General features: G+C 43.3%; 46 protein-coding genes and 1 tRNA gene (2 of these 47 running past the window's edge). 15 read left to right on the forward strand and 32 right to left on the reverse strand.

All coding sequences use genetic code 11. The annotated features are described in order from the left end of the window. Nucleotides 1-409 carry the 3' portion of a sulfite exporter TauE/SafE family protein gene (locus QGN29_RS04150; protein WP_310799417.1) on the forward strand. The gene continues 350 nt to the left of window position 1, outside the view, so the window shows 409 of its 759 coding nt (coding positions 351-759); its start codon lies beyond the left edge, outside the window; it ends in the stop codon at nucleotides 407-409. 1 nt (nucleotide 410) lies between these two features. On the opposite strand, the gene QGN29_RS04155 is transcribed toward QGN29_RS04150, so the two are convergent. The 4 genes from QGN29_RS04155 to QGN29_RS04170 form a co-directional block, all read right to left on the reverse strand. Beyond that, nucleotides 411-1,514 (reverse strand): THUMP domain-containing class I SAM-dependent RNA methyltransferase, encoded by a 1,104-nt coding sequence (locus QGN29_RS04155; RefSeq protein WP_310799418.1) that lies wholly within the window; start codon nucleotides 1,512-1,514, stop codon nucleotides 411-413. A gap of 184 nt (nucleotides 1,515-1,698) precedes the next feature. After that, nucleotides 1,699-2,703: a DUF1838 family protein gene (locus QGN29_RS04160; protein WP_310799419.1), complete on the reverse strand. Its 1,005-nt coding sequence runs from the start codon at nucleotides 2,701-2,703 to the stop codon at nucleotides 1,699-1,701. Nucleotides 2,704-2,709: 6 nt separating this feature from the next. Next, nucleotides 2,710-3,060 (reverse strand): YigZ family protein, encoded by a 351-nt coding sequence (locus QGN29_RS04165; RefSeq protein WP_310799420.1) that lies wholly within the window; start codon nucleotides 3,058-3,060, stop codon nucleotides 2,710-2,712. Nucleotides 3,061-3,063: 3 nt separating this feature from the next. Then, complete coding sequence (locus QGN29_RS04170) at nucleotides 3,064-4,257, reverse strand: M48 family metallopeptidase (RefSeq protein ID WP_310799421.1); 1,194 nt, start codon at nucleotides 4,255-4,257, stop codon at nucleotides 3,064-3,066. Nucleotides 4,258-4,420: 163 nt separating this feature from the next. Here QGN29_RS04170 and QGN29_RS04175 point away from each other — a divergent pair, with 163 nt between their 5' ends. Beyond that, the gene (locus QGN29_RS04175; protein ID WP_310799422.1) at nucleotides 4,421-5,677 is read left to right on the forward strand and encodes an amidohydrolase family protein; all 1,257 of its coding nucleotides are present in this window, start codon (nucleotides 4,421-4,423) and stop codon (nucleotides 5,675-5,677) included. A gap of 5 nt (nucleotides 5,678-5,682) precedes the next feature. On the opposite strand, the gene QGN29_RS04180 is transcribed toward QGN29_RS04175, so the two are convergent. The 7 genes from QGN29_RS04180 to xylB form a co-directional block, all read right to left on the reverse strand. Then, on the reverse strand, nucleotides 5,683-6,651 hold the full coding sequence (locus QGN29_RS04180; protein ID WP_310799423.1) for a Gfo/Idh/MocA family protein: 969 nt from the start codon (nucleotides 6,649-6,651) through the stop codon (nucleotides 5,683-5,685). Nucleotide 6,652: 1 nt separating this feature from the next. Continuing rightward, entirely contained in the window at nucleotides 6,653-8,218 is a 1,566-nt protein-coding gene (locus tag QGN29_RS04185; RefSeq protein ID WP_310799424.1) for a sugar porter family MFS transporter, read from the reverse strand. Nucleotides 8,219-8,367: 149 nt separating this feature from the next. Further along, nucleotides 8,368-9,375, reverse strand: coding sequence for a LacI family DNA-binding transcriptional regulator (locus QGN29_RS04190; RefSeq protein ID WP_310799425.1), 1,008 nt, complete (start codon nucleotides 9,373-9,375; stop codon nucleotides 8,368-8,370). Nucleotides 9,376-9,401: 26 nt separating this feature from the next. Next, nucleotides 9,402-10,349, reverse strand: a complete 948-nt coding sequence (locus QGN29_RS04195; RefSeq protein WP_310799426.1) for an aldose epimerase family protein — start codon at nucleotides 10,347-10,349, stop codon at nucleotides 9,402-9,404. Further along, the gene (locus QGN29_RS04200) at nucleotides 10,346-11,545 is read right to left on the reverse strand and encodes a glycoside hydrolase family 26 protein (RefSeq protein WP_310799427.1); all 1,200 of its coding nucleotides are present in this window, start codon (nucleotides 11,543-11,545) and stop codon (nucleotides 10,346-10,348) included. Before QGN29_RS04200 ends, QGN29_RS04195 begins: the two co-directional genes overlap by 4 nt. 25 nt (nucleotides 11,546-11,570) lie before the next feature. Then, on the reverse strand, nucleotides 11,571-12,914 hold the full coding sequence (gene xylA, locus QGN29_RS04205) for a xylose isomerase (RefSeq protein WP_310799428.1): 1,344 nt from the start codon (nucleotides 12,912-12,914) through the stop codon (nucleotides 11,571-11,573). A gap of 9 nt (nucleotides 12,915-12,923) precedes the next feature. Further along, nucleotides 12,924-14,426: a xylulokinase gene (xylB, locus tag QGN29_RS04210; RefSeq protein ID WP_310799429.1), complete on the reverse strand. Its 1,503-nt coding sequence runs from the start codon at nucleotides 14,424-14,426 to the stop codon at nucleotides 12,924-12,926. A gap of 224 nt (nucleotides 14,427-14,650) precedes the next feature. Between xylB and QGN29_RS04215 the strand changes: the two genes are divergently transcribed. From QGN29_RS04215 to QGN29_RS04230, 4 genes are read left to right on the forward strand one after another with little or no spacing between them, the layout of a single operon-like run. After that, nucleotides 14,651-16,180, forward strand: coding sequence for a tryptophan halogenase family protein (locus QGN29_RS04215; protein WP_310799430.1), 1,530 nt, complete (start codon nucleotides 14,651-14,653; stop codon nucleotides 16,178-16,180). Continuing rightward, nucleotides 16,177-17,634, forward strand: coding sequence for a tryptophan 7-halogenase (locus tag QGN29_RS04220; protein WP_310799431.1), 1,458 nt, complete (start codon nucleotides 16,177-16,179; stop codon nucleotides 17,632-17,634). Before QGN29_RS04215 ends, QGN29_RS04220 begins: the two co-directional genes overlap by 4 nt. Nucleotide 17,635: 1 nt before the next feature. Continuing rightward, nucleotides 17,636-19,147: a tryptophan halogenase family protein gene (locus QGN29_RS04225; protein ID WP_310799432.1), complete on the forward strand. Its 1,512-nt coding sequence runs from the start codon at nucleotides 17,636-17,638 to the stop codon at nucleotides 19,145-19,147. Between the two features lie 25 nt (nucleotides 19,148-19,172). Beyond that, nucleotides 19,173-20,684: a tryptophan halogenase family protein gene (locus tag QGN29_RS04230; RefSeq protein WP_310799433.1), complete on the forward strand. Its 1,512-nt coding sequence runs from the start codon at nucleotides 19,173-19,175 to the stop codon at nucleotides 20,682-20,684. 95 nt (nucleotides 20,685-20,779) lie between these two features. On the opposite strand, the gene QGN29_RS04235 is transcribed toward QGN29_RS04230, so the two are convergent. Then, nucleotides 20,780-23,833, reverse strand: coding sequence for a TonB-dependent receptor (locus tag QGN29_RS04235; RefSeq protein ID WP_310799434.1), 3,054 nt, complete (start codon nucleotides 23,831-23,833; stop codon nucleotides 20,780-20,782). Nucleotides 23,834-24,409: 576 nt separating this feature from the next. Here QGN29_RS04235 and QGN29_RS04240 point away from each other — a divergent pair. Next, on the forward strand, nucleotides 24,410-25,414 hold the full coding sequence (locus QGN29_RS04240; protein ID WP_310799435.1) for a LacI family DNA-binding transcriptional regulator: 1,005 nt from the start codon (nucleotides 24,410-24,412) through the stop codon (nucleotides 25,412-25,414). A gap of 40 nt (nucleotides 25,415-25,454) precedes the next feature. Here QGN29_RS04240 and QGN29_RS04245 read toward each other — a convergent pair whose 3' ends face one another. Beyond that, nucleotides 25,455-28,076 carry a glycoside hydrolase family 3 protein gene (locus QGN29_RS04245; protein WP_310799436.1) on the reverse strand — a complete coding sequence of 874 codons (2,622 nt, stop codon included), beginning with the start codon at nucleotides 28,074-28,076 and terminating at the stop codon, nucleotides 25,455-25,457. Nucleotides 28,077-28,230: 154 nt separating this feature from the next. Here QGN29_RS04245 and QGN29_RS04250 point away from each other — a divergent pair, with 154 nt between their 5' ends. The 3 genes from QGN29_RS04250 (at nucleotide 28,231) to QGN29_RS04260 (ending at nucleotide 32,787) form a co-directional block, all read left to right on the forward strand. Continuing rightward, complete coding sequence (locus tag QGN29_RS04250) at nucleotides 28,231-29,031, forward strand: glycoside hydrolase family 16 protein (RefSeq protein ID WP_310799437.1); 801 nt, start codon at nucleotides 28,231-28,233, stop codon at nucleotides 29,029-29,031. A 44-nt stretch (nucleotides 29,032-29,075) separates the two neighbouring features. Continuing rightward, complete coding sequence (locus QGN29_RS04255; RefSeq protein WP_310799438.1) at nucleotides 29,076-30,485, forward strand: sugar porter family MFS transporter; 1,410 nt, start codon at nucleotides 29,076-29,078, stop codon at nucleotides 30,483-30,485. A 190-nt stretch (nucleotides 30,486-30,675) separates the two neighbouring features. After that, nucleotides 30,676-32,787, forward strand: coding sequence for a TonB-dependent receptor (locus tag QGN29_RS04260; RefSeq protein ID WP_310799439.1), 2,112 nt, complete (start codon nucleotides 30,676-30,678; stop codon nucleotides 32,785-32,787). 82 nt (nucleotides 32,788-32,869) lie between these two features. On the opposite strand, the gene QGN29_RS04265 is transcribed toward QGN29_RS04260, so the two are convergent. Beyond that, nucleotides 32,870-33,067 carry a hypothetical protein gene (locus tag QGN29_RS04265; RefSeq protein ID WP_310799440.1) on the reverse strand — a complete coding sequence of 66 codons (198 nt, stop codon included), beginning with the start codon at nucleotides 33,065-33,067 and terminating at the stop codon, nucleotides 32,870-32,872. A 53-nt stretch (nucleotides 33,068-33,120) separates the two neighbouring features. Next, the gene (locus QGN29_RS04270) at nucleotides 33,121-33,333 is read right to left on the reverse strand and encodes a helix-turn-helix domain-containing protein (protein ID WP_310799441.1); all 213 of its coding nucleotides are present in this window, start codon (nucleotides 33,331-33,333) and stop codon (nucleotides 33,121-33,123) included. 301 nt (nucleotides 33,334-33,634) lie between these two features. On the opposite strand from QGN29_RS04270, the gene QGN29_RS04275 reads away from it, so the two are divergent. Further along, nucleotides 33,635-34,303 carry a hypothetical protein gene (locus tag QGN29_RS04275; protein ID WP_310799442.1) on the forward strand — a complete coding sequence of 223 codons (669 nt, stop codon included), beginning with the start codon at nucleotides 33,635-33,637 and terminating at the stop codon, nucleotides 34,301-34,303. 139 nt (nucleotides 34,304-34,442) lie between these two features. Here the strand turns inward: QGN29_RS04275 and QGN29_RS04280 are convergent, their stop codons facing one another. From QGN29_RS04280 to QGN29_RS04330, 11 genes are all read right to left on the reverse strand, one after another. Beyond that, nucleotides 34,443-35,438 carry a fumarylacetoacetate hydrolase family protein gene (locus QGN29_RS04280; RefSeq protein WP_310799443.1) on the reverse strand — a complete coding sequence of 332 codons (996 nt, stop codon included), beginning with the start codon at nucleotides 35,436-35,438 and terminating at the stop codon, nucleotides 34,443-34,445. Next, nucleotides 35,435-35,977 (reverse strand): VOC family protein, encoded by a 543-nt coding sequence (locus QGN29_RS04285; protein WP_310799444.1) that lies wholly within the window; start codon nucleotides 35,975-35,977, stop codon nucleotides 35,435-35,437. Before QGN29_RS04285 ends, QGN29_RS04280 begins: the two co-directional genes overlap by 4 nt. A 1-nt stretch (nucleotide 35,978) precedes the next feature. Next, on the reverse strand, nucleotides 35,979-36,197 hold the full coding sequence (locus QGN29_RS04290) for a DUF2783 domain-containing protein (protein ID WP_310799445.1): 219 nt from the start codon (nucleotides 36,195-36,197) through the stop codon (nucleotides 35,979-35,981). Next, a complete protein-coding gene (locus tag QGN29_RS04295) occupies nucleotides 36,187-37,866 on the reverse strand; it encodes an FAD-dependent oxidoreductase (RefSeq protein ID WP_310799446.1) in 1,680 nt (559 codons plus the stop codon). Before QGN29_RS04295 ends, QGN29_RS04290 begins: the two co-directional genes overlap by 11 nt. A gap of 31 nt (nucleotides 37,867-37,897) precedes the next feature. Beyond that, the gene (locus QGN29_RS04300) at nucleotides 37,898-38,857 is read right to left on the reverse strand and encodes an MBL fold metallo-hydrolase (RefSeq protein WP_310799447.1); all 960 of its coding nucleotides are present in this window, start codon (nucleotides 38,855-38,857) and stop codon (nucleotides 37,898-37,900) included. A 95-nt stretch (nucleotides 38,858-38,952) separates the two neighbouring features. Beyond that, entirely contained in the window at nucleotides 38,953-39,795 is an 843-nt protein-coding gene (locus QGN29_RS04305; protein WP_310799448.1) for a helix-turn-helix transcriptional regulator, read from the reverse strand. A gap of 10 nt (nucleotides 39,796-39,805) precedes the next feature. Beyond that, the gene (locus QGN29_RS04310) at nucleotides 39,806-41,476 is read right to left on the reverse strand and encodes a sodium:solute symporter family transporter (RefSeq protein ID WP_310799449.1); all 1,671 of its coding nucleotides are present in this window, start codon (nucleotides 41,474-41,476) and stop codon (nucleotides 39,806-39,808) included. Beyond that, nucleotides 41,469-41,705: a DUF485 domain-containing protein gene (locus tag QGN29_RS04315; protein ID WP_375164630.1), complete on the reverse strand. Its 237-nt coding sequence runs from the start codon at nucleotides 41,703-41,705 to the stop codon at nucleotides 41,469-41,471. Before QGN29_RS04315 ends, QGN29_RS04310 begins: the two co-directional genes overlap by 8 nt. Nucleotides 41,706-41,900: 195 nt before the next feature. Then, a complete protein-coding gene (locus tag QGN29_RS04320; protein ID WP_310799451.1) occupies nucleotides 41,901-44,162 on the reverse strand; it encodes a TonB-dependent receptor in 2,262 nt (753 codons plus the stop codon). Between the two features lie 148 nt (nucleotides 44,163-44,310). Further along, nucleotides 44,311-46,809 carry a penicillin acylase family protein gene (locus QGN29_RS04325; RefSeq protein ID WP_310799452.1) on the reverse strand — a complete coding sequence of 833 codons (2,499 nt, stop codon included), beginning with the start codon at nucleotides 46,807-46,809 and terminating at the stop codon, nucleotides 44,311-44,313. Nucleotides 46,810-47,354: 545 nt separating this feature from the next. Further along, nucleotides 47,355-47,429: transfer RNA gene (locus tag QGN29_RS04330), tRNA-Gly, on the reverse strand. Nucleotides 47,430-47,731: 302 nt separating this feature from the next. Here QGN29_RS04330 and QGN29_RS04335 point away from each other — a divergent pair. Both QGN29_RS04335 and QGN29_RS04340 read left to right on the forward strand, forming a co-directional pair. After that, nucleotides 47,732-48,724, forward strand: a complete 993-nt coding sequence (locus tag QGN29_RS04335; protein WP_310799453.1) for a tetratricopeptide repeat protein — start codon at nucleotides 47,732-47,734, stop codon at nucleotides 48,722-48,724. Between the two features lie 8 nt (nucleotides 48,725-48,732). Next, the gene (locus tag QGN29_RS04340; RefSeq protein WP_310799454.1) at nucleotides 48,733-48,948 is read left to right on the forward strand and encodes a Trm112 family protein; all 216 of its coding nucleotides are present in this window, start codon (nucleotides 48,733-48,735) and stop codon (nucleotides 48,946-48,948) included. On the opposite strand, the gene QGN29_RS04345 is transcribed toward QGN29_RS04340, so the two are convergent. Then, nucleotides 48,940-49,824 carry an SDR family oxidoreductase gene (locus QGN29_RS04345; protein ID WP_310799455.1) on the reverse strand — a complete coding sequence of 295 codons (885 nt, stop codon included), beginning with the start codon at nucleotides 49,822-49,824 and terminating at the stop codon, nucleotides 48,940-48,942. The genes QGN29_RS04340 and QGN29_RS04345 overlap by 9 nt on opposite strands. A 241-nt stretch (nucleotides 49,825-50,065) precedes the next feature. Here QGN29_RS04345 and QGN29_RS04350 point away from each other — a divergent pair, with 241 nt between their 5' ends. Beyond that, nucleotides 50,066-50,728 carry a tetratricopeptide repeat protein gene (locus QGN29_RS04350; RefSeq protein ID WP_310799456.1) on the forward strand — a complete coding sequence of 221 codons (663 nt, stop codon included), beginning with the start codon at nucleotides 50,066-50,068 and terminating at the stop codon, nucleotides 50,726-50,728. On the opposite strand, the gene QGN29_RS04355 is transcribed toward QGN29_RS04350, so the two are convergent. From QGN29_RS04355 to QGN29_RS04365, 3 genes are read right to left on the reverse strand one after another with little or no spacing between them, the layout of a single operon-like run. Beyond that, on the reverse strand, nucleotides 50,725-52,473 hold the full coding sequence (locus QGN29_RS04355; protein WP_310799457.1) for a Mur ligase family protein: 1,749 nt from the start codon (nucleotides 52,471-52,473) through the stop codon (nucleotides 50,725-50,727). The genes QGN29_RS04350 and QGN29_RS04355 overlap by 4 nt on opposite strands. Beyond that, nucleotides 52,470-53,234 carry an alpha/beta fold hydrolase gene (locus QGN29_RS04360; RefSeq protein ID WP_310799458.1) on the reverse strand — a complete coding sequence of 255 codons (765 nt, stop codon included), beginning with the start codon at nucleotides 53,232-53,234 and terminating at the stop codon, nucleotides 52,470-52,472. Before QGN29_RS04360 ends, QGN29_RS04355 begins: the two co-directional genes overlap by 4 nt. 1 nt (nucleotide 53,235) lies before the next feature. Beyond that, nucleotides 53,236-54,471, reverse strand: a complete 1,236-nt coding sequence (locus QGN29_RS04365) for a D-alanine--D-alanine ligase (protein ID WP_310799459.1) — start codon at nucleotides 54,469-54,471, stop codon at nucleotides 53,236-53,238. Nucleotides 54,472-54,676: 205 nt separating this feature from the next. Here QGN29_RS04365 and QGN29_RS04370 point away from each other — a divergent pair, with 205 nt between their 5' ends. Next, nucleotides 54,677-55,567: an MBL fold metallo-hydrolase gene (locus QGN29_RS04370; RefSeq protein ID WP_310799460.1), complete on the forward strand. Its 891-nt coding sequence runs from the start codon at nucleotides 54,677-54,679 to the stop codon at nucleotides 55,565-55,567. A 69-nt stretch (nucleotides 55,568-55,636) separates the two neighbouring features. Here the strand turns inward: QGN29_RS04370 and QGN29_RS04375 are convergent, their stop codons facing one another. Then, complete coding sequence (locus tag QGN29_RS04375) at nucleotides 55,637-57,265, reverse strand: amidohydrolase family protein (RefSeq protein WP_310799461.1); 1,629 nt, start codon at nucleotides 57,263-57,265, stop codon at nucleotides 55,637-55,639. Between the two features lie 130 nt (nucleotides 57,266-57,395). Beyond that, on the reverse strand, nucleotides 57,396-57,671 hold the final stretch of the coding sequence (locus tag QGN29_RS04380) for a carbohydrate porin (RefSeq protein WP_310799462.1). 849 nt of this gene lie beyond the right edge of the window; 276 of the gene's 1,125 nt are visible here — the last part of the coding sequence; its start codon lies beyond the right edge, outside the window; its stop codon occupies nucleotides 57,396-57,398.

Raw genomic sequence — 57,671 nt, forward strand, 5'->3', positions numbered from 1 at the left:
AGCATCACATCAATCTGAAAGGCCTTATCGTCTCTATATTCCTCTCTTCACTGGATCTGGTCTAGGATTAGTGGCTGGGATTACGGGCATTGGCGGCGGTATATTCCTCGCCCCTATTCTTTACTTTCTTCGCTGGGGATCGCCAAAGCAAATTGCGGGGCTCTGCAGTCTATTTATCCTCGTAAATTCTCTGTCCGGTCTTGTTGGACAAGGTTTAAAATTACAAGCATACGAAAATTTACTGCCCCTCATAGAAACCTATTGGCTCTTATTTCCCACTGTTGTGATTGGAGGGCAAATTGGGTCCCGTCTAACCCTCTATAAAATCAAAGCTTCTTTTTTGCAAAAAATGACCGCTTTGCTGATCTTATATGTTGCGCTACGGCTTTTATGGCGTTTCACACACTAAGCTATACAAGCACTTCCGTCTGATACAGTTTTACAGACAACCCTCCGTGGGAAAAGGGTAAGGTTTTTGAAAAGGGCAATCCTGTTGCTTGAGCGAGTGAATCACTGCTCGTAATGAGCCCTATTCGCCATCCGACAAACTCTCTCGCTAAAGTACTCCCCATAGCCTTATAGAGTGCTCCTAAGCGCTTTATCTCACCCAAACGAACACCGTACGGTGGATTGATAATCACAAGCCCCTTTGCACCGCCTGGTGCTTTCAAGGCATTGATAGTTCCTTTTTCAAAAACTGTGCACTGTGCAACGCCCGCTCTTTCTGCATTCGCTCTCGACAATTCGATAGCGCCATCGTTGCGATCAAATCCGTAAAAGTGCGGCGTGTCATCATGAGGCTGTGACTGAGAGCGCAGAGAGTCCCAGGCGACAGGGTCAAAACTTAACAACTTTTCGAAAGCAAAAGTCCGCGAGCGGCCCGGCAGTAATCCTTGTGCAATTTCAGCAGCCTCAATGACAAATGTCCCTGACCCGCACATGGGATCTAAGACAGGTTCATCGCCTGTAAAACCACATTCCTTAATCAGAAGCGCCGCAATATTCTCGCGCATAGGCGCTTTATTGACCCCTTGCTTATGACCTCTCTTATGAAGGGAGTCGCCGCTTGTATCGATACTGATTGTGCATAAATCATCAAGTATTCGAGCTTTAATACAAATGTCTGCTTGAGGGTCTATCTCAATACCGACCCCTTTGATTGCATCTTCAATCCGCTGGGACGCTGCTTTGTGATGATATATACGAGACTTCTTACATGTGGCTTCAACACGGACGGGATGGCTTAAAGACAACAAAGCCCGCCAGTCTATTCGATTAGCTTGTTTGTCTAATTTTGCTAAATGGACCACTCGGAAACTGGCAATTCTCACCAGCACATGACTTGCGCCGCGTAACATCAAGTTAAAGCGCCATACATCTATCCACGTTCCAGTGACCGTCACACCCCCTGTAGAAGCGGCAGCATCAGAATAACCTAGTTCAATAGCTTCCTTCTCAAGAGATGCCTCGAGACCAGGAACGGTAACTAAAAATATTTCAAGAGTTTCTGTCATGCCTCATCCCTACAGAATTCGCTGAGAAAGGTCGAGAGAAATAGAGAGACCTATCTAAAAATCTATTCATAAGCGCATGCTGATCCCTTGGTTCATTCCCTTACCAGCGAGACCAAGATATTGAGGAGCGACCTGTGTCACGCTGCTCTACCTTTTTTGCGTTTAAACCTACTCAGGGCGAGATTTAAGAGCGACCACATCCCGTCGGCACAATAAATGAGGGTTGACGGCGTTTCTGATTAGGGGCAGTTTCATAATCCATATCCTGCGCATAGGCCTTCCATGTGTCTATCCGCTCCATACGGGGCTCCCAACTATCATCTGGAAAAGTCAGCTGTTCCGGGGCATGTTTTTCAAGATATGCAAATAATTTTTGTGGAATGTCACCATAATCCGTCAGTCCTTTATGGGAAAAACAACGGCCAAAAAGAACCCCGTCAGCAAAAGGGGTGCCGCCCATTCTCATAAAAGGCCACCACTGAGACACTCGAGTAAATCCCCCCGTCATACGGACAGTCGGAAGATCTCTATCTTCAAGTTCAGTTCGATTTACTTGCAAGGTAAAATGCTCTGAAGGGCTAATGATTTTCCCTGTAGATGCACGGGGCCAATATTCTGGATTAACAGGATTTTCATAACTATGGGTATAATCCCAGCTCACCATTAAATCATCGCCGTACTGCTGGAACGGCAGCGTAAAAGGTGTGGTATCGCTGGCATTAGGAAAGACTGTACCCTCATTGATTAATGTTGGTGATCCGCCCTTAGAATCCATCAAAAGCGTGGGCATGGAAGGTCCTATGCGGCCAATGAGACAATCGTTATAAAAGTGATAAACCTCGACCGTTTCTTCCGTATAGGGATTATACCAGTGTTCCAAAATATCACCGGTTTCAAGGTCTGTAAAATAGCCGGTTTCACGCGACTTTAACAGCAAATCGCCATTTTCGGCAACCTTTGCCTGCACCAAACCGGTCCCAGTGTACCCAAACAAAGGTTGCATCCTGGCAGTGCCAACGCGTCCATACATCAATCCGTGAAAGGCACCAATAACTGGCTGCTCATAGCCTGCCCATATTTTTCCAAATGCATAGAGATTGTCATAGGGATCACCGTAGTTAAAGCCCGTTTCAGATGGCTGCATCGCCCCACCGCCAAGAAGAGTATTCACATAAAGCGACTGAGTCATTTTTTCCTATATCCCATGGTCCATGTAATAATTGACGGCTGTTTGAATATGCCTGAAGCGATCCCCTCCTAGATGTTTACCGCCGTACCACCGCGTGACAATAATTAAATGATCTTTCAACTTTTCTCGTTCAAGCATCCGTACAATCACCATACCTGCTCCTGTTTCACCGTCATCATTTTTTACAGGACCTTCTTGACCAACAAAAGCCCAACTGTGATGAGTGGCTTTGGCAAATTTCTTTTTTCTGCACAATTGTTTAATCAGCTTTTTTGCTTCCTCTACAGATGTACAGGGATTGCCAGAAACTGCGTATTTCGACCCCCGATCTGAGACAACCCCCTCAAAAATCTGCATTATTCACTCTTTATTCTTTCTCAAAGCGCTTTCTTTCTTTGCCTTCCAGCGCATTGCATTCAAGATACGTTTCTCAACGGTTGGATGACTGAAGAATAGAAATTCTTGTAAGTCCCCTGCCTTAGGATCTCTGTATTCAGCAGTTTTCAAAAGTGCACTGGCTAGACCGTCTGGCAGCCCAACTGTTTCAAGAGAATAGACATCAGCATCCAGTTCACCTATGCGGGTGACCCCATTCATGACAGGTTGGCCAATAACGCTGAAGAGAGAGACAATGAAAATGAGAACCGGCAAACCTGACGGCGATGACAACTGGGCAGTGGACCCAAATTGACGAGCAAAAAATGAAAAACTCCTGTCTGCAAGAAAAAATCCTGCCATCATTAAACCCGCTATAACGGCAATAATTCGCCATATATGGCCACTAACAAAATGACCTGCCTCATGTCCTGTCACGGCGAGAACTTCATCTAATGAAGCTTTATCAAGAGCGACATCAGAAATTGCGATACGGGCTGATCCACCAATTCCTGCCACATTCGCGGTAAAGTTTTCTGATTGCCGAGAACCATCATAGACAAAGATTTTATCTTTTGGAATGCCTGCTTTATCAGCAATTTTTTCAATCTCAGTACGCACCTCGCCTTCTGGTAAAGGTTTATATTCGTTAAATAGAGGACTGATATAAACAGGGCCGACCACCATCATGATCGCGATAAAAGCCGCAGCCAACCCACCACTCCAAAGCCACCAAGCGCGACCGGTTTTTCTAATCAGGCCGTATAGAAAAACAAAAAATAAAGAAGTTATCAGCGCTGTCAGAATCGTCGATGTAAAATTTTGAATCAAAAAATCACTGAGCGGCTGACTGGTCCGACCATAGCTGCTCTCGCGAAACCAACTTTCATAAATTGTGAAAGGAAGACTGAGGAGGGCTGATACGCCTGTATAGACAACCCCTATGCAATAAATACCTAAGGCAGAGGAGGCGCCAAACTTCTTTTCGAGTTGATCAAGCCACCCAAGACGCACGATCCCCCAAGTTACAAAGGCAGAAACCACCAGCCCTGCAAACAAAAGCCAGTGGCTCCCACTGGAATAGGCAGCCGCTTTTTCCAAAGCCTCAATACCCAAGCTGTCTATATAAGCTTGCGTTGTTTTCTCGGGATCCAGTCCTGATCCTATTTTTGTAATCATATCTAAGTCCTCTAATGGAATGCACTCTTTACACCACTGACCTTCAAAGAGTTAATCACACTAAAAACAATCTGTTAAGTATGAATATCGTGAATCCTTATTATAACTGTTGATTTAAAGCCATTCCCAACACATAGTATCCTAAGGAAAAGGGAGATAATTCATGCACAAAATGATCACTAGTTTCTTGATGATCCTCACATTGAGCTTATCAAGTATGGCCGATGAAGGTAAAAAAGAGCAGAAAAAAGAAGAGAAGAAAAAGCACTATACAATTCTTCATACAAAAACACTATTGGCGGTGCCTGGAGAGGATCCTGTACAAGATCAGTCTATTATCATTCACAAAGGAAAGATTGTGGATGTTGTCAGCGGTGCCGTAACAACAGTAAATGAGGACAAAGCAACGGTAAAAATAATCAATCTAGGGGATAATTTTGTCATGCCTGGCTTGATTGATGTTCATGTCCATATCAGTGGTAGAAAAGGCGATAAGGTTGCTAAGGCTCTCGATGCTGCAGCCAATGCGAAGAAAACAATTGCTGCAGGGTTTACAACGATCCGGGAAATCGGCCTTCGAGATTGGTCAACACTTAAAGTCTTTGAGAAAATCAAAAAAGGTCACCTTGATGGGCCTCGCATCATTTATGCAGGCAAAATTATCGGTGTGGGGCCAAACGGATGTAACGGGGTTGAAAGCTGCCGTAAGATGACTCGCGAAAATATACAAAAAGGCGCAAAATGGATTAAAATCTATTCCTCTTGCTCAGGGTTTTACACATGTTCTGAAGAAGATTACCCCACTGTCTTCTTTGATGATGAAATCAAAGCCATCGTTGAAACGGCAAAGAAATATCGTATTCCTGTTGCCGCTCATTCGCATCCAACAGCCAGCGCTCACTATGTCTTAGACCGCGGTGTGAAATCTATCGAACATGGTACATTTCTTGACGAAAAAGCAATGCGGCGTATGAAAAAAGAAAAGGTTTTCTATGTCCCAACTGTTGCTGTTCAAGACTTCCTAGAAAAAAGTAAGAAGAAGAAGACTTTTGATAAGGAAAAGCAAACGCATATCGACAAAATGATGGGAGAGGCTATTAATTCTCGTATCGAAAAAGCCCACGCAATGGGCGTTTTGATCGCCACTGGCAGTGACGCAGGTGTGGTGCCTAACGGGAAAAATTACCGCGAAATAGAACGACTTTCAGAAATTGACGGCATTTCCAATGCAGAGGCTCTTCAGATGGCCACTGTGAACGGCGCTGCCCTGCTTGGTAAAAGTAAAAGTTTAGGCACCATCGAGAAGGATAAATTAGCGGATATTATTGTCATTGATGGCAACCCGCTTAACACTATAAAAGACATTCGAAATGTTAAATTTGTTATGATTAATGGGAAAGTGCTCATTAATAACTTATAATAAAGTTACCAACTTTTGCGGATCATCTCCATATGGTCCGCAAAAGCCTGAGAGGCTTTTAGAGGGACCACCCGAGATTCTAGCCTCCCTTTCAACAAATCTTGACACATCGCCTCTGTCTCGAATGAAAGCCCAATGCTTTTTCTGTGATCACAGAATGTCTCAAGACAATCATCAAGCTCATAATAAGCACACTGAGATGCCCGGAAAAAATCTGGAATTTCAATATGTCCTTTGGTCCCTATGATGACGCCCATGTTTTTCAAGCGCGCGCGAAAAGACGTACCAAGCGTCGCCGTCATCTTCTGATCATATTCAAAGATCGTCGTGATGTCATCGTCTATACCATTGGGTGCAAAGCGGGCTGAAGTCATCAGCCTCTTGGGTGTGCGGCCACCGGAAAATAAATAAGCAAAGGCCACGGGATAGATCCCCATATCAAGCAAAGCCCCCCCCGCAAGATCAGGATTATAGGTCCGCGACTTTGGATCATATATTTGAGGATAGCCAAAGTCTCCCTTGATGGCCACAACATCACCAATGCGGCCTGAATCTACCCACTCTTTCGCCTTTTGAATAGCTGGTAAAAAATAGGTCCACATGGCTTCCATGAGATAGACGCCCGTTTCTTTTTGTATGGCTATGAGCTTACTGGTTTCTTCCGCTGTGACAGTCAGGGGTTTTTCACAAAGAACCGCTTTTCCAGCCTTCATTGCAGCGCGTGCCGCCCCGAAATGATGAGGATGAGGTGTGCCAATATAAACAGCATCCAACTCAGGATCCCTAAGCATCTGATCCAAGTCTGTGTGCACATGAGATATGCCGTATTGAGCAGCAAAACTATGAGCGTTTTCTTTTTTCCGTGAAATGACGGAATGTAGCTTAGCATTAGGGACAAAAGCACAATCCTTTGCAAAGCTTGTACTGATAATGCCTGTGCCAATGACACCCCAATTAATGACCGTTTTTTTCATCTTACGACCTATTATTAACGAGCGCGTCCTCAAGTTCTTCGAGAGACTTACCTTTTGTTTCCGGTAAATATTTAATCACTAAAAGAAGGCCTAAAATAGCAAAAGCCCCATAAACGGAAAACATGGTTGCTGCCCCAAAAGTACTCAATCCTTTTGGAAAAAGGAATTGCACAAGAAAGCTGGTCCCACTATTGAATACACCAGTGAAGGCCATGGCCACAGCACGCAAATTATTCGGGAAAATCTCTGAAAGCATGACCCACATGACAGGCCCAAGAGAGATGGCAAAGGAGGCCACAAATCCAAGAATACCAATGAGAACAAGCTGTGCATTAATCGTGATTGCTCTGTTCATGATATCAGATTCTGTCGACCGCATCTTATCATCCCCAATGACAGCAATAACCGCCTCTTTAAAAGTCACATCACTGTCGAATTTTTTCCCAGTTAATGTATAAATCGCAGGTATTTGATGACGATCCGATAGTGCTAGTACATCTTCTTGCTCTAGGGTAAATGTCGCTTTTGAGAAGCCATAGGCCGTGGTCAACAAACTGATCATCACACCAGCCAACCCGATAACCATCAAGGGTTTGCGTCCCAGTCGATCAATCAAAAGCATAGCAATGACAGTGAAAACCACATTAATGAGGCCCACATATACCGCTTGAATAAAAGCAGCATCTGTCCCCACACCCGACTGTTCAAAAATTGTCGGGGCATAGAAAAAGACCGCATTAATCCCTGTTGCCTGTTGCACAACCGCCAACAAAACACCAATGAGTAAAATGAACCGCATTTTCGAAGCAAATAGGCCTTTTAAGTTATCCTTGAGGCTTTCTTGCGTATCTTGTAAATTGTCAACAATTCGTTGGTAGGAAGTCTCGATACGGGCTGGATCTACGATTTTGTGCAACACAGATTTTGCTTGCTGTTCACGCCCTTTTTTCACAAGCCAGCGGGGACTTTCAGGGATCAAAAACAGCAACAGAAACCAGAGCGCCGCAGGGATAGATTCGATGAAAAGCATTACCCGCCAGGTATGACTATCAATATAGAGAGCTGAGGCCCAAGCCTCACCAGAATCTGCTGCATTCAATAGGAAATAGTTCACAAAATAAGCTGCTGATAGCCCCACAACGATATTGAGTTGATTAACGGATACCATCAACCCCCGCTTATCAGAGGGCGACGTTTCAGCGATAAAAACAGGCGCAAGCATCAGAGATCCAAACGCATACCCCCCAATCATCCTAGCAATCACAAGATTGATATAGTCAGGGGCAAATGCTGAATAAATTGCAGAGAGGAGATAGAGAAAGGCTAACATCATCAAGATGTTTTTTCGACCAAAACGATCCGCGAGAGGTGTGACGGTTAATGCTGCCAGTGTCGCTGTGAAAGTAGGGGCAGAAACAACTAATCCCAGTTGATAATCATTCAGTGCAAACTCTTGTTTAACGAAGCCAACAACACCTGCAATCACTGATGCGTCATACCCAAATACGAATCCACCCAGCGATACAAAAATCGCATAGAGTAAGGCTGTACGTGCCCAAGTTGTCATAATCCCTCTTCCCTCTATTTTCTTCTTCAATTGGTTACCCAAGAAGAATTTTCACTGAAGTTACACTCCAAAAATTCCTAGTATATATACTATGTAAACGCTTACATAACTCTTCGCAACTCTTTTCCATTTTCCATCATACCCTCGCATCAATGCTTTTTTACAGACTGCCTGACAACCAATTGATGGGGAACCACATTCATTTTTTGAACATCCGGTTGACCATCAATCAATGCTTTTAACGTCCTAAAAGATTGTCGACCAATTTCTGCTTTTGGCTGATAGATTGTTGTCAGCGGAGGATCACAAATTTCAGCATAGCGGTTGTCATCAAATCCCATAACAGAAATATCTTCTGGTACTTTTAATCCATGTGCCTTTATGGTTGAAATTGCCGCTAAAGCCATTTCATCATTCGCACAGAAAATAGCCGTGGGAGGCTCGGCTAATGAAAGCAAGTCTTGGGTTGCTTTTCTTGCTCCCTCAATGGTCATGTCCCCAGAGACAACATAGTTTTCGCAATGAGGCAATCCAGCCTTTTCAAGTGCCTGTTGGTAACCGGTCTCTCGATCAGCAGTGAGTAAAGACACGGGCGATCCACTCATAAATGAGATTTTAGAATGCCCTTGAGAGATTAGGAAAGCCGTGGCTTCTTCAGCGGCTGCCTTGTTATCAATATGCACACTCGGAAAGTCAAATTGATCTATAGACACTGCTTCACAGCCAACCACCACAGGCAGGGTTGAAGGGTGCTGTGGATCATCTTTAAAAGGCGGGGTCGTTGCCAGCAAAATCATACCATCGACTTGCTTACTAATCATCATAGCTAATAATTCATCGTCTCGCATTAAATCAAGCTGAGCTTCAGTAATCATGACTGTATAGCCCGATTCTTTTGCCGCTTGTTGCAAGCCCTGCATGATATTTGTGAAAAAGGGATCCCCTACTGATTGTAGAACAACCATTATGATATTGGTTTTTCCACGGCGGAAACTTTGAGCCAGTGTATTTGGAGTATATCCTGTTTCCAGAATTGCTGACTTAACTTTTTGACGTGTTTTAGGGCGTACAACATCTGGATCATTCAAATAGCGTGAAATCGTGGCTATGGACACGCCAGCAACCCTTGCAACTTCTTTGATCGAAACTGATGTCATTTCTTACTCCTTCTTCCTAACCTCTATCATGCACTGAATCGAAATTCTATAACTTCATGATATGGGTGTTCAGGACTGACCCAGGGGGTGTTGAAAGCTTCATGATTGGGACTGTCAGGGAAAAATTGGGGTTCCAAACAAATACCACTGCACGCCTTAAAGGGCGCTTTCAAATAATGCCCTCCATAAAATTGAAGCCCAGGTAACGTTGTCCAAACACTCATTTTTAGGCCAGACTTTTTGGAAGACAATTCCGCAGCAAAAGAAAGCGCCCCCTGAGTATCCAGACAATAATTGTGGTCGCAGTTTGGTGCTGAATTGATTGGTTTTTCCTCTCTAAAGTCGAAAGGTGTTTTCTCTACTGACACCCAGGATCCTGTGGGAATGCCGTCAGCGTCCACCTCTAGTCTTTCTTTGGCATTGATCATTAAGACTTGTTCATGGGATGCGGCGGAAGCATCCCCTGCCTTGTTCACCCCGTGAAGATTGAAATAACTATGATGGGTCAGGTTTAAGATCGTTTTTCTGTCCGAAACACCGCGCATGTCGATAAGCAGCCTGTCTTCCTTCTCTAATCGGTACAGAATTTGAATCTCCACATTTCCTGGATATCCCATATGGCCATGCGGACTGTGATGTGAAAAAACGACAGTCCGATCATCCAATTGCTCTCCTGTCCAGCAAAGATGACTTAAGCCAGCACTGCCGCCGTGCAAATGATGAAGGCCTTCATTGATATTCAGCCCGTAGGTGTTGCCGTCAATTTCAAGATGACCCAACCCTATCCTATTTGCATAGCGTCCAACTGTCGCCCCGACAGAGAAAGTATCCGTTAGATATTGCTCAATCGTGTCATAGCCTAACACCACGTCTACCCCCTGATACCGAAGTCCTATAAGGCGTGCTCCGAAATTTAATAGATCGACTTCTAAGCCTCGTTGATTGGTGATCCTAAAAGTCTTCAACTCGGTCATTTGTGACCTGCCTTTAATTGCTTAAAAAGTGTAGGTGATCCATGAATAAAATGAGGTTGTCCTGTGGCTGCTAGCCATTTTTTTAAGAGTGCTTCTGTCGTCTGAATGCGAGAATCCCCCCAATAGCCGGCCGCATAGGGAGCACCCCACATGGACTGAGCGTCCCAATTGGCATTGATATAAGCAAAAGCCTTGATCACATCTTTGTTCTTGTCAATAAAATTGAATGTAGGTTCAAACCATTCAGCCCATAACTGTTCTGCGGTTAATTGGCGCACATCCTGCCCAGCCTCACCGTCCCAGAGAGGGGAAACATTTCTATAGGTTAAATTCTTGAGGTCATAGCCTTGAGGCGCGCTCTCAGCAATCATCACAGGTTTCTTGCGCGCACGTGCAAATTCTAACACTTCTTGCTGTAATGAGCGTGATGTAGGTATAACGAGGCCGTCTTTTACAGGTCTAGATTGATCCAAACGATTGAAAAGCGAACTGCCAATCCAATCCACATAATCATCCCCAGGATACCAATCAGCAATAGCTTCACGCTGCCCGCCTTCTATAACATCATCAACGGGGCTGGTCCCTGCTTGCCAAACATAATTAATATTTGTCACCCCTTCAGCTGTGAGGCCATCAACAATGCGTCGCCACGCCGCTTTATAATTCTCAACTTGCTCGTAGCCCGCATTCCAAGCGCCGTCGAATTCATAGCCGATGCGTAAATAAACCGGCTTATCTATCACTTTAAAAAACTGTGCTAATTTACTTATCTTAGCGTCGTGCATACCTGCAGCGATATTTTTGACGCCGCCCTTTTCATCAGCTTCTGCAATTGACAATCCAATGACCAGGGCAGCATGTGGATATTCTTGAGCCGCGAGATAAGCATTGGATCCTCCAGCTCCCCAATCAGCAAGAGTCAGGTGAGGTTGCCCACTATTATCCAAGCCTAGTCCTCTAAAATGATCTCTCTTGTCATCTATGTGATAAAACCCAAGATAAGTTGTAATCCCTGCTGGCATACGGCAACAGCTGCTGGCTTGCCATTCTCTTACGCTCTCTAGATCCTGCCCCATGATAAGCATCACTTTTTCAGTGACCCATAATGGACGTGATGTCTGGTCTATTCCTTCAGCCGTCATTGAGAAAGCTACGAGACTTAATAACAGTGTAATCGCTTTTAGGATTGCATGCATGCCTATTCCTCTGCTCAGAATTAATTTATCTTTTACCTAGGATATATTGGTTCAAAATATTCTCATATAATTCCTGTTTACCGCTTTGCCGTATCGGCTCACCCTGTGAAACAGCAATATCTCTAAGGTCAGAAAGGGAAAGTTTCCCAGCTTCAAATTCAGCGCCTTTTCCAGAGTCAAAGGATGCATACCGTTTCGTCCGCATATCAGGTAAGGGACTATTCGTATTGACTGCGTGCGCAACTTCTAACCCAAGGGCAAAGGCATCCATACCTCCAATATGGCCGAAAAATATATCTTCCATATCCACACTTTCTCGCCGAACTTTCGCATCGAAATTCAGCCCTCCAGTTTTAAAACCACCGCTTGACAAAACAACCATCATGGCTTGGACGGCATCGTTCAAATCTGTTGGAAATTGGTCAGTATCCCATCCGTTTTGAGGGTTGCCTCTATTGGCATCAATACTGCCTAACATATCCGCGTCTACGGCCATCTGAAGGTCATGAGCAAAACTGTGTCCTGCAAGCGTTGCATGGTTCGCTTCAATGTTCAGTTTAAAATCATTCTCTAGACCGTAATGTCTCAAAAATCCGATCACCGTCTGACTATCCACATCATACTGATGATAGCTTGGCTCCATGGGCTTCGGCTCAATCAAAAATGTCCCTTCAAATCCTTGAGAACGACCATAATCTCTGGCGGCGGTTAGAAAAGTCGCCATGTGATCTAATTCTCGCGCAGTATTCGAATTAAAGAGATATTGATACCCCTCACGCCCTCCCCAGAAGACGTAATTTTCGCCTCCAAGAGCGACGGTTGCATCAATAGCATTTTTTACCTGCGCACCAGCAGAAGCCACTACTGAAAAATCTGGATTAGTCGACGCACCATTCATATAGCGCGGGTTAGAAAAAACATTTGCTGTACCCCACAAAAGCTTCATACCCGTTTCGTCTTGGCGTGCTTTCGCCTCTTTAACAAGAGTTTGTAGATTACTCTCTAATTCACTTACGCTATTCCCTTCAGGCGCCATATCAATGTCGTGGAAACAATAATAAGGAACGCCAAGCTTTGTGAAAAATTCAAACGCTGCATCCATTTTATGACGCGCCGCTGTCATGGCGTCAGAAGCGGTGTCCCATTCAAAAACTTGTGTGTCTGGACCAAATGGATCGGATCCTTTGCCGCAGAATGTATGCCAGTAACACACGGCAAATCTTAAATGATCCTTCATGGACTTACCGCCCACTATCTTATTTTCATCATAATATTTAAAAGCTAAGGGGTTATCTGAAGTTGGACCCTCATATTGAATTTTGCCGATATCTTTGAAATATTCTTTATTGCCAATGAATGGAGATGTCATGGTCGTTCCTTATGCGTTGAATAGGGGAGTTAAAGTGGCTGTCAGACGTTTATAGTCTTCATAAACCGCTTGATATTTTGCTATGTTTGCTGCATCAGGGGCGCAGCATTTTTCTTCTTTTAATACTAAATGTTCTTGTGTTAATTTTTTGAGAGAAATAGGGCGTTTCTGCATCTTTTCCAAACACCATAGCGCTTGTAAAGCTGCCCCAAATGCAGCATTTTCATCCTGCTCCAATATCTTGACAGGCAGGCCTAAGATATCAGCGGCAATTTGACGCCATTCAGCGCTGCTGCTGCCCCCACCAGTGAGAACAACCTCTGTAAAAGTCATTTGGCATCTCGAGAAGGCCTCAAGGCCTGTTTTCAATCCAAAAATAGCTGCTTCCATAGCGGATCTCAACAGATGTCCCTTGCTTGTATTCGTAGGATCAAGGCCGTAGAGCACAGCTTTGCCATTCGGTAAATTAGGTGTGCGCTCTCCATTATAAAAGGGCAGCGTCAAAACACCCTCAGACCCTACAGGCACATTAGAGACCAAGTGATCTATATCAGCAACATCAACCCCCATTAAGGCACGAACTTGCTCTGTTGCTACAGTACAATTCATCGTACATAAAAGAGGTAACCACCCCCCTGTGCTAGAGCAGAAAGCTGCCAAGTCGCCTTGCGTATCCACAACAGGAGAACTACTGAACCCAAACAAAGTACCAGAAGTGCCTAGACTGGCCGTGAGTGCTCCATCGAAAACATTAGCTGTTCCAATGGCTGCCATCATATTATCCCCGCCGCCAGCCGATACAATAATACCCTCTGGCAATCCGAGTTTAACAGCAATGTCAGGTAAAATTTCTCCAACCGGTTCATCTGCATCACAAAAAGTAGGAAGGCATGAGAGCAAATCACGTTGCCGGTCGATGGCCTTCACTATGGGTTTACACCAGCGTCGTGATTTTACATCGAGTAAACCCGTGCCTGAAGCATCTCCATATTCCATTGAATGGCGTCCTGTCAGAACATAGTTCAAATAATCATGAGGCAGCATGATCATGGCCATATTTGCATAGCGATCTGGATGATGTTTCTTAAGCCATAATATTTTAGATGCCGTGAAGCCAACGGCGATTTTATTGCCTGAAAGAGTGAAGCATTCTTCAGAACCGCCCACAGCCTCCATCAGCTCTTCACACTCTGATGTGGTGGCGGTATCACACCATAGCTTCACTGGCGCAAGCACCTCACCTTCTCGGCTCACAGGGACAAAACCATGTTGCTGCCCCGAGACACCGATCGCTTTGACCGACGCTTTACTTTTGTGATCAATTCGCTCTAAGCATCGCTGAAAAGCTGCCACCCAATGAGCAGCCTCTTGCTCTCTAGCTCCATCCGCACCAGAGTGCAGGGGATATGTTTCATAAGTACATGCAAGTGTTTCTTTTGAAAGCGCATCATAGACAAGAACTTTAAGTCCCTGTGTTCCTAGATCCACACCCATAACAATTTGACGATCCATAAGTCACTCTTTGCTGTTATTTTTTTGTAATGTAAACGTTTACATTTTTCATGTCAATAGGAAGATTACCTCAAAGTATACAGAAGGGGTTTAAGGTGATACTTTACAGAAAATAAACGGTAATTTCCTTTACAATGGACCCTAAAATTTGCATAAATAAAGAGTATAAAAGCAAGGCTTTGCTGCTGGGGAGGTGGCATTAGCGCCAGGGGAGTTCATGGGCCATGAATGACGAGAAAATCAAGAGCATCTGCATTCTCGGCGGAGGCACCGCAGGCTGGATGACGGCTGCGGGTCTCGCAAAAAAACTAGAATCTCTGAATATAGAAATTTCTCTTGTGGAATCAGAACAGATCGGCACAGTCGGTGTAGGAGAAGCCACCCTACCGCACATTCGATATTTCAACAAAACTTTAGGCCTTGATGAGGCTGAGTTTATGAAAGCTACCAACGCAACCATCAAGCTTGGCATTGAATTCTGCAATTGGGGTAAACTGGGAGATCGATATATTCACCCTTTTGGTGATTTTGGTGCTCCTATTAAAGATGTAGATTTCTATCACTATTGGATTAAGTTAAATCAACAGGGTCTCGCTAAAAGATTAAGCGATTATTCATACCCCATTGTTGCTGCAGAAAATGGCAAATGTCGGCACCCATCTGAAAATATACATGAGATTGAATCAACTTTTGGCTATGCCTATCAATTTGACGCAGGTCTTTATGCCAAATACCTAAGGGCTTACGCTGAAAAGAAAGGCGTACACCGTCAAGAAGGCAAGGTAAAAGATGTTGCTATGCAACCGGAGACAGGGTTTATAACAACACTCACCTTAGACGATGACTCCACGATTGAAGCTGATTTATATATAGACTGTTCTGGCTTTAGAGGCGTCCTCATCGAACAATCCCTAAAGACTGGTTTTGATGATTGGAGCCAGTGGCTCCCCTGCAACCGCGCCATCGCCATTCCCTGTGAATCAGCAGGGCGAATTGACCCTTATACGCGAGCTACAGCCCTCACTGCGGGTTGGCAGTGGCGCATTCCCTTGCAGCATAGAACCGGCAATGGGCATGTTTATTGGAATGAGCATATCTCTGATGACGAAGCCCTTAGCCAGCTCTTATCAAATCTTGACGGGAAACCACTTGCAGATCCTAATCAACTCTATTTTACCACGGGTAAACGTAAAAAACTTTGGAATAAAAATGTTGTATGCATTGGCCTGTCTGGCGGATTTTTAGAACCGTTAGAATCTACATCAATTTATCTTATTCAAGAAGGCATTACAGCGCTCCTAGAATTGTTTCCGGATAAGGCCTGCCGTCCATCTGATCAAAATGAATATAACCGGCGAATGGATCTTCAGTTTGATAGAATACGAGATTTCTTACTCTTACATTATGTTGCTACGCAAAGAGATGACAGTCCTATGTGGCAATATTTCTCGCAAATGACTTTGCCGGATAGTTTGACTGAAAAGATCAATGCGTGGACTGAAAGAGGTCTCATTCAGCGTTATGAGCATGGGGCCTTCCTACCGCCCAGCTGGGTCGCCGTAATGGCAGGGCAGAATTTAATCCCTCGTGGGTTCGATCCACGGGTAAATGCACTTTCCGATCAGGAATTAAATTCACAAACATCAGCAATAGCAGATGCTATTGAGAAAGCTGTCTCTCAAACGACAGATCATATGGATTTTCTAAAATTAATTGGCGCTGCCATTGACGAGACAAAGAGGACGAGGACATGAACAACCAACCCTTTTCTTCTCTTATTCTTTATGGTTCAGGCCTTGCCTTTGAATATACAGCCGCTGTTTTGAACAACTGTCTGCCAAAGACAGTAAAACTCATTCTTCTAGAAGATGAAGAAGCGGCTCAGTATGATGACTTTTACGGGTCTACAATGCCGCCGCTAGCCTATAACTTCAATCGATCTGCATCCCTTGAGGAGCCTGACCTTATTCTTCGGTCAAACACAGCGCTTTCTTATGGCACCTCATACTCAAATTGGGGCGCAGCAAGTCAGTGGGTACAGTGTTTTCAATTGCCTCTTCCTGTTTGGAACGGCGTCCGCTTTCACCATTATTTAGCCCGTGTCGGCGCGCCTTTAGAACCTTTCTTGCCCGGAGCGCAAGTGGGATTAGCTGGACGATTTGCCCATCCACCGCCAGATCCAAAACAAATTCTATCTCGGACGGAATATGGATATTGTTTCTCGCCCTCAAGCATCACAGCTTTACTCAAAGAGAAAAATAAAGCCGCAGGCATTCACCGCATCATGGAAAGACTTACCCATGTTGAGAAGTCTGAGGGTGAAATTAGCGGTCTCACCCTTCAATCTGGCGAGACCCTCTCTGCGGGGCTATATATTGACCTGAGCGGCCCTAAGAGACAATTAATCACTGCGCTTAGTGGGTCCTTTATGGCAAATCAGTCCCTGACTTTAGCGCACAGTAAAGTCAGGGCAAAAACGGAAAGCGGGTCGCTCAAAAAGCTCTCAGCGACGCACTATGGCTGGCAAGCCGCAACGCCCCTGCAAGAGGGGCAGGAACGATCAACACTATCCGGGCCTGAAGACCAAGAAGTAGCCATAAGAGACCATCAAGGAGATGACATACGAAGCTGCACTCTTTCAACGGGCTGCATCGAAGAAGCTTGGCAAAAGAATTGTATAGCAATTGGAATCGCAGCAGCAGCGCTTGATCCTATAACGCCAGCGCCCTTCCTTTTGTTAATGAAAGACATTGATCGCTTAAGCACTCTTCTGCCTAATAGCCTTGATATGACCGTTGAATCAAAAGAATTCAATCGTAGACAACGCAACGACTATGATCATGTCATGCTCTTTCACAATGCTATGTTCAAAACAAAAAATTTGCCGAAGGCCGAATATTTCAACACCTCTCAAGCAAACGCTGTTGGCGATAAACTTGAGCGCAAAATTAGTCAGTTTGAAAGCCGCGGCGATTTAGTGACCTATGACCTTGAGCCCTTTAACGAGCAAGATTGGACCATTCTACACCACGGAATGAAGAGAAAACCCCAGCGGTACGATATTTATATCGACCCCCTCAGCGACACCCAAATCAATCAAAATTTGAAAATGATGAAAAGCTCAATCGATGCCTTGGTACCCAAGGTTCCACCACATGATTTTTATATTGATAAGCTAAAAGCCTATCTGAAAAATAAGCAGGGATAATATGTTCAATAATAGTTTGAAATCTATCGTAATCTTAGGGGGTGGCTCTGCTGGTTGGATGACAGCGGCAGCACTTTCAAGCCTGTTAGACACTAATAAAGTGTCTGTAACAGTGGTTGAATCTGAAGATATTGGCACTGTCGGCGTTGGAGAGGCTACCATTCCAGATATTATTAACTTCAACAGAATTCTTGGTATTTCTGAAGAAGAATTCATGAAGGCCACACATGCAACTTTTAAACTAGGTATTGAGTTCAATAATTGGGGCAAGCAAGGAGACAGTTATTTCCATCCCTTCGGCACCCACGGTGTCGACATGAATGGCATCGATTTTCATCAATATTGGCTATATCTACAGTCAAAAGGGGACCGCTCTAAATTAGAGGATTACAGTATTAACGCCCTTGCCGCAGAAGATAATAAATTCTGTTTATCCAACAACGACCCTCGATCGCCCCTTTCTCTTATCCGCCATGCCTATCACTTTGATGCAACACGCTATGCACATTTCTTACGAGACTATGCTGAAAAGCGCGGCGTTAAACGGATAGAAGGTAAAGTCCAAGACGTTCAGCAAGATTCTGAAACTGGACATGTAACATCCTTGATACTTGAGTCTGAGCAAAGTGTTTCCGGTGAATTCTTCTTTGATTGCACCGGTTTCCGTTCTCTTCTTTTGACAAAAACACTTGGAGTCCCATTCAACGATTGGAGCCACTGGCTTCCCTGCGATTCTGCTCTTGCGGTTCCCTCTGAAAGAGCTGGACCTCTTTTACCTTATACAAAGTCAACAGCCAAGTCTTCTGGATGGCAGTGGCGCATTCCAACACAAGACCGTGTGGGGAATGGACATATTTATGCCAGTGATTTCATAAGCGATAGTGACGCAGAAAAATCTCTCCTGGATGATTTGGATGGTGCGCCTCTTGCTGATCCAAGGCAACTGCGTTTCAAAACAGGTTGCCTTGAAAAATTTTGGGAGAAGAACTGCATTGCTATCGGCTTGTCTGCAGGGTTCTTAGAACCTCTAGAATCTACCTCAATCTATTTGATCCAAATGGGTATTAGTCGATTTATTGCGCTCTTTCCCGACGCTAGTCTTTCTGATGTTATTCGCGATGAATATAATCGCCACATGCGGCAACAGTTTGATCAAGTCCGCGATTTTATTATCCTTCACTACTGCGCCACAGAGCGTACAGACAGTGATTTCTGGAATTATTGCCGAACCATGTCTATCCCAGAAAGTTTAGAGCGAAAAATAGATCTCTTTAAGCAGGGCGGTCGTATTTTCAGATATGAAGATGAGCTTTTTGCGACCCCAAGTTGGCTGGCTGTCATGATTGGTCAAAATATTAGCCCTGTAATCGGAGACCCTATTGTTGCTTCTCTGCCTTTTGAGCAAGTTGAGAAAAGTTTGAAATCAATGAATATGGGAATGAAGCGAACGACCGCTCAAATGCCAAGTCATCAAGATTTCATCAATCAATATTGCAAGGCACCTGCTTCGTAATGGAAGAAAGTTTTGAAAGAATACCATGTTAAATGATGTGAATATTAAAAAAATAGTAATTGTTGGTGGCGGCACCGCCGGCTGGATGGCCGCAGCAGCTTTGAGTCGATTGATGCCCCATCCTGAAATTTCTATTCGTTTAATCGAATCGGAAACAATAGGAACCATTGGAGTCGGTGAAGCAACGATTCCCCACATCCAACATTTCAATCAACTCCTCAATCTGCAAGAAGATGAATTTGTAAAGCGCACAAATGCAACGTTTAAGCTTGGTATTGAATTTGTAAACTGGCAAAAAAAGGGCCAGAGCTATATCCACCCCTTCGGTGATTACGGTATCCCTATGCAAGGGATTCGTTTTTACAATTATTGGTACCGACATCAGATGATGGGCCATACCCACTCAATTGATGACTATAACCTTCAAATCATGGCTGCAAAGGCGGGGAAATTCCAAAGACCAGAGCGCCTTCAGAATTCACCCCTTAGTCAAATTGAATATGCTTATCATTTTGACGCGACACTTTATGCGAAATTTATGCGTGAGTTTTCAGAAAAAAACGGTGTCATCAGAACAGTAGGCAAAGTCACCACGGTTCAACAGAACAATGAGAATGGCTTTATTGAAAGTATCACCCTTGAATCCGGAGAGGTTATCGAGGGAGAACTCTTCATCGATTGCACAGGTTTTCAAGGCCTGCTCATTGAAAAGGCGTTGAAGACTGGCTTTGAAGATTGGTCAGATCTCTTACCTTGTAACCGCGCTGTGACAGTTTTAAGTGAGCGGGCGGCTGATCCAATTCCTTATACACGATCAACAGCCCAAAAGGCCGGCTGGCAGTGGCGCATTCCCTTGCAGTCTAGAACCGGGAATGGGCATGTCTATTGCAACACCTATATGAGTGATGACGAAGCCGCAAAAGTTTTGATGGAAGGGCTTGATAGTACTGCCATTAGTGATCCAAGGTTGATCTATTTTAAAACCGGTATTCGCGACAAAGTGTGGAATAAGAATGTTATTTCTCTTGGATTAGCAGCAGGATTTATGGAGCCCCTTGAATCCACATCTATTCACCTAATTCAAACATCCATCGCGCGATTGATGACCAACTTTCCTGATCGAAATTTCAACGAGGCAGACATTAAATATTTTAATGACCGCACTCGCCTTGAATTTGAACAAATCAGAGACTTTCTCATTTTGCACTATCATGCCACTGAACGGGAGGATAGTGATTTTTGGACCTATTGTCGCACTATGGAAATTCCGGAAAGCCTGAAGGAGCGAATGGCGATTTTCGAGGAGAATGCCCGCCTCTATCGACATGATAATGAATTATTTGGGGAAGCCAGTTGGTTTGCTGTTATGCACGGCCAAGGCCTCACACCTAAGGGGTATCACCCGCACGCTAATATGATGCCAGCGGCAGAACTTGATCAACGGATGAGTGATATTAGGCGCACATGGAATGCTTGCCTCGATCAGATGCCGTCCCATCAAAATTTTATTGATCGTCACTGTAAATCATCCGCATAAGCTGATCATACAGACCAGGGAGAATGGCGATAAGATTTAGCCATAAAAAAAGGAAGGCACATGGCCTTCCTTTTTTGTTCTTTAAGGTTCTAAACTTAGAACTTGAAGCGAATACCCGCTTTAATACGACGATCGCCTAAGAAAGCGGTCCGGCCAAATGTTTGACCATCAGCATCAATTTGCTGATCAGCTTTCGCTCTTGTATTCAAGATGTTAGCCACCTGAACACGAAGCTGCATCATATCATTCAGTTCATATTTGATCGATCCGTCAAGGTATCCCCGGTCCTGCTGGATAATTGGGTTACCTGTCACGAAGTCACGATAAGAACTGAGATGCGATGAGCGCCAGTTATAGGCAAGACGGACTTCAAGTTTGTCATCCTGATAAATACCGATCAGGTTAGCAGTATGCTTAGAAAGTCCTAGATAGTCATTCACACCGTATCTGAAGATACGCTCAAAACTATCAGGTGTCCCGTCACCGTCCGCATCAACAATCGGAAGCGGTGCATCTGTTTTCGCGTCAATATATGTATAGTTCGCCTGAACACCTAGGTGTCCCAAGAAACCATCAAGGTGTGTGAAGAATTGCTGATAGGCAACCTCAAACCCTTTAATTGTTGCTTCATCCTGGTTCAAATCACCATTGTAAACAATCGCTACTTCTTGACCATCAAGTGTTACAGTTTCTAAGGTTTGAGAACCATAGATAATGTTGTTCGAGATGTCTTTATAGAATAAAGAGAAAGTAAAGCTATCTTGCTCACCGAAGTAATACTCATAGCCTAAATCAAAGTTCCACGATTCAATCGCTTCAAGATTAGGGTTACCACCATAAATATTAATGAGGTTAGGTACCACATCAGTGACTGTTGGTGGATCAGTATCTTCATCTACAATGTAGCGAAGAGCACCAACTGCCACTTGGCTTGAGCGAAGCTGTGAAATATTTGGACGCGTAATCTGCTTACTTCCGGCAAAACGAATCAACGAAGTTTCGCTAACATTCCATTTAACGTTCAAAGATGGAAGCCAGTAGCCAACATTACTGAACTGACCGCTACGATCGATACTCTCTTGATCGAAGAAAGCAGTTGTTTGAGGTGCTAGTGTTCTCGCATCATCGTCTGTAATGTCATTATAATCCAGCTGGCCTTGGCCGCTCACTGAGGATTTAGTATAGCGCAGACCAACGTTTGCATCGAGAGACATACCATTGTCAAACTCATTGCCCATATCTAAGCGAACATAAAAGTCTGTTGTTTTCTCAACGATGTCACCAATTGTACCGCGAGACCAGTCCACTTGACCGTCACGGCGCAGGGGATTCCAATCAGGCGTAATTAGCGGATCTGTATCAACCATTTGCACGAAGGCATCATAGTCTGAAAGCAGCTCACGATTTGCAAAAACAACTTCAGTATTGTCACCTGTAACAACGCCGCCACCAAAGAAGTTAGAGAAATCTACAGTTTCAAAGCCAGGTGTTGCGAGAGCATTCATTGGCAGAAGACCGCCGCCCCATGATGGTGCAAGTGCAGCCCAGTTCAATCCTGCAGAGCGGTTCACTTGATCACGTTCCGCATAGCGCGCACCAAATTTCACAGACTCGAACCAACTGTCGTTGTCGAAATCATATTGAACATCACCCTTGATTGCGAACATATCGCCTTCATTGTCTTGGAATTCATCCGCAGCAAAAAGAAGGAATGAGTTAACAGGGTCCGAAAGGTCGCCATTGTATGCAGGTGTTAACCCGCCGCGTGCTTGTGGGTTGTTGTCTGGATCGACAACAAGACGGACACGAGGATCATCAAGATCAGCATTCAATTCAAAGTCAGAATAGAAGCGTGTTCCAGCCCATAGGCGTGACATATCAAAGCTAGCCGATGTTTTGTGTGCATCGATATTAACAAAAAGCTGCTCTGTCGGCATCCATTTGATGTTGATGCTCAGATCATCAGTCATCGATTTTTCTTCTTGGTGAATACCAAGATTTGTAAAGTTCGCACCGCGAGAACCTGTCCAGTCACGAAGACCGTTAGAAACCACGCCAGATTCAAACAAAGCAGAAACTGATTGTGTCATTTCACAAGTTGGATTTGACGGTGTTGGATCGTTAGAACCATTACACTGTGCGAGACCATTAGAAGAGAAAGGTGTTGTTGTATAGTCACCTGTAGGGCCCGTTTGGAACCACATTTCACCATCAGAGAACCACTCAAGTGTCCGCTCATCACTCGTAACTGTATTCTCAATTCGAGAATATTTCGCTGTTACCTCAAGGTTACCCTCTTCATTGCGCCATTGACCCGCAAGATAGTAACTGTCACGACTCCGATCAACTTCGTTTGTACGCAGCTGGAAACCACCAGGCACTGCGACTGTTTGACCATCTAGGTCAATTGGTAACAATTGACCAATTTGGAACCCTTCAAGAGAAGACTTCAGCTCTGATGTTGAGAAAGACCCAAGAAGGCCAACTTCACCACTACTGACTTCCCAGCGATCACCAAGTACAACACTGATATCAGGTGTAAACTCATCTCTTAAGTCTGTGTATGTACCATCAACAGTCACAACAGCAATACGCCCAGAACGGTCGAATGGCTCTAGTGTGCGCAGGTTAATCGTACCACCGATACCCCCTTGAATAAGATCTGCTGAAGAGTTTTTGAATACCTCTACAGATCCAATCAATTCAGGCGGAACAGTGCCAAAATCTAAAGAGCGGCCACCATTGGCTGAGAAAGCATCTCGGCCGTTAAATTCTGAGCGAACAAGCTGTAGGCCACGAATAAGGTTATCGCCGCCTTCAGGTGATGGGAAATCGCCATCACTGGCACCCAGACCAAAGCGCTGAACCACAACGCCAGGTACACGTGCTAAGGCTTCAGCAACAGATAGATCAGGCAGTGTTGACACGTCAGATGCAGAAATCGTATCCACAGCTGTATCCGCATTACGCTTCATGTCTCTTGCTGATTTTAACGATGCACGAATACCAGTAACGGTAATTTCTTCCACATCATCTTTATCATCTTCATCCGCATCTTGTGCGGTCGCATTTGCTGCAAGCATCATTGGAGTCAGCATTACTGAACCCATCAGCATTGAACGAAATGCCTTGTGTTTTTTACTAATCATATTTCCTCCCTCTGAAATAGAAATGTCGATGTAATAATCAAACTGTTAAATCAGTACTCCCCCGATGAAATACTGATAGGATTAAATTATCAGCATAAAGCTAAATACTCTCGCGTTTAATGTCCAGTGATTTTAAGTAAAAATCCTATATTTTTCCTCTCTGTAAGCGCTTCCACATTCGATCAATTGTAACCGGTTACATGAAAAGGCTAGTAATCTCAATCGTTTCAGCGTAAATGGAGACATTACCCTTGTTGTAAATTTGCAACAAAACCGAGGGGAAATAGATTTGCTATGAAAATAGATGTTTCAGTCTGGTCGCATTTACGTAGTCAAAATTTTATTTTGAGTCGCATTCACGGCATCTCAAATGGAGATGAGTGTGGATATGCGCGCAACCAACCCTAGAGATGGAATTATAAGAAACCCTTTATCATCGATTAGGTGAGCCTCAATCGACTTTTAAAGTTGCGTAAAATATTGGAATGATAATTCAGCCTAGATTTTTTGTTAGAACATCTATACAAAATCTGCATAAGCTATTCATTCTAGAATATAAAGACTAAGGGAAAATTTATGGCAACCATTTATGAAGTGTCAAAACTTGCAGGCGTTTCGCTCGCTACAGTTTCACGCGTCATTAATGGCAATGAAAAAGTTCGCGACGTCACACGTAAAAAAGTGATGAAAGCCGTTGAGGAATTAAATTACCGGCCCAATAGTGTTGCGAAATCTCTTGCGTCAAATAAAACTGATAGTATTGGCATTCTTGTATCAGAACTCCACGGTCCAATCTTTGGGAGCATGATGAGTGAAATTGAGGCCACTCTTAGAAATGCGGGCAAGCATGTCATTTTCACGGCAGGCCATAGTGACGAGCAAAGCGAGCGAGAAGGCATTGAATTTCTTCTGAATAGAAATTGCGACGCCCTTATCCTTCATGTGGAAGCCATCAGTGATGCAGATCTTGTGGCCTATCAGGCCCGCGCCAAAACACCTTTTATATTTCTAAATCATTTTATAGATGCCCTTCCTGACAATTGTATCTATCTCAACAACGAATTGGGGGGGCAATTATCAGCGCAAGCTTTAATAGATAAGGGGCATAAACACCTTGCTTATATTGCTGGTCCTTTCTGGAAACAAGATGCGAATGAGCGTTTTCGCGGATTTAAAAACTCTTTAGAAGCTGCAGAGTTTATACTTGACGATGACCTTGTCTTTGAAGGTGATTATCATGAGGACAGTGGCTACCTTGGAATGAAGCAAATTCTCGAAACCAAAAAACCGTTTACTGGTGTTGCATGTGCCAACGATGAAATGGCGGCTGGTGCAATGCGTGCTATTCGGGAAGCCGGTATCACAATTCCTGACGATATTTCTATTGTTGGGTTTGATAATATTATTTTCACTCGCTTCATGAGCCCCAAACTCACAACCATTCATTTCCCAATTGATGCGATGGGGAAAATGGCTGCACAACTTGTCATGAAACGCCTTTACGGCATGGAAATGAAAGATCCTGTTCAATACCAATTTGATCCCACGTTAATTGAAAGGGAAAGCATCCGCTCTCTCTAAGTTTAACGTGTCATTCTTAGATGACACGCCGCCCCTCTCTTTACCGCCCTTTAATCTGTTTACGCCCCGTGCAGCTACGGTTTGAGCTTTCTCGAAGGGTCGCCGCAATATTTGAAACTGACAGTGACTGTTCACCGGAAGTGGACAAGACCATGGGCGAGGATAGCGCTTTAAATTTTTTGATGTCTTTAGAAAAACAAGTGAAAGGGACTGAGATGCGCTGCCAACCTTGCCCGACGATCGCAGTCAAATGCTGCGTTAAATCAACAGATAGACGACATTCGTCCCCGCACAAAAGTGAGTAAATAAGCGGTGATGTAAGCGCTTGGTCAATTTTCACATCCAGCGCAATCACGCCCCCTTTTGCGGCGATTTCTGAAAAATCATAGGATGCATTGCCCGCAAATGCAAAGATGCCCACAACTGCTTCATCTTTACTGTTCCAGTGAATTGTCAAAGCGTCTTCTTGAATCTCCTTATCGGTTGTAGAGACGATCAAATCCCGCTCAGCTGTGGAACCAAAAGCCCCACTCATCACGTTGCGACTTTCGCCTGACTGAAGGAAAACTTTCCACGATGCTAAGGTTCTGCCTTGATAAATCATTTTCTCAGCAGACCCAGTAGAGCGACCAGAGACAGTCTCCGATAGGTGTTTAATCTCTACTGAATCACGATACCTAAGTCCGTATCCAAGCTCGAACTGAGGATCATACTCTGGGTGGTGAGGGTTTAATATCTCTTGATCTGGGCGCTTGGGCCATGAAAATGACAATCTGCCTTTAAAATCATGATTAATAGACCCATCAGCCTTAGCAACCAACACATCAGCGACACCCCGACCTTCACTTCCTGGTAACCAAGCCGCAACAAAAGCATCCGAGGCGTTCATTTCTGGCGCGGCCCACATAGGCCTCCCCGACAAGAATATGCTCACTGTTGGAATATCTTTCTCTTTAAGGGCCTTCAGAATAGGCAGGCCTGTCTTTTCTGTAGGTTCAAATTCGAGAGTCTCGCGGTCTCCTTGTGATTCTGCATAGGGTTCTTCGCCGTAGATCACGAGAGCAACATCAACTTCTGCATCTGTCATGCCATCCTCGGCCAATATTGCCTGACCCCCTACGGCCTCAATGGCCTCTTTTAGCCCCATCCACAAGGACTGTCCGCCAGGGAAATCTGAGTTTTCATTACCTGTGCCTTGCCAAGTAATGGTCCACCCTCCTGATTGTTTGCCAATATCATGCGCCCCGTCTCCAGCAACCAAAACTTTCATCCCGGGTTTAAGGGGAAGGATATTATCATTATTTTTCAACAAGACTAAGGATTGACGTACGGCATCCCGAGCCACTTCCTTATGCTCGTGACTGCCAATGATCCCTTCCTGTGCCGCAATGCCTCGCGTAGAGGGCATACCTTTATCAAAGAGACCTGCTCTGAATTTCACACGAAGAACCCTCGAGACAGCATCATCCAAACGCTCCGTTGGAATGACACCACTCTCGACTTGCTGGACAGTATTGCTGTAGAATTTTTTCCAATCTTCAATCACCATGACAAGGTCTATGCCTGCATTAATCGCATCGGCACAAGACGCGTTGGTACAGCCCGGCAGTTGGCCATGCCCGTTCCAATCGCTGACAATCAGCCCATCTAGGCCCATTTGCCCTTTCAAAATATCAGTCATAAGATATTTATGACCGTGCATTTTATCGCCCTTCCAGCTAGAAAAGCTCGCCATCGCTGTTTGTGCACCAGATTCTAATGCCGTAATATATCCTGCTGCATGTATATCGCGCAGCTCTTCTTCCTCAACGTCTGTATTACCTTGATCCGTACCATTCACTGTACCGCCATCACCAAGCCAATGTTTTGCCGTAGCGACCACATGTTCTCCATCAAGAAAGGAAGCCGTCCCAGGAATGCCCTGAAGCCCATAAACAAGCTCTCCAGCATAGGACTTCACGACGGCAGGGTCTTCGCTGAAACTTTCATAAGTTCTGCCCCATCTGTCATTCTGAACAACGGCCAGGGTGGGGGCAAATGTCCAATCTATACCCGTGACCCGCATCTCTCTTGCTGTGACGCGGCCAATCTGTCGCATTAAGGCTGGATTCCTAGCAGCCCCAAGGCCGATGTTATGGGGGAAAATTGTCGCGCCGATCACATTATTATGACCATGTACAGCATCGCTGCCCCAAATGATTGGAATAGCTACTTTGCCATCTGTTACATCCATAGAGGCTTTATAATAGGCATCAGCCAAATCCAGCCATTCTTTTGGTGTCGCATATTTATTACGGTTGGGCATTGACCCGCCCCCATTTAAGACGGAACCCAGGTGATATGCCTTTACATCTTCAGGAGTGACATGTTGAATTTCAGCTTGAATGATCTGACCGACTTTTTCCTCGACAGACATCTGATCCAACAGGTCTTTGATTTTCTTTTCTTGCGCCATAGTTTTGAGAATTGGGCTGGTTAATTTTGGCCATGCCTCGGCACCAAGAAGAGAAGGGGTTCTGTCAGCGGTCTCAGCCATAGACTCTGCTGATTGCTCCCTGGATTTTGATTGCTCGCTAGCCTTTGATTGCTCCCTGGCCTTTGATTGGGCCTGATCAGCCTGCTGTTCACTGCATGCTGCTGCTGATAAAACTACTGCACTCATGATTAATCCTTTTACTGTCCTTACTGACAAAGTCATGAACCGCTCCCTAAATAACTGAACTTTCATACATCATATAAATGTAAGCGCTTTCATTTTTAAAAATATATGCTATAGATAATTTTGCAAGTGCATTTTTATCAAAGGAGGCGATAAATTGACCAAAGCGTATTTTTATCTCGCAGGGGTGGTATCTATCCTCTTGTTTTCAACGCTTACAGAGAGCGACGATAAAAAATGGACCCTTGTTTTTGAAGATAATTTTGACAGCTCTACCCTTGATTCTAAGAATTGGGCAATTTCTCATGGAAATGGCTGTCCAGAATTATGTGGCTTTGGCAATAAAGAATTGCAAGCCTACAACAAAGACAATGTGAAGCTAAAAGAAGGTAAACTCATTCTGTCAGCCCATTACAAGCAAGCAATGGAAAGAGATTATCAGGCCGGTAAAATCACCACGGAGCCTATGGGTGGCTGGAAGTATGGCAAATTCTCTGTTCGCGCTAAACTGCCAAAAGCCTTAGGCACATGGCCGGCAATATGGATGCTGCCTCAAGATTGGTCTTATGGCAGTTGGCCAAAATCTGGTGAGATCGATATCATGGAGCACGTTGGCTTTGAGGTTGATGCTGTACATGGCACCATACATACAGAAGCCTATAACCACAGTATTAAAACCCATAAAGGCAAAGAAGTCATCGTTAAAGGTGCCACAGAAGCCTTTCACACTTACACTGTTACTTGGACCAAAGACGTTTTAATTTGGGATATTGACGGACAAGAATATTTCAGAATACCTCGACAAAAGACAGACACAGCCAAAGAATGGCCCTTTGATCAGAAATTCCATCTTATTCTAAATGTGGCAGTCGGGGGGACTTGGGGTGGACTAAAGGGTATAAACAACGCAGAATACCCAACAGCTATGGAAGTGGACTGGGTCAAAGTTTGGCAGTAACACTGCATCTAGAAGAAGAATAAAAGACAAGTGGGAGGGAAACCATGTCTGTTGAAGGAAAAATATATAACCTGGGCTATATAATGCTCATAAGTTTTGTTGCTACGATTGGTGGCTTTCTATTTGGCTTTGATAGCGGAGTCATTAATGGTACCGTTGATGGTCTCCGAATAGCCTTTAACAGCGACAGTATGGGCACTGGTTTCAACGTCGCATCGATGTTACTGGGGTGTGCAGTAGGGGCCTTTTTTGCAGGACGACTAGCCGATCTCTATGGGCGTAAATCTATGCTCTTAGTGGCTGCCCTATTCTTCATTATCAGCGCCTGGGGGTCTGGCATTGCAGACTCTTCTATGGAATTTATTATCTACAGAGTGATTGGGGGCCTAGCAGTTGGGGCTGCGTCTGTGATGGCACCGGCCTATATCTCTGAGATTGCTCCTGCGCATTTACGGGGTCGCCTTTCTTCGATCCAGCAGGTTGCAATCATCTCAGGTCTGTTTGCAGCATTTGTGAGTAACTATATGCTGGCAAATGTTGCCGGTGAATCTACAGCTGCTTTTTGGCTTGGTTATGAAGCATGGCGCTGGATGTTCTGGATTGAACTTATTCCTGCTGTGCTTTTCTTGCTTTTGTTACTTGTCATTCCTGAAAGTCCAAGATATTTGGTTGTCAGCGGCAACCTGGATCAAGCCATAAATGTTTTAACCAAGCTCTCTAATGCGAAACAAGCGAAAGAGACTGCTATCGAAATTGATAAGAGCTTGGCTGAGGACCATCACAAACCAAGCTTTAAAGATCTTTTCGATCCTTCGACAGGAAAGTTAAGAACAATTATGTGGGTCGGTATTGGGCTTGCTACCTTTCAGCAATTGGTCGGTATTAATGTTGTCTTCTACTATGGGGCAGTCCTATGGCAAGCTGTTGGGTTTTCTGAAAGCGACGCCCTCATGATCAATATTATCAGTGGCGCCGTCAGCATTTTGGCTGTCGCCATTGCTCTCCTTCTCATTGACAAAATAGGCCGCAAACCACTTCTATGGTTCGGATCCTTAGGTATGGCTGTTACACTGTCTATCCTTGCTATTGCTTTTTCACAAGCGACCCTCAATGCAAGTGGTAATCCGTCTCTGCCTGGTTCTCTCGGATTGGTGGCGCTTATTTCTGCTAACGCCTATGTATTCTTCTTTAATATGAGCTGGGGTCCTGTCATGTGGGTAGCTCTTGGCGAAATGTTTCCTAATCAAATACGTGGATCGGGCCTTGCAATCGCCGGACTTTTCCAATGGGGGAGCAATTTTGCCATAACGATGACTTTCCCAGTGATGCTTGCTGGTATTGGCTTGGCAGGGGCCTATAGCATTTATGCAGCCTTTGCCGCTCTCTCTGTTCTCTTTGTTCTTAAAATGGTCAAAGAAACGAAAGGGCTGGAACTAGAGGAAATGGAATCGTAACCTTTTTTCATGCATAACTAACCATATGAAGGGTCAGTGATTTTCACTGGCCTTTTTTTATTAATCACCTGGTTGCGAGAAAATAAAAACCCTGTAAAAAATTTCATTGGGCTGAAGTGTTTTTAATATTGACTTTCATTATCATGAGTGTAAATGGTATTGCGAATTATTTGCAACAAGGATTATCGTAATGCAAGCCCTCCCTAAAATTATTCTTACTTCTCTCTTAAGCACATCAATTTTATCAAGTTCTGTTTGCGCTCATGAAACATCAACAGAAGAGAAGATTGAAGAAATTGAGGTTACAGGAAAACAAGTTTCAATTGATAAAATGAATGCGGTTAAAACCCCAACACCTCTGGTGGATATCCCTCAGAGTTTATCAATTATCGACAGTCGCCAAATCGCAGATCAAGCCTTCTCCAATTTTGGAGACATTCTTCGATACACCCCAGGTCTTTCTATCAGTCAGGGAGAAGGGCACCGTGATGCCATTATCATTCGTGGGATACAAACGACCGCTGATTTTTTCCTGGATGGTTTTAGAGACGATGTACAATATTATCGTCCGCTCTATAACCTAGAGCAAATTGAAGTCCTTCGCGGTTCAAACGCTTTACTTTTTGGTCGCGGCGGCGGGGGCGGCATTATTAACCGTGTGACAAAGAAGGCTAACCTTGAAACGGATATCATAGGGCTGAATGCAAGCCTGGATAGCTTTGGCGCTTACGCACTGACATTCGATTACAATACTGAAATCAATGATAATGCGGCTTTCCGCCTTAACGCTTTTTACGAAGATATGAATAATCATAGAGATTTTTTTGATGGCGAACGCTTTGCTATTAACCCGAAGTTTTTGTTCAAACCTTCTGAAGAAACCGATATTCACCTAAGCTATGAATATATTGATGATGACCGCACTGTAGATCGGGGTGTACCATCTCAAAATGTTGACAATGGTCCTGACGTGCCTCTTAAAGGGTATCAGGAAACATTCTTCGGGTCTCCTGAAGAGAATTTTACGACGTTACAAGCCCACATCTTAAGAGCACGGGTTGATCATGAATTCTCTGAAGTCTTGCGCGGCAATATCGGCGTTCAATATGCGGACTATGATAAATGGTACCAAAATCTATATTCAAGTGAAGAAGTCGTGGTTACAAACGGCGCTTTCTCAGAAGTTGAATTAGACGGCTATAGTGATGCCACAGACCGCGAAAACACCCTTGTTCAAGCTAACCTAATTGGTGAACCTGAATTTGCTGGATTTAAACATACTTTTCTTCTAGGCCTCGAATTTGGATCACAAAAAACATCAAACTCACGCCGTGATAATGTCTTTGCTGCGAATGGTGACGATCAATTGGTAATTCCTTTCTCAGATCCTTTGGTTATTCCTGATTTTTCATACGTGAGCACATCCCGCAATCGTTCTTCTGACGTTTCATTCCTGTCGGTCTATTTCCAAGATCAAATCGATGTAACAGATTGGTTCAAAGTCATCGGGGGTCTCCGTTTCGATCGGTTTGATATTGATGTCACTGATGTCATTGTGAACAGCAGTTTCTCTCGCACAGATGAAGAAGTAACCCCGCGCTTTGGTGCGATCGTGAAGCCAATGGAAAATTTGTCAGCTTATTATAGCTACAGCGAAACTTTCTTACCCCGTTCCGGAGATCAATTCTTAACCCTCAACCTGGATAGTGAGAGCACGCGTCCACAATCATTCAAAAACTCAGAGCTTGGTCTAAAATGGGATATGAATGATCGCTTTAGTCTTACGGCTGCTTTGTTTGATCTTGACCGAGAAAGTTACACATCTGTAGATCCAGATGATGCTTCTCAGCTTATAATTATCGAAGGGTCTGTAACTCAGGGCTTTGAAATTCAAGCAACAGGCTATCTCTCTGATAAATGGTATATCTCTGTTGGGTACAGCTATATTGACGGTAAAGTTGCGCGTGTCGATGACAGTGGTAATTCAGGTAATAAAACGCGTCAGACCCCAGAAAATATGCTCTCTATTTGGAATCGTGTTACTCTTTCAGATGCCTTCAGCATCGGCTTCGGCGCCACCTACCAGGATAGCTATTTTGTTCGTGAAGACAATAGTGTCGAAGTCCCGAGTTACTTCCGGGTGGACGCCGCTGCTTACTACACACTGAATGAGACAACACGCCTGCAGTTGAATGTAGAAAACCTCTTTGACGAAGATTATTATCCAGACGCTCACAGCAATGATAATATCTCTACTGGCAAGCCTTTGAATGTCAAACTCGGCATCCAACTTTCTTTCTAAAATGAAGAATTAAACTTTAGAAAAGCCAACTCAAATTCTCTGAGTTGGCTTTTTTCATTCTAGGTCAAGGCTAAAGATAGCCTTAAACAATCCCTTCCTCTTCTTTAAAAAAGAGAATGACCAAATAGATCAAAGCAAATGGGGGTAAAAAGGCCAAGAAGAAACCAATGAGGGCGGCACGATTAGCGTCTTCTGTTTTACGCATGCCTAACCGGTAACTTATATAGGTGATTGTTGAAATATAAATGATTGCTGTCAGAATTATTGTTGTAGACCACATAATAGTCTCTCCTTTTTATTGTGATGTTTATATTTTTAACTGCGCTTCAGTGCTCACGCCTCTTCGAGATCAATAAGATCTCCTGGTTTACACTCCAGCGCTTCACAAAGAGCCAAGAGCGTCGTAAACCGAATGGCTTTTGCCTTACCTGTTTTCAATTTTGAAAGATTAGCGATTGTAATACCAATCTCCTCAGATAGGTCTATCAACTTACGCTGACGTTTGACCAATAGTAGGTCTAGGTTGATCTTAATTTTATTATTCATACTCTTGTATCCTTTAACTAAGAATCACCTTATAAATTTATCTTTAAAAGGTCAATAATTATCTTTTATCGATAAATATTTATTAAATAATGATGATTTATAGTTATTTGATATTCAACCGTAATATGGCTCTCAGAGAAAGAGATCGGCGTACTATGAATATATGTCTCATTGATTTCAAAACATTTTGAAAGGGAAGTGGACTAATATGAGAAGCTATAGTGTTTAATCTATTATTTTACTATCTTCTTAAAAGGTCGTATAAAAGAAATAGCATAATTTAAAAGGACCAATATATATTATGAGCGTCTTTATCTATCTTGTTCTAATAATTTTGACGGCCGTAAATTTCCCTTCCCTTGCCGAAGAAAGAGAGTCTTCCTGTTATCTGGCTAGAAAATTCACAGAAGATAAAAGTATACTCTCACGTTTTCAGAAACTATATAAAAGCAAAGGTATGTGCATTAAGTTTTTGGATATGTCATATCCAAAAGCAACCTCCATGTTTAAGTACGGAAATTTAGATATCGATTTTGCTAGAGTTGCTCATTATGGCACAGAAGAAAACATTCCTGTCGTTAAAATAAATCCGGCATGGATTACCAACGAAGGAATGCTCGTCTGCAGGCAAGGTATTTCTTGTACATCCCATACAATTCCTCAATTAACTGTAGGATCGATAAGAAATACACTATGGAGTAAAAAATTTGCTGTGAAGGCAAAAAAAAGTCTAATTGTTAACAATGCCAAAAGCTTAATAAGGCTTATAGAAAACGAAAGGGTTGATGCCATTTTACTATCAAGCTTTTTTAAGGACAGGTCCTTTGCAAAGCCTAAAATTCCCCATACCAGTATAGTCCTACAAAATGCGGATATACATATATGGGTTCATAAGGACTTAAAACAACTCTTTAAAGTCACTAAGCAAATTATTCCCGATATAAAGCTTACACTCTCTCAGGGCAGCTAACCTCTCTACATGCTCTCTTATTTCAGGCGTCATTCCTTTATATACTGAAGCTAAATGAGCCCTGCTGTGTTGAGATATATTCTATTCCTACGGGAAGTAATTCATATATTTTTACAACGGGCTAATAACTATTAAGACATTAAACGGCTTTCACCACTGTCTGATCAATAGCGCCAAATATACTATGGCCTTCAGCATTGAACATTTCAATACGAACTGAATCTCCAAACCTCATAAAAGGTGTTTTTGGTTCACCATATGTCAAAGATTCAACCATACGCATTTCTGCAATGCAACTATAGCCTAGGCCACCTTCAGAAATCGGAAGACCGGGCGTCCCATCATCAGCTTTATTAGACACTGTGCCCGAACCAACAATGGTTCCTGACCCCAAAGGGCGTGTTTTTGCAGCATGCGCAATAAGAGTGGGGAAATCAAAGACCATATTATCCCCTGCATTGGCGCACCCAAACGGCTTTCCATTGTAAGTGACGATTAGGGGCAAATTTAACTTCTTGCCGTCCCAAGCAGCCCCCAATTCATCCGGCGTCACACAGACTGGGCTAAAAGCGCTTGACGGTTTAGATTGGAAAAACCCAAAGCCCTTTGCTAACTCTCCTGGAATTAACCCTCTCAACGAAACATCATTTACAAGCATGATAAGCCGAATTGCTTCAGCTGCCTCTCTTGGACTAGCTCCCATTGGTACGTCGCTCGTAACTACTGCAACTTCGCCTTCCATATCAATGCCGAAAGCCTCATCTGCAACTAGAATAGTATCTCTAGGGCCTAGAAAAGAATCTGAACCTCCTTGATACATTAATGGATCATGCCAAAAAGAAGATGGCATCTCAGCATTTCTAGCTTTGCGGACTAATTCCACATGATTTACATAAGCCGAACCATCTGCCCATTGAAAGGCTCTTGGCAAGGGAGAATCACACGCTCGTTCGTCAAAAAGGGTGCCTTGGCCCCTATTCACATTGCTAGATAGAGCTTCGAGATTTGGAACGATCTTGTCCCAATTATCCAGTGCAATTTGCAAAGTCATATCGGTTGGCAAATAGCGCTTTAAATCTCGTGATACTACTACCAAACAACCATCACGATCATGTTTAAGACTTGCTAATTTCATTCAGCCTTTCCTAACTCTCTTTCATGTAACCACGCTGCATGGCGAGGTGCTTTCTTAGTTCGGGACCATTCAGTAATCATTTCTTCAGCAACTGAATTTAAACGTTCCATATCTCCTTTCCTTGCACAATTCGCTACAAGTTCCAAACGATGGCCATTGGGATCTAAGAAATATATTGATTTGAATATACCGTGATCCGTAGGCCCTAAAACTTCAACGCCAAAGCATTCCATTCTTTTCTTTGCCTCTAATAGAGCGTGCTCATCTGTAACTTCGAATGCAATATGCTGTACCCATTCTGGTGTATTTTTGTCACGTCCCATTGCTGGCTTTGTTGGCAATTCAAAGAAAGCCAGAATATTTCCCATACCTGCATCCAAAAAAACATGCATGTATGGCTCTGGCTGTTTTGTTGAAGGCACGCAGTCTTCAGCAATAGCGAGGACAAGGTCCATTTTTAATACCTTCTTATACCAATCAACGGTTTCTTTGGCCTCACGACACCGATAGGCTACATGGTGAATTTTTTGAATATCCATGTTAAACTCCTTCGTGATGCTCTATGGTATTAGATCTAGCAATTTCTGAAGCTTGGGCTATGACATCGAAGTCGGCAATATGATTGGCAAGTATCAAGATTAGCTTTGCGTTTGCTGTTAAACTTTGATTTGCAGTTAGCCCCTTGTGCATATCGATGATAACTTCGTATACATCGTCAGGAACTGGAATATTGTTTTCCAGTATTAAGTTAGTTGACATTTCGGCCCACCTTTTTTGCAAGTGCGCGATCACGTGCTGCAAATAGGTCAGACGCTGTAGCTTTTTTCCATCTCCCTGCAACATATTGGTCGGGCCGAAATAAATAAGCAGTACCTATTTGAGCATCTAAACGCTTCGCTAAAAGTCCTTTACAGTCATTAATCACTTTAAAATCAGGATCCACTTCAAAATCACTAACTAAAAAAACTTCAGACGGAATTTCATTTTCACAAAATTCTTTGAGCTGAGAACGGTACTTAGAAGATAATTTATTTCCATCACAAAACAGAATGACCTTAAATGCCGATCCCACTTGATCAATAAACCACCCTTCAACCGTTCCAAGTGAAATGGGTGCATCAATCGAGTTGGCCCCTGGCGCCACGCCGCCAGCCCAATTTTCACGATCAAGCGTATTTAATCTTGAGTTATGATAAGCTACTGGTAATGAAAGCCTGCCAGAATTAACAAACCCTCTAGCAAATTCATACTTATGAGATAATTCGAGTACCGCATCCCTGAAAGTCTTAGATATGGTACTTTTGGGCGTTATAAAATCTGTAGATCGTGTTGAGTTAAGAATGTTAACTTTTGCAGCATAAGAACGTTCTTCATCATAGCTCTCTATCAAAGGTATGTCCGCAAGGCCTCTTAATACCAAATCCATCTTCCAGCCAATATTATCTGTATCTTGAAATCCAGTATTAGCGCCGCGTGCACCAAATGGAGAAACAAGGTGTGCTGAATCACCAGCAAAAATTACGCGATCTACAACCATATTTTTCACTTGGCGACAATTAAAAGTGTAAACAGAAACCCATTCATACTCGAACTCAATATCGTCACCAAACATGGCTTTTATATATGGAGTAACATTCTCATGTCTTGCGATTTCTTCTCGATCAATATCCCAGCCTACTTGCAAATCAACTCTCCAAACATCATCAGGCTGTTTGTGTAGCAAAGCCGATTTCCCAGGATTAAAAGAAGGGTCAAACCAAAAATGTCTTTCTACAGGGCGTTCCTGTTTGAATTTTAAGTCGGCAATCAAAAAATTATCCTGAAAAGTTTCGCCTTCAAATCCAACGGCTAACTTTTCGCGCACTAAGCTCTTAGAACCATCGCAAGCGATTACCCAGTCAGCCTCGATCTCATAACCTCCTTCAAGGGTCAGCACCTGTGCTGTAACACCCTTCGCAGAATTGATGAGGTCAGCCACCTCATTGCCCCAACGAATTTCAACATTTTTAAGCTTGACCAACTCAGCAATACAAAATTCTTCATTATAATATTGTTGAATATTGATCATGCCTGGTAATTTTTGATCTTTCAGCGGCAGCAAGTCAAAACTATAAACAGGGACAGGGTTATCTTTAAAAAAAACACGTCCAATATTCCAACTTAGTCCCTTATCTAGCATAGGCTGCGCATAACCCAATCTGTCCATAATTTCCAAAGATCTCTTCGCAAAGCATATGGCCCTAGAACCATCGGACACCTGTGTTGATCTATCCAATAAAGTAACATTGTGCCCCCTCAAACCTAACTCTAATGCAGTAGCCAGACCGATTGGACCTGCCCCAACAATTAAGACCGTGGCTTTCTCCAACTTTCCTGTTTGAACAGCAGCTGGGATAACGGGAGCATACTTAGATGAAATATGCGGCATACAAACCCTCGCTTAGTGGTATAAATTTCAATTAATCCTGTAACTTTTTCCAAACTTCCTGATCACGATTATCTGTCCAGATACGGGGCCAATCAATTCCATCAAACTCATCCCATAGCCTTTGAACATTAAATGGAAGGCAATGCTCAAAAATAGGCCATCTTCCAAATTTTGGTTCTAAAGCTTTATGAGTTACCTCAAACGCCTCTTTCAAACTACCACCTCTGTTGTGAACCTTGCCTACATGATTGATCATATCTGTTAAAAATCCCCGAGATTGTTCTATAGCCCCCTCTACTTCACAACGGCCTTGTGCAACAACACCCCTGCCTCCAATCATTATTTCTGCGCCATATAATTTTATTCTATCGAGAGTGCTAGAAGACCAATCCATATGAAAGGCATCCCCTGTATAAAGAGCTGCCTGAGCTTCTACGAGATCCCCAGCAAACATAATCTTTTGCTTAGGAAGCCACGCTATGATATCCCCTGCTGTATGCCCCCTTCCACAATGTTCAAGAATTAACACACCTCGATCACCGCCCAACTCAATAGAAAGCCGATCGGAGAACGTAATATCAGGATGCGTAAGTCCTGGAATTCCTTCAGGTTCTCGAAACAGTCTAGGCATTCTACCAAATTCGCTATCCCAGTCCTGCTGGCCGCGTTCATCGATTAATATTTTTGTATTCTCATGAGCAATGATAGATTCAGCGTTAAAGGCCGATGCCCCTAACACTCGCACTGCATGATAGTGGGATAACACCAGATACTTGACAGGCTTATTTGTATGAATTCTTAATTTTTTGAGCCAATCGTTCGCAGCTTTAGGAGTAGCACGAGCCTCAAAGGCGACAATGAAATCTTCCCCTTCTATCGCCCCAACATTTGGATCTCCCTCAGCAGTTAAAGCATAGACTCCATCAGCCAACACTTTTAAAGATTCAACTTTTTCTCCATGATCTGCTGAAGAAGCGAACGGTTTAGACATGTTTTTCTCCTTAATTTTTATTCCTATAGCTATTATATAAAATTAAAGGGGCCAGATATGTCCTCTGGATATAGGACTAATGACAATAAGCATGACTAATGAGCGCGCGCTACTTTCAGGCACATATTAAAAAGCTCATTTTGTGATGAAATATTCAGCTTTGCATAAGATCGCTTGCGATATGTGGCCACACTAGTTGGAGCGATGCCGAGGTCGAAACCAATACCAATTGTTGTATATCCCAGCAAAATTCTCTCACAAACTTGACGTTCTCGCATTGTAAGGGAGTCAAATGGTGGTGAATCTTTAGAGATAACATTATGGACAATACTTTTTCTGACTATATTTTCACTGCCGTTGTCAGGAAAAGCGTTTCCATTAGCCCTAGCTATATCATAATGAACAGCGATCAGTGCAGTCGCAAGTGGCATCAAGTCCTTGAGCACAGACCATTCTACATTAGAATATTTAACCGAATCTACCATTCTATAAAAATTACAATAGACACGCCCATCTTCAACTTTTCCAACCGAGGCTGCTTTATCAATCAATCCTCGACGATCAAAGAAATGATTTTGATAAGCTGGATCATAATCGACTGAAATCACCTTTTTATCCAATTCAATATACTCGTCAGAATCGGAATTCTGAATCTCTTTAAAGTTTGGATCGTCCTTATAGAATTTATCCACATAGTCTCTGGCGAGTTCTTCCGCTTCTCTGTCTGGCATTCTACTATGCGTAAACAAATGGCCAGCATTACCTCTATCCGAATAGGTAAAGACGACACAGTGATCTACAGGAACAACTTCGGAAAGAAAATTCATCAAGCACTTTTCAAAAGCTTCTCCACCCATCGAACGGACGACATCTGCAATCGAACAAACATACTCTCCAATTTCAGGGTTTTTATGAAACAAGCTAATGAGCTCTGACATTTTTTACTCCCTAGTGTTCACCTGCATTCAAGACTTCCGAGCCGATTTCTGACTTACGTACTTGAGCTGGAAAAGCCCTCCTTTCTTCTCGAGCCCGATCACTTTTATCCCATTTAGAGACTAGAATAATAGTCAAGAAAGTGAATGGCATCGCCACAACTGTGGGGTAAGTATAAGGGAAAGGGGCCCTATCAAATCCAAACACCGAAACGAATATCGCAGGACTTAAAACGATTAATACCGCACAAACCGACAACCCAATATACCCACCCCATATGACTCCGCGTGTGGTCAATCCTTGCCAATAGAGAGAGAGAATAATGATAGGGCAGTTAACACTAGCTGCAATAGCTAGAGCAATGGCAGCTGTTACGGCAACATTCTGTCCTTCAAAAGCGAAGCCAAAAATTACGGCCAATATTCCTAAAATCACGGTGGCATATTTTGTGACTTTCACTTCTTTTTCAGGATGATCATCTACTTTCTTAAATAGTTGGCCATAGAGGTCATGTGAAAGAGTTGCCGCACCCGAAAGAGCTAATCCGGCGACAACGGCTAGAATTGTTGCGAAACTAACGGCAGCCATAAAACCGAACATAAAATCACCACCAAGTAATCTGGAAACATGAATGGCAACCATATTAGCCCCTCCTGTTAGAAGGCCGGCCTCATCGAGAATCGTGTCATTTCCAAACAAAACAAAAGAAGCCCCGATCCCAATGACCAAAATAACACCATAAAAATAGCCCATTATTGACGTCGCGTAAAAAACAGATTTTCGAGCATCAACAGCATCTTTCACCGTAAAAAAGCGCATCAGGATATGTGGCAATCCCATTATCCCGAATGTCATAGTCAAAGAGACTGTTATAATGGCAAAAGGATCACTGGCGAACCATCCACCTGGGATAAATAAAGACGAGCCAAGATCACTTTTCTCAATGGCATTTTGAACAAGCCTTTCAAAAGAGAACCCGACATGAACAAGGATCGCATAGGCAAGATATGTCCCGCCGATTAAAAGCAAGCTCGCTTTAATGATTTGGACCCAGGTTGTGGCAACCATACCGCCAAATGCTACATAGACAATCATCAATATTCCAACAATGATGACTGCCCATTTATAGTCTAGCCCGAATAAAATTTGAATGAGAGTACCGGCTCCAACCATCTGTGCAATTAAATAAAAAAGTACAATACTAAGGGACACGCACGATGCCATAATTCGGATTGGACGAGCTTCAAACCTAGATGCCAGTACATCGATGAATGTGAAGCTTCCTAGATTGCGAAATCGTTCAGCAACAACCATTAAAATTATTGGCCACCCTATCATTATACCAACAGAAAGAATGAAAGCATCAATTCCGCGAAAATAAAGAGCGCCCGTTATACCCAAAAAAGTAGCTGCTGACATAAAATCACCAGCAATCGCCATTCCATTTTGCCAAGGTTTTAAGCCGCCTCCAGCAACAAAAAACTCTTTCCGGGAACGGACCTGATTAGCGGCCCACCATGTAATGCCGAGTGTAGACAAAACAAAAATGAGAAAAGTCCCTATTGCTACGGGATTAATAGCCTGTTTTTCGCCACTTGATATTATCGCATCGGCCGAAAGACCTTTACAAAAGAGAGGAGTAAAAACCATAAATCCGATTAGCATTGAAAGATAGTTAATCATGTTTTTTTTCTTCACGAATTCGCTTTATTTCAGGGTCAATAGCCCTCTTAGACCACCACGAATAATACCCAGAAATAAAAACTCCCATGAAGATAGAGAACAACGACATGACAATGACGAGGTTGACTTCTCCCAAAATTGAGAGTTGAGCAAGATCCTTTCCTGCTGACAGTAAAAAGCCATAAAAGGCATAGACTATGAGTAAAATTGCACTAAGAGAAAATGACATGACCAACCTTACTCTCACTATTTTCTGGATGTCAGAAGGCTTTTTCTGCCTCGTTGTATAGCCTGCTCTCATTTCAGACTTCCTTTCGTTTTGCTACCCTAGGCAATAACATTGCAGGTAACTCTATAGCTGGAGAAACACTCATAAATGCGAATAAAAACCTCAATTGTCCATGTATATGGGATATAGTTTAGGTCAAAAAGATGCAGACAATGTCGCACCAAACGTTCTCGGCGGACCCCATATACCTATTGCCCCTGGACCTATGATGTAAGAATGAGCGACATATGCTTTATCAAAAATATTCTTTGCCCAAAGAGCAATCTGGTATCTCTCGTCATTCGACGTCCAAGATACGCGTGCATCGGTTAAATTACGTTCGCTAATCACTGGTAAATCACTTTGGTAATCCATTCGCTCCTCATCAATATGAGTGAAGTGAATATTGAAATCTAGGGTGCCCTTATTCTCCATTGGAAGTGAATAGTTCAGATCCAAATTGTAAGAGTTTCTTGGAGCCTGTCGTAAATCTTTTCCTGAGACATCAGTGCCGTTAATTATTAAATCATTCCCAACAGTATCTAAAAATGCATAATTAGCGTTTACATGGAAATACTCTGTAAGCTGCCAGACCATTTCCACTTCAAAACCTTTAATTTCTGCACTCCCTAGGTTGGTTGTTGTGAATGTTCCAAATGAAGATTCGGGAACAGGCCCAAATCGCACAACCTGCAAATCTTTATAGTCCATATAAAATCCTGTAACATTCATTCGAAGCTGATTTGCAAAAAAATCGCCTTTAAAACCAATTTCATAGTTTGTAACAGTTTCAGGTTCTACAATATTTTGCGCCACGGCCTCAACACCTGCTGATCCTGCAAAACCACCACTTTTAAAGCCAGTTGCCCACGTTGCGAAAACCATTAAATCATCTGTCGCCTGATATTGAATAGAGGCCATTGGAGAAAAATCACTCCATGAACCATCAACTTCAACATTGAAAACCTCTGCAATAATTCCCAAACTACCGCCAACGCTGCCACATAGCTCAAAATTGGGAAACCCAGCTGCGGCTCTAACAGCCTCATCAAGCCCACAGTTAACTGCCGTTGTAGTATATTCTTTTCTATCATGTGAATATCGACCACCAAAAGAAAGTGTCCAATCTTCAGCGAATGTCCACTGGGCCTGTCCATAAGCAGCATAGGATGTTGTTTTATTCGCAGTAAGGGAATATTCATTGCCAACAATGACTTGCCCTGTATCGACAGTATTTCTTTGAATACTCCACTGTTCAGGGCGATCCGTATTTTCAGTAAAAAAATACAGGCCTGCAATAAACTCCAAAGAATGCCCAAGATTTGATGTCCAGCGAATCTCTTCTGAAAAAGTCTCAACTTTCTCTTCAATATGATCAATCACATCTGACCCATAAACATCAGCATCCAAATCATAATTTCCCCCAAGGGGTGCTCCTACCGAAGGCATTGCCCAATCAGTATCAATGCTACGAAATGATGTAATTGTCGTCAAAATTCCGTTTCCAAATTGCACATCACCCTGCAAGCTTAGCCCTCCCCCTTTACGGTCGGTATACCCCTCAACAGGAGCAGCTGTCGTTTGAGGTTTGTTTGCCCCAAGCGCTTCAGCCGTCCCTACATAATCAAAGTTGCCATTCCTAAAGGGGAATCGACCCGTATCTTCACGATGATCTTCCATATAGTCACCAGAAAGAAGCCAGTCACTCCTATCCAATGCCAATCTCAACTGTCCTCTGAATGAGGTTTGATCTTCATCATTCACATCTTTATTCAAGAGCGTATTACGAACAAATCCATCATGACTTCTGTGATTTACAACCACCTTCCCGAATAGATTGTCACTCAATGGCCCACTTATTAATCCTTGAGCCCTAAATATATTTTCATTACCATATGTAAGTGCAGATTTTATCACCAACTCATCTGTCGGCTTTTTACTTACAACATTGATGGCACCCCCGATTGTATTTCGCCCAAACAAAGCACCCTGAGGTCCTTTCAGGACTTCAATTCGCTGCAAATCAAACATGTCAAAATTAATGCCCGCTCCGCGACCGATATACACACCATCCAAAAACAGTGCGACAGAGTTATCCAAACCAGCGCCATCATCCGAGGAACCAACACCTCGCATAGAAAAGGAGGCCTGACCCGGTGAAAATTCCCCATAAGCCAGACCTGGAGTATTCATTGCAATTCCATGTGCGTCAAAAATATCTCGTTTTAGAATCAAATCTTCACTCAACACAGAAACTGTGACCGGAACATCCTGAACATTTGCACTTCTATGTTGGGCCGTTACAATGATCTCTTCTAGTGCATGGCCACGATCATCATCCTCAGCATAAGCTGAAGAATGACCAACCAATAACGAAATTGTAGAAACAGTTGCGACTAATCCGTACATCCTCTGCATCACTTTTTCTCCTAACGCATTTGGTAAATAAAATAACGATATTATAATTGCCATTTCGTCTAGACTAGCGCTCAAGTGCACTAATATCTGTCCCCGAAAAGAAGGACAGGAATAAATTTAAATTCTCTTATTCGAGAAAAAAAGCCCTTTAATATTTTAACTTTTCAGACCTCACCGCTACAGCTTCCACTTCTTCTTTTGTGAAGGGTAATTGCTTTTGCTCAAACCTAAGATACATTCCAATTTGATCTCTATAATGCTGGCTAAAACCAGTTGTCTGAGCAACAAAACCACTTTGGCCTGGAGGGGTAACATCAGTGCCTATGATCCCCTCATTATGCATCACAGATAGGTTGTTTTCGGATCCGCGATTCATCGTAATTGGGATACTAATAGACAATTGAGGAAGCGTTTGAGGGATTCCATAAAAATTAACAGAGCGAAATACTTGGCGTGCAACAGGCAATCTCCATTTCTTGAGGTCACCGCCATATCGGTTACTTAATTCTAAGCCTATTTGTCGGAGAGTTGATAAAATTACATGAGATTTTTTCTGACCATTAAAAAAATCAAAACGCTGAGGAACACCTGATTTCTCTTCCAACAAAGCGTTATATAAAATCTTCACACCGGGCGTGATATTTGTGGAACTTGTTCTTGGCTCAATTGCATACCCAGGAGACTGATAAAGATAAAAGAATTCTGACCCGATATCATCCCGAAGGACAGTTTCTAACATCTTCGATAACCAAGCATTTAGTATCACTGGTCCTGCATGATCATAATAAAAATTATGATCTTTATCTTTCCAAGTCTGATCCCACGAGCGTAAGTGTGCGACTAAAATCGCAGCCATATCTGAGTCTGGTAATTCAGAAACTGCATTTTCTAGAAAGGGTAAAAAATAACGTATATTTAGATCTTTAAATGAGGCCGTGCGGTTTAATTCAATCACGTCTTGATATGACATTTTTTTCTTACTGTCTAAAACTTCAAACAGTTCAGTTGCACGGTCAGCAGATGTCCAAACAACATACCAAGGATCCCCGTTTGGCCAAAAGTTGGCAGGCTTGTTGTTCCAATTTACAATATACCCTATTTTTGGGTTATAAACTTGGGGTAATTTATGAGGAGATATAACACCTTGCCATTCCATATTGCCAGTACCAGGAGTAGGTAAACGTGAGTCTTGGCCTTCCGCACGGTTAGGAAAATGACCACTATAAAAATATCCAATATTCCCTGCTTTATCAATGTAATACCAGTTGACAGAGACAGCGTTACGGGCTGCAGCGGTTTTCCATTGGTCATAAGTGGTTGCTTCCATTTGATCCATAAAAGCAAAAAGACTCTGCACTTCTTTCCCGTCCCATGTACGTTTTCTTGAAAATGCAATTTTGGAATGATTATCTTGACGAACAATAGGGCCATGAACAGTCCTTGAAATATTAAACTGTATACTTTCCAGCCCTTTAACATGAATTATTTCTTGATGTTTTTCCATAGGGCGAAATCTTCCCTTGTAAAAATATTCATCAAGATTATTGGGATTCAATTCTTCAATGAAATAATCAACCGTATCTCCCATTCCCGCCGTACTGCCCCAAGCAATATGTTTATTGTGAGCGAAAAAAATCGGGGGGATCGCAAAATATGAATTTCCGACCACATCCAGTCCTGCCCCATGTAAGCCTACACTATAAACATAAGAAGGATTGATCCAACCAAACTGAGGGCCATTTAGTAAATAACCATTTGAATCCTCTGACTTACTTTGCCCAATCAACCAAATATTACTGGCTGACGCATGGCCAGCAGAGCCACTTATTCCAGAAGCAGCTAATTCAGATTTATAATAACTTACCGCCTCTTTAAGGTTTACATTCTTGTAGCTACCATCACTATTAAACACCATTCTCGGTGCGACCAATAAATCACGATTGATCTTCGGCAGACTAGAGTATTCATTTTCTTTGATGAGCGAGGCTTTCTTGGCCACCTTCGTTGGGACTGTCGTTGGGGCCTTTGGATCGTTAATCCAGTTTAACTGATTAAAAATTACGAGAGCTTTCTCTTCACCATGTTGAGCTTGCAAGGCGTTTAACAGAGCAAGATTCTCCAGCTCTGTTGAAAAGTCAGAGAACCGATCAGCAACCACAGCGGTGAATACCATTGCCACATCGACAGCGTCCCACATTCTCGGTAAAAAATTATATACTGCATACTCTTTTGGTAACAGTTTATCGGGGTCAGTCTCAATGAATTTTATCCAACGATTCATACCATCTGCATAGCCTTCTAAGACAGCCCGCTGATTAGGCAATAACGCTTCGACCTGTTCTCTCACAGACGTAATAGACAATTCTACCCTCATCGCTTTATCAAAGGAGATATATTTATCACCTAGCACTTCTGAGACCGTGCCTTTTGCTGAGCGCCTGATCATTTCCATCTGGAACAACCTATCTTGTGCAACAGAATAACCATAGCCTAGAAACAAACCGTATTTGTCGTCAGCATATATGTGTGGAACGCCCTTTTGATCTCTTTTTATTATTACTTCTTTTTGTGAAAAATCTGCATGTGATACAGCTGACAGTATTAGTAAAAAAAGTATCAATGAAACCTGTTTTGATATGCCCGTCATTATATTTCTCCACAGTGCATGGCCATTTACTCAATTGTATAATATAAATTAAAATACCCTTGTTTGCCTGTCCTAGAATTAGAGGACATCCTTCATCAAACGTAGAACCACAGTAAATTAATTCTATAATGCTATAACTAACTCCAATGTGCCTGCACGTTCAGGTGCCCTTCAAAGGATTAGATTATGTTACTGTGAAAATTGTAACACCCAAAATTCGGGAATATTATGAGGGTGAAAATTCTATTCAAGCGACAAACTTAAACGGTTATTGTTTGTAGTGAGAAAGCGCACTTTGGCTAGCCCTTCTCTCGCAAAAGTCATTAGAAACGCAAAAGACACACTTTTCAATGCGCTCCATAACAAAAAAGCCAGTCCCCCTAGAACTATATTTTAATGGGAACTATATTTTAATGGGAACTATATTTTAATGGGAACTATATTTTAATGGGAACTATATTTTGATGGTTTTTTGATTGTATGGCCAAACTTTTAATGCGCTCCATAACAAAAAAGCCAGTCCGAAGACTGGCTTTTTGATTTAATGGAGCGGGCGATGAGATTCGAACTCACGACATTCACCTTGGCAAGGTGACGCTCTACCCCTGAGCTACGCCCGCGTTCCCATTAATGGAACAGGATAAGTTTTCCTGCTGTGGCGCGCATAATATCGCGTGTTCTTTGCATTGCAACAGAAAATTTCAAAAAAATGAAATAATTCCATAACTAACTGATATATATAATATTATTTCTCATATTATTCTTTATTCATTCCCTTTTCCAATACCAAAAGCGGCGAATCTTTTATTTCTCCTCTTTTCAGCAAATCTTTTTGTCTCTAAAAGGGGGCGTAAGAATATAAATCTGCCTCTCTTAGGCTAAGATAAACAATGATGCTTTAACAAAACAGAATGGATCACCCATGAATGACCAAATGATGCCTCCTAGTGGTATAGCTGCCCCTCAAGACCCAACAGCGTCTCCTCAACAAGCAGCGCCACAAAGTGACACACCTCTGGTAAGTGAAGCCACCTTAGAAACATTTGGCCCTCTTGTTGTGGATGCCAGCATGCACGTGCCCGTTATTGTTGATTTTTGGGCAGAATGGTGTGAACCCTGTAAACAATTGATGCCGCTTATAGAATCCGCCGTGATAAATGCATCGGGTGCGGTTAAATTAGTAAAAGTGAACGCAGACGAAAATCAGGAACTCTGTTCTCAACTTCGCATTCAAAGTTTACCAACTGTCATGGCTTTCTTTCAGGGACGCCCAGTCGATGGCTTTCAAGGAGCTGTTCCTGAAAGCCAACTGAAAGAATTTATTCAGCGCGTCATCGAGAAAACAGGGGCTCAACCCGCTGAAGGATCCATAGACTCTCAAATCAATGCGGTTCTCGATCAAGTTGAAACTATGCTAGATGCTGAAGCCTATGATCAAGCCATGGCAATGCTAGCCCAAGTCTTACAGGCCGCACCAGATCATGATAAAGCAAAAATCTTATTTGCTGAGGCCACTGTTGCGACAGGTAACCGCGATCAAGCGGCAGAAATTTTGGCTACCTTAAGCGCTGAAATTAACACGGATAAGGCACTTAAGTCCCGTCGTGATCAATTGGTCACAAAAATGGATTTACTGGCGCAAACTGAAGGTCTAGGGAACAAAGTGGCCCTTCTAGAAGCGATAGAGGCTGACACGAATAACCATCAAGCCCGGTTTGATCTTTCTCTCATTTATATCGCTGAAGATGATCAAAACAAAGCTGCTGAAGAATTGCTTCAAATTCTCATGCGCGAAATGGATTGGAATGAGGAAGCTGCTCGAAAACAATTGTTAAAGCTTTTTGAAGTGGCTGGACCCAAGGATCCTTTCACTTTAAAATATCGTCGCCGTTTATCGTCCCTCATGTTTAGTTAAGGTGTTTTATGACCGACTGTAATCCTTCTGAAGATCATATCAGCGCTGATAGAAAAGTTTTAGAAAGACTTGTGTGCCCTGTCACCAAAGAAAGTTTAGTCTATAATCGAGACTCCAATGAGCTCATCAGCAAAAAAGCACAGCTTGCCTATCCTGTTCGATATGGCATTCCCATCATGCTGGTGGATGAAGCAAGGGAACTCTCTGACGAAGACTTAAGCTAACGGCGTCAATCCCTCTTTGTAAGATGGATATCGAAGATTAACATTAAGCTCAGTCCTCATTTTCCTATTATCAATTCTTTTATTTTCTTCATAAAAGCTTCGCGCCATAAAGCTCATGTCTGCTGACTCGTAGTTTTCAGCTTTGGGTGGCGCTATGCCAAGTAAGTCTGCTGCAAATTTTGTTACCTCCTGGGGAGGACAAGGCTGGCCATCAGATACATTATATATACGCCGCAATGATTGCTGCAGTGATTGCCGCGGTGTCTGTGCAGCAGCGAAACAAACTTCTGCAATATCAGCCACATGAATTCGATTAAAAACTTGGTCTTTTTTGATGATCATCCGTGCCTTTCCAGATCGCAGCTTATCTATTGCACTCCGACCTGGACCGTATATGCCTGTTAATCGAAATATATCAAGCGGGAGAGAAAGCTCCTTAGAGAGACTTTGCCACTGAGTTTCTGCATGCAACCGATCATCGGCTCTCTTATTCGATGGATTAAGCGGAAAATCTTCTGTAACCCATTCGCCAGCAGCATCCCCGTAAACAGACGTTGTTGAAAGATATCCAATCCATTGAAGTGAGGGTAATTGGCCAATAGCCTTAGCGAGTGCCTGCCACTGTTCCCTGTTTTTCTCTACCGAAACCGGGGCCGTCATTATAAGATGAGTGGTCGACACTGGCAGGCTAGGGCTTTGGTAATCTACCTCGAGTAACTTGGTCGCTTGAGGAAAAGGTTTGATCCTTTTCTTTTCTTGACTGGCGGCGCGTGTGGTCACTGTTACTGTCATTTCATTAGACGCTGGGTCAGTTAAAAATTTTTCAGCAATATAAGCGGCACTATATCCGGCCCCTATCAGAAGTAAATGCTCCACACGTCCATCCTTTATTGTATAGTCTTGTCATGATTTTAGCCTTGAAAAGACCTCAATTGACTGGCATTTATGCCCTATGATCAAAGATAACATAAGATATATACTGTGCCTGACCACAGTTATTTTTTCAAGCTCTGCAGCTAGTCTTGCACAAGAGCAAGACTTTCATCCGGCCAAGGCTTCTGAAACCTATGAAAAATGCATCACACTGGTTCATTCCTCCCCTCAAAGGGCATTGAAAATGGCCCTTGAGTGGCAATCAGCTGGTGGCGGAACGCCCGCACGGCATTGTGAAGCACTTGGTCTTTATAAACGCAACAAATACAAACCAGCTGGACTGATGCTTGATCGGGTCGCAGAAGACATGCGGACAGGAAAGGACATGCCCTTCCTTGACGGCAAGCGGACGATTGCCAATGAATATATGTTAGCCTCCGTCTATCAGCAGGCAGCAAATGCATGGCTTCAAGCTGAAGATTTAGCCATGGCAGTTTCAGCGGCGGATAGTGCAGAAGCAACAGCCCCAAAAGGAACGCTCTTATACCAAGAGATTCTTGCCGACCGTGCCCGCATTCTTGTGGCAGATGAAAATTTCGAGGCCGCCTATGAAGACATGGCCCGTCTCATTCAATTAAAGCCAGAAGATGGAAATTACCGACTGCTTTACGCCTCAGCCGCTCGGATGACCAATCGCTTAGAAATCGCGCTTACTTCACTCACCGTCATTCTCACGCAACGACCTGATCACCTTGTGGCTCTGCTTGAACGCGGCCATGTTTATGAATTACTAGGCCGCAAAGATTTTGCACGCGAGGATTGGCTTAAAATTATGGACTTGGACCCAGATAGTGCCCTGGCTCAAACCGCTCAGCGTAATTTACAACGCCTTATTCAAACCCCTTAAAAGCTAGGCGGACTCTCGTAAAGATCTGGCAGGTTATTCTCGTATAGAACAGCATCTCCTGCACGGACATTTGTACGCACCCACGCCTCTGCTTCCGCTTGAGAAGAAAATTCTATAAGGGTCAAGTGATCCTTATTAACACCTTTGATGCCCGCAACAAAAGTAGGAATGCGTGAAGGTGTGACAACAAGGATCACATCACATTGCTGGGCAGCGATAACGCCCAGTCGCTTATGTTCTTCATCATGCTTAGCTCCAAGCTCAACCATACCCGGCGTTACCAAAATTCTACGACCTTCCGGTTTGACAATTGCATTTAACGCAATCAATGCCCCCTCAAAACCAATAGGGTTACTATTATAGGCATCATTCACAGTAGCAATTGGTCCAGAGCGATCCACTTCTGTGCGGTGGCGAATTTGAGGCAATGATTTCAAACTTGCTCTGATGACACTGAATGGAAGCCCTAAAGAGCGCGCAACCGCTATAGCAGATAGGATATTCTCAACCTGATGCGGCCCATATAAGGGCACAAAAATCTTATGCTCTTGGTCCTCTTCCGCTATAATTAAATGCAGGCCATCTTCTTTTTGATCAAGAGAGGCAACGCTTAACGCACCCTCTTTTCCAGCTCGAATATAATTGGCACGAACAGTCTCTGTCATGGGATCAAGTAGGTGAGATGGAATCCCATCTGTATTGATAATGACAGGATTGTCCGCTTGTTTCATAGCTGTAGCCGACGCAAGTTCAAATTTTGCAGAAGCCACAGTCTCTAAGGTCTTAAACCTTTCATAGTGGGCGGCTCCCACAGCCGTAATCAGTCCCACATCGGGCGGCGTTAAACGGCAAAGCTTTGCTATAGACCCCGGTCCATAAGCCCCCATTTCAACAATGAAATAACTGTGATCTTCATTCAACTGCTCGCGAATAACTCTAGTAATTCCCATCTCAGTATTCACGCTGCCAGGCGTCGCTAGCGTCGGATGAACGCTGGATAAAATATGCTGCAAAATAGTTTTAGTGCTGGTTTTGCCAAAGGAGCCTGTAATAGCAATAACTGTAGGCTGAAGTAGGGCGAATTTGGCCTTCGCTTCTGCCAAAAATCTTGCTTGGACTCTGGCCTCATAAGGTTCTAAAAACTTATTAGCTCCCATCAAAAAGACTGGTGTTAACTGGACCCCCAATAGAAAAGCAAGATAGAGGCCTGTAATCCGCCAATCTAATGTTTGTAAGGGATTCATCCAACTGTCTAAGCTGCTGTCTAAAACCAAGCGGGTTCCGTTTGGGAAAGATAGAGCCCCAATCGTCAAGAGAAGATACCCCCCTAACAGCAAGAGCACCGCATTGCGATTAATCCGCGCCACCCGTTCTGTCCGAACCAGGGGCTTTTTAGAGCTTTGCCTATTCCCACGAGATTTTATCACCCCTCCAATCAAACCAACTACTGCGCAAATGATTGAAGCATCCTCAAGATAGGCAAAGATTGGGTGTTGTCCTTGAAATTGACTAAATAGGGTGCACATAATTGCCGCACCCAAGCCAAGGGACGCAACTTTATCCCATGCTCTATGCCTTTTAATCCAGGCAATAAATCTCACACTGTCATATTCCTCTTGTTGATAAAACATGAGGTATGTCTGCATGCGGTCATAAGCCATCAAGAGGAATAAGGGCCAAAAAATTAAGACGTAAAACAAGGGCTGGAAATCTTGACCAAATATAGTATTCACCCACTCTGTCATGTGTCATACCCTTTCAAGAAGTCATCAAGATAGGCCTTAACCTGATAAGCCCCACGATCCAAAACATCCAAATGCCCCAGTGAGGAGAGTTCAATATAATTCGAGTGAGGGATGAGGCGGGCATATTTCTGGCCCATAGACGGCGGGGTTTCCGTATCAAACTGTCCATAAAGTAACAAAGTAGGACAGGCAATGGACCTTGCTCTATCCGCCAAATTTTCATTCACCACTTTTACAAAAGTCTCTCTGAGTTCGCCTGCATTTTTATAATCAACACTGCCATATCGTCGGCGAAACTCATCCCTCTTATTCGTCTTGAACATGAAATCTTGAAGATGAGCAATCTTCCCCTTTAATTTCAAAGTCCATGACTTTAACAACCATAAAGGACTGCGCCGCCGCTTAAGGCCAGCGCCCGCAATCATCACAACACCAGCAACCCACTCTGGGAAGAGATGAGCCATTTGAACGCTTACACGGCAACCAAAGCTATGGCCAACTAAAATAACAGGTCCCTCGATCTCTAAAGCTTCCAACTGCTCTTTAAGCATGGTGGCATAAACGGCCGTCCCTGCGCCTTTCATTAATCGTTCCGTCTCACCAAATCCTGGCTGGTCAAAAAGATAATGAGGGCCCTGATGATCAAGGCTTGAGGCAATTTTGAGAAGAGAGTGATGGTCCTGGCCCCAGCCATGTAACCAAATAATCGGGATGCCCTGCTGCTCAGCTCCTATGGTTTTATATGCCCAAGAAACGACCACGTTACGCCCCAAAAATTGATGCATTTCCAAGTGCACTGCTTGTAGAAGCTGACCGCTCTTTTGTCAGCTGAAACCCTTCTTGAATTATCGCGTCTGTCAGCTCAAGGAAAGAGAAGGACGGCGAAGCCGCTTCCCAGAGAAAATAAGCAAATGATCCAGGTATTGTATTAATCTCGTTCAACCAGATTTCACCGGTTTCTCTGTTGCTGAGAAAATCGATCCGCACACTGCCAGCGAGGTCTAAGCGATCAAATGCCGTCTTAGCGTTCTCCTGAAGTTGATTAATTTGTACTTTAGATAAATGATCAGGATTTAAAGTTCGCCCAAGGGAAACCATCCCTTCAGAAGCAGATCCTCCTGTTTTGTGACCAAGTTTTTTACCACTCTTGCTGCCTTGCATATATTTTTCTTGGAAATCAAGGAGGTCACTACCTCGTTTTGGCTCTTCGATGGCGCTTGTCTCTAGGGATCCATCCGCCAGGCGACGGACCGCAATATTATACTCTGTCAAATTTTGGACAAAGGGTTCTATAATTACAGCATGATCCATTCGGAATGCACTGAGAATCGCTGCCATACAATCATCTGGATCCTCTGCTTTTGCCACCCCAACACTTGATCCCAAATTACAGGGTTTTACAATCAAAGGATAGGGGGTGCTCCCTAGTGCCTCTTTTAATAAAGCAGCTAGGTGATCATCCTCAAGATATGTTCCTTTCTTCGGCCGCTTTAAAATAAGGTCAGGAAGACAAGGGACTGATACTGTGCGAAGGATATGCTTTGTAAATCCTTTATCCATGGTACTGCTTGCCGCTAAGGGTCGGCAGCCCGCATAGGGAATGGCGGCAAAATCAAACAATCCCTGTAACGTTCCATCTTCGCCGTTTGACCCATGGATCGCAGGCACAGCAAGGTCAAAAGGATACTCAATCCGTTCTGAGCCAAAAAGCTTTTTCCGTTCGGTATAAAGAAGAGGATTACCGCCTTGAGAAGCTGATATATCAAGGTGCAACTGAGACAAGGCCATTTTTTCAGCATCTATAGGATAGTTAGAACGATCTAAGAGAGCCTCTCCGCCCCAAAATTGACCTAATGGATCCACATAGACGGGCAAGGGAGAATATTTGAGCGGCGATAAAGCTTCTATGAATTGCAAAGCCGTTAAAACACTTACATCATGTTCTACGCTGCGTCCGCCAAAAAAGACGGCTATATTCTTTTTGTTTGTTGCTGTCATCAATGATGTCCCAGATGAAGTCCCAGATGAGGTCGGTGGCGCCCAAACCGTTCCACTTTCTTGATTTGTACCCAATTCATGTTCTGATGGAAAGCATAAAGATAAGTTTGGCAAAAGTTTGTTTAAGCGGGCGCATTTGGAATTGTCCCTTTTCTTTTTTCTCTTTTGCGCCATACTTATGTCAAACAACATTAGGAGGCTTACAATGAATAAAACATTTCTCTTTAGTGCGGGTTTGCTTTCAGCATCTCTCGCCTTGCCTGCAACTGCACAGCAAAATGAAGTGACAATCAAAGCACAGAAACTTACGGATTCTGTCTATGTTCTCTTTGGCCAAGGCGGCAACATTGGTCTGCAATTTGGCAAAGACGGTGCCTATTTAATCGATGATCAATTTTCAAATTTATCAGAAAAAATTCTTGCTAAAGTAAAAGAAATTAGCGGCATGACCCCCAAATATGTGATCAACACACACTATCATTTTGACCATACAGGCGGGAATGAGAATATGGGCAAAGCTGGTGCCATTATGGTCTCGCATGATAATGTTCGTCTTCGCATTTCGAAAGAAACATTTGTGAAAACATTTAATGCTAGAAACCCACCTACAAAAAAAGTAGGGCTGCCTCAAGTGACTTTTAATGAAGAGCTTTCTATTCACTTGAATGGGGAAGAAGCTCGGTTGTATCACATTCCTAATGCCCATACTGACGGCGACAGCATCGCTCATTTTAAAAGCTCAAATGTGATCCATATGGGCGACACATTCTTTAATGGCATGTATCCTTTCATCGATGTTAGCGGCGGCGGCAGTATCCACGGTGTGATTAAAGCCATGGAGAAAGCCCACAGTCTATCAAATGAGGCTACTCAAATTATTCCCGGTCACGGTCAAGTTACAGATAAAGCCGGTGTGAAAGCTTATAAAGAAATGCTTGAAGTTGCCAGAGATCGTATTGCAAAACTGAAAGAGGCCGGCAAAACCCTCAAAGAAGTTCAAGACGCAAATCCAATGCGTGATTTCGACGAGCGTTATAAAGGCGGGGGAGCTGGTTGGAATTTGTTGTTTATGGAATTTGTATACTCTTCTCTATAAAATCAGATTGAGTGCAACACACAAAAAAGGCTCCCAATAGGAGCCTTTTTTTCATTAAAAGTTCAACGATTATTTCTGCTGTTTTTTTGCTTCCTCAACAAGGGCACGTACCTCAGCACGCAATTTCACGGCATCATAAATCACCCCGTCTTTAATCGTGTATTTCACGCCGCCTACACGCTCCACTTTACCTGTTTCGTCATTTAGCTTCATATGGCCCGTGCCGTATAGCACTTTAAAGTTTCGGATAGGATTCTCATCCACAATCACTAAATCAGCTATCTTGCCAGGCTCAACCGAGCCATATTGATCGTCAATGCCTAGAAGCTCTGCCCCGTTCAAAGTTGCAGACTTGAGCACTTCAAGTGGATGGAAACCTGCTTCTTGTAACAGTTCAAATTCGCGGATGTAGTCAAAACCAAATAACTTGAAAATGAACCCGCTATCCGACCCTACAGTGACACGGCCACCACGATTTTTATAGTCATTGATGAAACGCATCCAAATACGGAAATTACGTTTCCAATTTATTTCGTCTTCGGTTGTCCAATCAAAATGATAACTGCCGTGTAAAACTCTGTTTGGTTGGAAGAATGTCCACATAGACGGTAAGGTATAGCTGTCATGCCAATCAGCATTTCGCGATCGCATCACATCACGATTGGCTTCATAAATTGTGAATGTCGGATTCAAGGTGAAATCAAGACTGAGAAGTTCTTTCATCACCTTTTCATAATGATTACTTCCCTTTTTAGCCGCTTGTTTCCATAGCTTACCTGCCTCACCAAAACGGTTTTGTTCGTTATTATAGTTATAATCGAGAGGATAATCTTGTACTATGCGATCTTCAAAAAGTGCTTCAGGCAACCCATACCAATGTTCCATACTATTCAGTCCCATCCGGGCGCTATCGAGAACATTTGTCCGTGTAACGGACATCTGAGCATGATGGAAGGCAGTGCGCAGCCCTTGTTTTTTGGCCTCATCAAACAACGCCGCTAATACTTTAGGTTGGCCGCCAAAGACTTTTATCCCAGAAGCCCCCCCTTTTTTTAAACCCCGCACCCATTTACGCGCAGCTTCAGGGGATTTTATACTGCTTGGAAATGCACAGTAAGGATAAAGACGCGGGCCCGCGCCTTTATTAGCAGCTGTTTTCTTTGCTTGCTTGAGTGTATAGTCTAATCCTAATCCGCAACTGACCTCTCGGCTGTTTGTAATACCGTGCGCCAGCCAAAGTTTCAGAATATATTCCATCGATGGCATCGTGCCATTTGGCAGACCCCAGCCAGGATTTCCAATATGAGAATGAGCATCTACAAAGCCCGGTAATACATAAGACCCATGCGCATCAATTTCATAATCGCCTTTGGCAGGGCGGTATTTAGGATTAATCGGAACACCAGGGTTACCCACACTTGAAATACCGTCGATCTTATTATTGATTATAACAATATCGACTGGCCCTCTTGGAGGCGCCCCTGTTCCATCTATCAAAGTCGCACCGCGAATAACGAGACGTTTATAAGGCCCCTTCATATCGCCTGCTTTTAGTGTTGGAATGTCTGCAGGCAATTTTAAGCCCATTTTTGCGATCCGGGCGGTCGCCTCGTTGCCTGGTGTTGGCTTATCATCCGCAATCACAATAGGCGACAAGAGAGTGGCCAGTGCTGAAATTTTTACCCATGTTTTTATCATTCCAAATCCCTTCCTCTATAATATCTTTTACAGTACTCCTGAGAAAAGAGCTGGCAAGTAAAAAAACTCGATCAATAGACCGAGCTTTTTTACTTATTCTGGAATTTTAAAGTCTCTTGAGGGATAAACCTTAGAAAGAGAATGTGCCTCTTAAGACAGACACCACAACATCCTCAGCCCCTTGACCTCCAGGATTATTAATCGCTTGAACATCAAATTGAAGCGTAAACCAATCGGTGATTGGCGCTTTATAAAAGAGCTCATAAGCGGTTTCACTGCCTTTAGAAAAAGGCGATGCCGACACATCAGAGAATTTCACAGTTGACAATCCCGCCCCGAAAACATCATTTTCTCGAGATTGGAAGGGACCCTTCCATTGCATCCCTAAGCCCACATGCCGAGACAA

It is taken from the genome of Temperatibacter marinus, from assembly GCF_031598375.1.
In the GTDB taxonomy this organism is placed as follows: domain Bacteria; phylum Pseudomonadota; class Alphaproteobacteria; order Sphingomonadales; family Kordiimonadaceae; genus Temperatibacter; species Temperatibacter marinus.

Coding starts and splice junctions, on each gene's coding strand:
- QGN29_RS04280 (WP_310799443.1), bottom strand. CDS start 35,438: ATGAAATTAGCAAGTCTTAAACATGATCGTGATGGTTGTTTGGTAGTA.
- QGN29_RS04200 (WP_310799427.1), bottom strand. CDS start 11,545: ATGCATGCAATCCTAAAAGCGATTACACTGTTATTAAGTCTCGTAGCT.
- QGN29_RS04195 (WP_310799426.1), bottom strand. CDS start 10,349: ATGACCGAGTTGAAGACTTTTAGGATCACCAATCAACGAGGCTTAGAA.
- QGN29_RS04260 (WP_310799439.1), top strand. CDS start 30,676: ATGCAAGCCCTCCCTAAAATTATTCTTACTTCTCTCTTAAGCACATCA.
- QGN29_RS04170 (WP_310799421.1), bottom strand. CDS start 4,257: ATGATTACAAAAATAGGATCAGGACTGGATCCCGAGAAAACAACGCAA.
- QGN29_RS04235 (WP_310799434.1), bottom strand. CDS start 23,833: ATGATTAGTAAAAAACACAAGGCATTTCGTTCAATGCTGATGGGTTCA.
- QGN29_RS04255 (WP_310799438.1), top strand. CDS start 29,076: ATGTCTGTTGAAGGAAAAATATATAACCTGGGCTATATAATGCTCATA.
- QGN29_RS04285 (WP_310799444.1), bottom strand. CDS start 35,977: ATGGATATTCAAAAAATTCACCATGTAGCCTATCGGTGTCGTGAGGCC.
- QGN29_RS04185 (WP_310799424.1), bottom strand. CDS start 8,218: ATGACAACTTGGGCACGTACAGCCTTACTCTATGCGATTTTTGTATCG.
- QGN29_RS04290 (WP_310799445.1), bottom strand. CDS start 36,197: ATGTCAACTAACTTAATACTGGAAAACAATATTCCAGTTCCTGACGAT.
- QGN29_RS04355 (WP_310799457.1), bottom strand. CDS start 52,473: ATGACAGAGTGGGTGAATACTATATTTGGTCAAGATTTCCAGCCCTTG.
- xylA (WP_310799428.1), bottom strand. CDS start 12,914: ATGACATCTCCATTCATTGGCAATAAAGAATATTTCAAAGATATCGGC.
- QGN29_RS04315 (WP_375164630.1), bottom strand. CDS start 41,705: ATGTCATTTTCTCTTAGTGCAATTTTACTCATAGTCTATGCCTTTTAT.
- QGN29_RS04175 (WP_310799422.1), top strand. CDS start 4,421: ATGCACAAAATGATCACTAGTTTCTTGATGATCCTCACATTGAGCTTA.
- QGN29_RS04155 (WP_310799418.1), bottom strand. CDS start 1,514: ATGACAGAAACTCTTGAAATATTTTTAGTTACCGTTCCTGGTCTCGAG.
- QGN29_RS04190 (WP_310799425.1), bottom strand. CDS start 9,375: ATGACATCAGTTTCGATCAAAGAAGTTGCAAGGGTTGCTGGCGTGTCC.
- QGN29_RS04375 (WP_310799461.1), bottom strand. CDS start 57,265: ATGATAAAAACATGGGTAAAAATTTCAGCACTGGCCACTCTCTTGTCG.
- QGN29_RS04305 (WP_310799448.1), bottom strand. CDS start 39,795: ATGTCAGAGCTCATTAGCTTGTTTCATAAAAACCCTGAAATTGGAGAG.
- QGN29_RS04215 (WP_310799430.1), top strand. CDS start 14,651: ATGAATGACGAGAAAATCAAGAGCATCTGCATTCTCGGCGGAGGCACC.
- QGN29_RS04295 (WP_310799446.1), bottom strand. CDS start 37,866: ATGCCGCATATTTCATCTAAGTATGCTCCCGTTATCCCAGCTGCTGTT.
- QGN29_RS04275 (WP_310799442.1), top strand. CDS start 33,635: ATGAGCGTCTTTATCTATCTTGTTCTAATAATTTTGACGGCCGTAAAT.
- QGN29_RS04220 (WP_310799431.1), top strand. CDS start 16,177: ATGAACAACCAACCCTTTTCTTCTCTTATTCTTTATGGTTCAGGCCTT.
- QGN29_RS04365 (WP_310799459.1), bottom strand. CDS start 54,471: ATGACAGCAACAAACAAAAAGAATATAGCCGTCTTTTTTGGCGGACGC.
- QGN29_RS04165 (WP_310799420.1), bottom strand. CDS start 3,060: ATGCAGATTTTTGAGGGGGTTGTCTCAGATCGGGGGTCGAAATACGCA.
- QGN29_RS04340 (WP_310799454.1), top strand. CDS start 48,733: ATGACCGACTGTAATCCTTCTGAAGATCATATCAGCGCTGATAGAAAA.
- QGN29_RS04300 (WP_310799447.1), bottom strand. CDS start 38,857: ATGTCTAAACCGTTCGCTTCTTCAGCAGATCATGGAGAAAAAGTTGAA.
- QGN29_RS04335 (WP_310799453.1), top strand. CDS start 47,732: ATGAATGACCAAATGATGCCTCCTAGTGGTATAGCTGCCCCTCAAGAC.
- QGN29_RS04310 (WP_310799449.1), bottom strand. CDS start 41,476: ATGATTAACTATCTTTCAATGCTAATCGGATTTATGGTTTTTACTCCT.
- QGN29_RS04325 (WP_310799452.1), bottom strand. CDS start 46,809: ATGACGGGCATATCAAAACAGGTTTCATTGATACTTTTTTTACTAATA.
- xylB (WP_310799429.1), bottom strand. CDS start 14,426: ATGGATCGTCAAATTGTTATGGGTGTGGATCTAGGAACACAGGGACTT.
- QGN29_RS04230 (WP_310799433.1), top strand. CDS start 19,173: ATGTTAAATGATGTGAATATTAAAAAAATAGTAATTGTTGGTGGCGGC.
- QGN29_RS04225 (WP_310799432.1), top strand. CDS start 17,636: ATGTTCAATAATAGTTTGAAATCTATCGTAATCTTAGGGGGTGGCTCT.
- QGN29_RS04160 (WP_310799419.1), bottom strand. CDS start 2,703: ATGACTCAGTCGCTTTATGTGAATACTCTTCTTGGCGGTGGGGCGATG.
- QGN29_RS04270 (WP_310799441.1), bottom strand. CDS start 33,333: ATGAATAATAAAATTAAGATCAACCTAGACCTACTATTGGTCAAACGT.
- QGN29_RS04240 (WP_310799435.1), top strand. CDS start 24,410: ATGGCAACCATTTATGAAGTGTCAAAACTTGCAGGCGTTTCGCTCGCT.
- QGN29_RS04350 (WP_310799456.1), top strand. CDS start 50,066: ATGGCCCTTGAGTGGCAATCAGCTGGTGGCGGAACGCCCGCACGGCAT.
- QGN29_RS04265 (WP_310799440.1), bottom strand. CDS start 33,067: ATGTGGTCTACAACAATAATTCTGACAGCAATCATTTATATTTCAACA.
- QGN29_RS04180 (WP_310799423.1), bottom strand. CDS start 6,651: ATGAAAAAAACGGTCATTAATTGGGGTGTCATTGGCACAGGCATTATC.
- QGN29_RS04320 (WP_310799451.1), bottom strand. CDS start 44,162: ATGCAGAGGATGTACGGATTAGTCGCAACTGTTTCTACAATTTCGTTA.
- QGN29_RS04370 (WP_310799460.1), top strand. CDS start 54,677: ATGAATAAAACATTTCTCTTTAGTGCGGGTTTGCTTTCAGCATCTCTC.
- QGN29_RS04245 (WP_310799436.1), bottom strand. CDS start 28,076: ATGAGTGCAGTAGTTTTATCAGCAGCAGCATGCAGTGAACAGCAGGCT.